Genomic DNA, 55,910 nt, shown 5'->3' with positions numbered 1-55,910 from the left:
CTCACGTAGATAGCGCGGCGAGGCGCAGATCACCGAGCGGCAAACCGTGAGGCGCCGGGCGATCAGGTTCGGGTCGAGGTCGTTGCTCATGCGGATCGCCAGGTCGATGCGTTCGTCCACCAGGTTGACGGTGCGGTCGAGCATTTGCAGGTCAACGCTTACGCCGGGGTAGCGCTGGACGTATTCGGCCATGGCGCTCGCCAGTTGGGCCTGGCCGAATGAGGTGCTGGCACTGATGCGCAACATGCCTCGTGGCGCGTCGTCCGGGGTGCCGACGGCCGCTTGCATGTCGCCGGACAGTTCCAGCATCTGTCGGCAACGCGGCAGGACCTCCGTGCCGGCGGCCGTCAGGCTCAGTTTGCGCGTGGTGCGGTGCATCAATCGGGCACCCACCCAATCTTCCAGCTCCGCCAGGTAGCGCGACACCACCGGCCGCGACAGGTCCAAGTGCTCGGCCGCCGCCGATTGGCTGCCCAAGTCCACCACCGTGACGAACACCCGCATTGCTTGTAGACGATCCATGATCTGCCCGATTTCAGAAACAAACTATGTTCCAGCATCGCATTTTTTGTAATGAGTTTGGCAACTAAGCTCCGTTCATTCCCTTGCGGGCCTTTGCACAACGGAGCACCTCATGACCGGTTTCACCCCCATCAAACGTTTGTTGCTGGCGACCGTGGCGCTGGCCTTCACGGCCCAGGCCTGGGCCGCCGACTTGACGCTGGATGTCTATAACCCCGGCGCGGCGGCAGTCTTCCCGGTGACTTCGGTATTGGTCAGCGGTGAAAAAGAGGCGATCCTTGTCGACGCGCAGTTCGGCCAATCCCAAGCCGAACAAGTCGTCGAAAAAATCCGCGCCAGTGGCAAGCGGTTGACCACTATCTACATCAGCCACGGCGACCCCGATTACTATTTCGGCCTGGAAACCCTGGTGGCCGCGTTCCCTGAAGCCAACGTCCTTGCTTCCGCGCCGACCGTGGAGCACATCAAGGCAACCGCCGACGGCAAGTTGAAATATTGGGGGCCGATCCTGAAGAGCGATGCGCCGTCCAAGACCTTCGTGCCCCAAGTGCTCAAGGGCGACAGCCTGACGTTGGAAGGCAAGCGCTTGCAGATCATCGGCCTTGATGGTCCGCAGCCAGACCGCAGTTTCGTGTGGATTCCATCGATCAAGACCGTGGTCGGCGGCGTGGTGGTGGCCGAGAACATTCATGTGTGGATGGCTGACACCCAGACAGCGCAGTCCCACAAGGATTGGTTGGCGACGCTGGCGGGCATCGAAAAATTGCAACCGGCCACGGTAATTCCCGGCCATTACTTGGGCCAAAGCGCTCGTTCCCTGGCACCTGTGCGCTTTACCGCCGGTTACATCAAGGCCTTCGACGAAGAAACCGCCAAGGCCAAGGATTCCGCCGCGCTGATCGCCGCCATGAAACTACGCTATCCGGACCTGGGTGAAGAGAGCTCCTTGGAGCTGAGTGCCAAGGTGGCGAAGGGCGAGATGAAGTGGTGAAACCCGAACTTTGATCTGAACGCTTTTGTGGCGAGGGAGCTTGCTCCCGCTGGGCTCTGTAGGAGCTGGCGAAGGCTCGGGCCGCGTTCGGACGATCCTTTGATCTTGGCTTGTGATTCAAGCGCCTGGGGAAAGATCGCAGCCTCGTTGCACTCGGCAGCTCCTACCCGCAGGCGAGCGGGAGCAAGCTCCCTCGCCACAAAAGCATGTATTTCAACTTCGCTAATCACTGGAGAACACCATGAGCAAAATTGCAATCATCGGCGCCACCGGCCGGGCTGGCAGCCAACTGTTGGAAGAAGCCCTGCGCCGTGGTCACAGCGTGACGGCCATTGCCCGCAATACCGCGAAAATCGGCGAACGGGCCGGGGTGGTCAGCAAGCAATTGGACGTGCTGGACAGCGAGGCATTGACCGCCGCTGTCGCCGACCATGACCTGGTCATCAGCGCCGCGCATTTTGCCACCGTGCCGGCTGACAAGATCCTCGCCCCGCTGAAGGCCGCCGGGGTCAAGCGTTTGCTGGTGGTCGGCGGGGCCGGCTCGTTGCTGTTGCCGGATAACAGCCGTGTCATCGACAGCGATGGCTTCCCTGAGGAATACCTGGCCGAAGCCACGGCCGGTGCCTTGTTCCTGGATGTGCTGCGCAACGAACAGGACCTTGATTGGACCTTTCTCTCGCCGTCGGCGGAGTTCGTCGAAACCGAGCGCACCGGCCAGTTCCGTGTCGGCAAGGACCACCTGTTGTTCGATCAGGCCGGGCGCAGTTGGATCAGCTTTGCGGACTACGCCATTGCGATGATCGATGAAGTCGAAACGCCGCAGTTTTCGCGGACGCGGTTTACTGTCGGCTACTGATCCTGCACGACCTGCACGACCTGACGGTCTGCACTACCCGTAGGAGCTGTCGAGCGAAGCGAGGCTGCGATCTTTCCCTTGGCAATTGATTCACGACCGAAAGATCAAGATCAAAAGATCGTCCGAACGCGGCCCGAGCCTTCGGCAGCTCCTACGGGGATGTGCGTCGCCGCAGACTCAGCCGTGGACTCTCACCCAGACGCTGACCAGCACCGTCGCGGCCATCAACCAGGCCACGGCAGCGACGGCCAATGAGGCTTCGAGGCGCATCCGGTCGACCATCACGTACAGCGTCGCGAGATAGACGAAGTACGGAATGATCGACCACATGCCGAACACGATCGTGGTTTTCAGGTCGTCCACCGAACGGCCCTTGCCGACGATGTAATGGGCAATCAGCGCGAAGGTGGGAAACAGCGGTACCAGCCCGGCGATGTAATAATTCCTGGTCTTGGCGAGCATCGCCAAGATCAGCACCACGGCTGCACCCAGCGCCGCTTTGAAAATCAAATCCACAGGTTCACATTCCAGGTCAGTGGCTCAGGCCATATTTTTTGACTTTGTCGAACAGCGTGGTCTTGGCCATGCCCAGTTCCTGGCTGGCCTGGGTCAGGTTGCCACCGCTGCGTTGCAACGCGTCCACCAGCAGGTTGCGTTCGAAGGCTTCCACCGCTTCGGCGAAGGCCAGGCCCTGGCTGCCGGCGCTGGCACCGGAGCGCTTGAACGCCGGCAGGCCGAGGGCGTAGCGTTCGGCGACGTTGCGCAGTTCGCGCACGTTGCCCGGCCAATCGTGGCTCATCAGGTTCGACAGGGTCTGGTTGTCCAGCTCCGGCACGGTACGGTCGAAGCGCAGGGATGATTGGCGCAGGAAGTGTTCGAACAACTGCAGGATGTCCTCGCGCCGCTCGCGCAGGGGCGGCAGTTCCAGGGTCACGACGTTGAGACGGTAATACAGGTCGCTGCGAAACTGTCCGGTCCGGCCCATTTCGTCGAGGTCGGACTTGGTAGCGGCGATAACGCGGCAATCCACGGCCACGCTCTGGTTCGAACCCAGGCGTTCGAGGGTGCGTTCCTGCAGTACGCGCAATAGCTTGATCTGCAGGGGCAGGGGCATGCTTTCCACTTCGTCGAGGAACAGCGTGCCGCCGTCGGCGTGTTCGATCTTGCCGATCCGGCGTTTGCCGGCGCCTGTGAAGGCATTGGCCTCGTGGCCGAAGATCTCGCTTTCGAACAGGTTTTCCGGCAGGCCGCCGCAGTTCAGCGCGACGAACTGCTTGTCGTGGCGCCGGCTGAAGTCATGCAGGCAGCGAGCGACCAGTTCCTTGCCGGTGCCGGTCTCGCCTTCGATCAGCACATTGGCCGAGGTGTCCGCGACATTGGCAATCAACGCTCGCAGATGTTGCATGGCCGGCGAGCGACCGATGATCCGGCCTTCGAGGGAATCGCGTTCGGCCAACTGCCTGCGCAACGATGAAACTTCCCGCGCCAGGCCGCGCTGTTCGAGGGCTCGGCGGGCGACGTCCACCAGGCGTTCGGGAGAGAACGGTTTCTCCATGAAGTCATAGGCGCCTTTCTGCATGGCGTCGACGGCCATGGAAATGTCGCCGTGGCCGGTGATCAGCACCACCGGCAGGCGGCTGTCCCGCGCCTTGAGGCGGGTCAGCAATTCCAGGCCATCGATGCCCGGCAGGCGGATATCGCTGATGACGATACCGGCGAAATCATCGCCGACTTGTTCCAGCGCCTCTTCGGCGCTGCCCACGCCGATGCATGGAATGTCTTCCAGGCTCAAGGCCTGCTGGCAGCCCAGCAGGACATGGGGATCGTCCTCGACGATCAATACGCTCAGGTCATTGTTCATAGCGGCTCGGCAGGTGAAAGGCTTACCAACGGCAAACTGAGGATGAACGTGGTTCCCCCGCCATCCGGATGCTCGACGCCCAGGTGTCCGCCAGCGGCGGCGCACAGGCTCGCCGAAAGCGTCAGGCCCAGACCCAGGCCTTGCTCGCCGGGTTTGGTGGTGAAGAAGGGTTCGAAAAGATGCTTGCGGGCTTCCGGATCGATGCCATGGCCATTGTCCCGCACCCGCAAACGATATTTGCCATCGCTGGCCTTGCCTTCGAGCCATAGTGTCGGCTCGGGCTGGGCTTGCATGGCGTCCAGGGCGTTGCCGATCAGGTTCACCAGGATCTGTTCCAGGCGCGTCTGGTCGATCTGCACCTGGACGTCATCGAAACCGGAATTTAGCTGGATGGCCCGGTTTTCCAGGCGTCCGCCCAGCAGTTGCAGCGCGGCTTCGACGGCCTTGCCCAGGCTCGCGCGGCCCTTGTCATCGCCGCGCCGGGCAAAGGCGCGCAGGCTGGCGGTGATGCGGCCCATGCGGTCGATCAATTCGTTGATGGTCTTGAGGTTGGCGCTGGCAACGTCCAACTGGCCGCGTTCCAGGAAGCGCACGGTATTGCCTGACAGAGTACGCAGGGCGGCCAACGGCTGGTTGAGTTCATGGGCGATGCTGGTGGACATCTGGCCGATGGCTGCCAATTTACCGGCCTGTACCAGTTCGTCCTGCGCGTGGCGTAAGGTTTCCTCAGCCTGCCGCCGTTCACGGATCTGGCCCTTGAGCCGTTCGTTGCTGGCCCGCAGGTCGGTGGTGCGTTCGGTAATCCGACGTTCGAGCTGGTTGTTGGCCTCTTGCAGCGCTTCGCGGGCGGCGAGGCGGGTGGCGATGACTTTGCGCCGCTCGTTCCAGGCAATCAAAAGGAAGGCCACCAGGGCAAAGGCCACGGCCACCAGAATGCCTTGGTTGATCGCTTGGCGGCGCAGGTCGTCAAGTGGGGTCAGCAGGGTGAAATTCCACGGTGTGTCGCTCAACGGCCGGGTCTGCGAGAGATAGCTGGTGGCCTGCTGGTCGGCTTTGATCTCGGTGTTGGCCGGGAAGGTCAGTTTCTCCATGCCTTCGGTGAGGTGTTCCCGTGCCAGGGGAATCAGCTCGTTCAGCGGGAACCAGTAATATTGCAGGCTGCGAGCCAGGCGTTCCTTGGTTTCGTCGCTCAGTGGGCGTACCGACTTGAGCCGTCGCGCCGGGTCGCTGGACAAGATAATGATGCCGTTTTCGTCGCTGACGAAGGCTTCCAGGCGGGCCCGCTGCCAGCGTTCTTCCATGGCTTCGAGGCGGACCTTGACCACGGCCACGCCGATGATCTTGCCTTGTTCTTCCAGGCCGTGGGCGAGGTAATAACCGGGTTCGCCGTTGGTACTGCCGATGCCATAGAAGCGTCCCGGCTGGCCGCGCACGGCGTTCTGAAAGTACGCACGAAATGATAGGTCTTCACCCAGGTAACTGTCGACATCGCGCCAGTTACTGGTGGCCATGACCCGGCCGGTGGTGTCCATGACGTAGATGGCCCGGCTGCGGCTGCGCCGGTTCAGGCCTTCGAGGTATTCGTTGACGGTCTTGCGGTGCTCGGGCGTCGGGTCGTCGAGCAATTGCGCGACGCTGGATTCAAGTTCCAGCAGGCTGGGCAGGTAGGTGTACTTGCTGATCTCGCTCTCGACCGCACGGGCGTGCAGCTCCAACTGGCGCTCGCCATTCTCGGCCAAGCCGCGAATGCCGTAGTGCTCGCTGATCCAGAAGCCGAGGTAGCCCAGGCCGATCATCAGGGCGATGATCAACGGCGGCAGGAACAGATGGCGGATCAGACGGGGTTTCACGGCGAGTGATGGCGGCGCGGCGCGATAAAGGGTGGGGTCGCATTTCATCACAGAAGCCTTGGGTCAACCACAACACAAATCGACAAGCCAACACTGGACCCTGTGGGAGCGAGCTTGCTCGCGATGACTGCTGACCCGTCGACAATGATGTTGACTGACAGTCCGCTATCGCGAGCAAGCTCGCTCCCACAGGGAATTGCGTGTTGTTTAGTGCTGCAGGATTTTCTCGAGGAAATGCTGCGCGCGTTCGGAGCGGGCGCTGATGTCGCCGAAGAACTCTTCTTTCGGGCAGTCTTCGATGATCTGACCCTGGTCCATGAAGATCACCCGGTTCGCCACTTTGCGGGCGAAGCCCATTTCATGGGTCACGCACATCATGGTCATGCCTTCGTGGGCCAGTTGCACCATCACGTCGAGCACTTCGTTGACCATTTCCGGGTCAAGGGCCGAGGTCGGTTCGTCGAACAGCATCACCACCGGGTCCATTGCCAACGCACGGGCAATCGCCACGCGCTGTTGCTGGCCGCCGGAGAGCTGGCCCGGGTGCTTGTGGGCATGGGCCGAGAGGCCGACGCGCTCAAGCAGTTGCAGGCCTTTCTTGGTGGCTTCTTCCTTGCTGCGGCCCAGTACCTTGATCTGCGCGATGGTCAGGTTCTCGGTGATGGTCAGGTGCGGGAACAGTTCGAAATGCTGGAACACCATGCCCACGCGTGAACGCAGTTTCGGCAGGTTGGTCTTCGGGTCGGCGATGGACGTGCCATCGACCACGATGTCGCCTTTCTGGAACGGCTCCAGGGCATTCACGCATTTGATCAGCGTGGACTTGCCCGAACCTGAAGGACCGCACACCACCACAACCTCGCCCTTGCTGACCTCGGTGCTGCAATTGGTCAGTACCTGGAAGTCCCCATACCACTTGTTGATGTTCTTGATAGAGATCATACGGCGAACCTTTTTTGCAGACGCTTGACCAGCAGCGAGGCGGCAAAGCTGATTGTGAAGTACACGAGACCTGCGATGATCAGGAACTCATTGGAGCGGCCGATGATGTCGCCATTGGCCCGCGAAGCATTGAGGAAGTCCACCAGGCCGACCGTGTAGACCAGCGAGGTGTCCTGAAACAGGATGATGCTTTGTTGCAGCAACAGCGGGGTCATCTTGCGAAACGCCTGGGGCAGGATGATCAGGCGCATGACCTGGCCATAATTCATGCCCAGTGCCTGTGCCGCGCCCATCTGGCCCTTGGGGATCGACTGCACGCCGGCCCGGACGATTTCGCAGAAGTACGCAGCCTCGAACATCATGAACGCCACGACGCAGGAGCCGAACGCGCCGATAGGCGTGTCCTCGCCGGTGATCCAGCGCAGCACGAACGGCACCGCCAGGTAGAACCAGGTGATGACCAGCAGCAATGGGATCGAGCGGAAGTAGTTGACGTAGGCGCCGGCGATATTGGAGACCAGCTTGTTGTGGGACAGGCGCATCAGCGCCAGGATCGTCCCGAGGATGATCCCGCCGACGACGCCCATGGCCATCAGCTTGAGGGTCATCACCATGCCGTTCCACAAGCCGGGAATGGCCGGGATGACGCCTGTGAAATCGAATTCCATTATTTACCCCCCACGGAGATCAGGCCGGGCACCGCGACTTTCTTCTCGACCAGGCGCATGAGCAACATCAGGCTCATGTTCAGGGTGAAATAGATCAGCGTCGCCAGGGTAAAGGCTTCGAACAGGTTGGCCGAGAATTCAGCGGTTTGCTTGGTCTGCGCGAGCAGCTCCATCAGGCCGATCAACGACGCCACGGAAGAGTTCTTGAAGACGTTGAGAAACTCCGAGGTAAGCGGCGGGATGATGATCCGGTAGGCCTGGGGCAACAGCACGTTCCAGTAGATCTGCGGCAGCTTGAAACCCATGGCGCGGGCGGCGGATTCCTGGCCGCGCGGCAGCGCCTGGATACCGGTGCGCACCTGTTCGCAGACCCGTGCGGCGGTGAACAGGCCCAGGCACACGACAACGCTCAGGTAGGCCGAGGTGGTCGGGTTGAGGTCCTGCTTGTACCACTCCTGCATGTCGGCGGGCAGCAGGTCCGGCACCAGGAAGTACCAGATGAACAGCTGAACCAGCAGCGGCACGTTACGAAAAAGCTCCACGTAGCAAGTCGCGATGCCCGACACCAGCCGGTTCGGCACGGTGCGCATCACACCCAGGATCGAACCCAGCAGCAGGGCAATGATCCAGGCGACGACGGCGATGGCGATGGTCCAGCCCAGGCCGGCCACGTACCAGTCGAGATAAATCTCGCTGCCGACGCCGGTGGACTTGAAGAACACGCCCCAGTCCCAGTTGTAATTCATTAGGGTCTCCCCTCAGATCGTTCGATGTACAAATGCCTGCCTGGGGAAGCTCCGTTCCCGCCCGGCTTGGAGGCCAGGCACACGCAATCGGCTCGACAGCCACCGGTTCGAGTGTTTCCAGATTTGCTAGCAGGGAGTGACCATCCCCTGAAAGGGCGGGGCCCCTCCAGGAGATAAGGTTAGTCAGAAATCAGGATTTCTTTTCGTCAGCCGCTTTGTCGGTCGGGTTGGCGATCAGGTTCTTCAGTTCTTCGCTCATCGGGAAGTTGAGGTTCAGGCCTTTTGGCGGGATAGGTTGCATGAACCATTTTTCGTAGATCTTGTTGATCTCGCCCGAAGCGTAGGTGGCCTTGATAGCGTCATCCACAGCTTTTTTGAACGGCTCGTCGCCCTTGCGCATCATGCAACCGTAGATTTCGTAGGACTGTGGCGTACCGGTGACGGCCCAGTCATCGGCCTTCTTGGCCTTGGCGGCTTCGCCGGCCAGCAGGGCGTCGTCCATCATGAACGCGACGGCACGACCCGATTCCAGCATCTGGAAGGATTCGCCGTGGTCCTTGGCGGAGATGACGTTCATGCCCATCTGCTTGTCTGCGTTCATGGCCTTGAGCAGGCGCTCGGACGTGGTACCGGCGGTGGTCACGACGTTCTTGCCTTTGAGGTCGTCGAAATCCTTGTATTTCGAATCCTTCTTGGACAGCAGCTTGGTGCCGATCTCAAAGATGCCAACGGAGAACGCGACTTGCTGCTGGCGCTCGACGTTGTTGGTGGTGGAGCCGCATTCCAGGTCCACGGTGCCGTTCTGCACCAGCGGGATACGAGTCTGCGAGGTGACCAGGTTGTACTTGACCTGCAGGTCCGGTGCGTCGAGCTCTTTCTTCAGGGCTTCGACAACTTTCAGCTGGATGTCATGGGAGTAGCCGACCGGCTTGCCGGAAGCGTCTGCGATGTAGGAGAACGGAATGGAAGCGTCGCGATGCCCAAGCGTAACGACGCCGGACTCTTTGATCTTTTTCAGCGTGCCGGTCAGTTCGGCTGCGAAAACCGGAGTGCTGATCAGAGCGGCAGCAACGGCTGCGCCCAGGAGATGGGGAACGATGCGCATCGATGTTTCCTCGACATTGTTTTTTTTGTATTTGGCCGGTTTACCGGCCCTGAGTGCTTCGAATGCCTGGCAGCTCCTGTTGTGTTGGCGTAACAGGCATTCGTCTCGAGGAGTGTAGAGCATGACTCGTGCCAGGCCAGTGGCTTGGCCCTATCTAGCTGTTTTTAAAAGAAATTAATGTTTTGTTTCAGCTTTTTGAGCCGTTGTTTATCCGGTTTGCCGAACTGACTGGTGGGTCTTGTTCGGAAAACCGAATGCGCGGAGATCACTTTTGATCCTTGTGGGAGCGAGCTTGCTCGCGATAGCGATAGGGCAGTCACCTAGGTGTCGAATGTGCTGGCCTCATCGCGAGCAAGCTCGCTCCCACAGAGGTTGGCGGTGTGTTCCAGAATGCAAAAAAGCCCCTGGATCGCCGGATTTCAGGGGCTTTGGTTTAGCGGGTTGCGGTCAGGCCGCTTCTATCTTGCGGCGGTTGTGCTCGACTTTGTCCAGGTACTGCTGGAGCTTCTCCTGCTCCGCCGCAGTGGTGAACAAGCCCAGCTTGCTGCGGCGCCACAGTATGTCCTGGGCATCGACGGCCCATTCATCGCTGCACAAGTAATCGACTTCCCGGGTATAGAGGCCGGCGCCGATGTGTTCGCCCAGGTCCGCGAGGCTGTGTACGCCTTCGAGCATCCGCCAGGTCCGGCTGCCATAGGTCGTGGCCCAACGGCGGGCGATGTCGGTCGGCAGCCAGTCGAACTTGTCGCGGATCGTCGAGCACAGCGCCTGTGGCGTGGTCATGTTTTCCCCGCCGGGGAGGGCCTCTACGGCGGTCCAGCTTGGACGCATCTGCGTGAAATAAGGGGCCAGTTGCGCCATGGCCGATTCGGCCAGTTTGCGGTAGGTCGTCAGCTTGCCGCCGAATACCGACAGCAACGGCGCCTCTTCGCCGCTTCCGGAAAGTGCGAGGGTGTAGTCCCGGGTCACGGCGGAAGGGTTGTCGGACTCGTCGTTGCACAGCGGGCGGACGCCGGAATAGCTGTGCAGGATATCGTCGCGACTGAGCTGCTTCTTGAAGTGCGCATTGACCACTTTCAACAAGTAGTCGGTTTCGCCTTCGGTAATCGCCACCTTGGCCGGGTCGCCCGTGTACTCGCGGTCAGTCGTGCCGATCAGGGTGAACTGGTTCAAGTAGGGAATGGTGAAGACGATGCGCTGGTCTTCGTTCTGGAGAATGTGCGCGTGCTCGCCTTCGTAGAGTTTCGGCACGATCAGGTGGCTGCCCTGGATCAGGCGAATACCGTAGGGCGATTCCATTTTCAGATCATCACGAATGAATTTGGCCACCCAAGGTCCGGCAGCGTTGACCAGTGCCTTGGCGCGGATCGAAAACAGGCTGCCGTCGGCACGTTCCAGGTGCAAATGCCACAAGCCCTTGCTGCGGCGAGCGTTGATGCAACGGGTCCGGGTGTGGACGTGCGCACCTTTTTCCCGGGCGGCCATGGCGTTGAGCACTACCAGCCGTGCGTCATCGACCCAGCAGTCGGAATATTCGAAGCCTTTGGTGATCTCGCTTTTCAACGCGCTGTCGGCGCCGAACTTCAAGCTCTTGGAGCCGGCGAGTTGTTCACGCTTGCCCAGGTGATCGTAGAGAAACAAGCCGGCGCGAATCATCCAGGCCGGACGCAGGTGCGGGCGATGGGGCAGGACGAAGCGCATCTGCTTGACGATGTGCGGGGCCTTGGCCAGCAGCACTTCGCGTTCGGCCAATGCCTCGCGCACCAAGCGGAATTCATAATGTTCGAGATAGCGCAGCCCGCCATGAATCAGCTTGCTGCTGGCTGATGAAGTATGACTGGCAAGGTCGTCCTTTTCGCAAAGGAACACCGAAAGACCGCGACCGGCAGCGTCCGCGGCAATCCCCACGCCATTGATCCCGCCGCCGATGACGGCGATGTCGTAGATCTCGGCGATAGGGGGCGTAGGCAAGGTGGAAGTGGGCATCGGCTGGCCTCGGGTTCTTTTCGAAATATTTGAATTCGAACATTTATGTTCATTTGCGAAAATACTAGCCCATAAGCACAGTCACAGCCAGTCGAATTCGATTGAAAATACTGATCGAAGGGGGCTGAAAGGAAAATTTTCGAACAAAAAAGCTCGGGGGGAATAAAAATAGCTGTGGCGAGGGAGCTTGCTCCCGCTGGATGGCGAAGCCATCCCAAGCAGGCTGGCGCTTTTCTTCAGGCTGACCGCATCAGGCTGGTTTTGCGACGGCTGCGCCGCCGAGCGGGAGCAAGCTCCCTCGCCACAGTGATTAAGTCAGACCACTTCCAACCGAATCTTGTGTTGGCTCAGCAACTGCGCCAGGGCTGGCACCGGTTGCTGGTCGGTCACCAGGCAATCGATCAGGCTGATCGGGCCCAGGCGAACCATGGCGTTGCGCCCGAATTTGCTCGAGTCCGCCGCCAGCAAAACTTGCCGGGCGTTGGCGATGATGGCTTGGGATACGCGCACTTCCTGGTAGTCGAAGTCCAGCAGGCTGCCGTCTTCATCGATTCCGCTGATGCCCACCAGGGCGAAATCGACCTTGAATTGGTTGATGAAATCGACGGAGGCCTGGCCCACCACGCCACCGTCACGTCGTACGTTGCCGCCGGCGATCAGGACTTCGAAGTCGTCCTTGGCGCTGAGGATCGACGCCACGTGCAGGTTATTGGTGATGACCTTGAGATGGTTGTGATTGAGCAGCGCCCGGGCGATAGATTCGGTGGTGGTGCCGATGTTGATGAACAACGAGGCGTGGTCGGGAATCTGTGCAGCGATCGCCTCGGCGATGCGTTGTTTCTCATCGCGCATCTGATCGGCGCGCATGGCGTAGGCGGTGTTTTCCACGCTTGAATCATAGGCGGCGCCACCGTGGTAGCGGCGCAGCAGGTTCACTTCCGCCAGTTGATTGATGTCGCGGCGGATGGTCTGTGGGGTAACGACAAATAACTGCGCCATTTCCTCGATGCTGACATAGCCGCGTTCGCGGACAAGCTCGAGGATTTGTTGCTGGCGGGGAGGCAGATTCATGGGGCTTCCTTTGGGCTGCCATACAAAATTTGCCCATGATGCCGCAGGAATGCCCTCCCGACCAGTTTCAGGATTTTATCGGGCCTTATTCAGCGTCTTCGTGGGGCTCCCAATCGCGGGTGCGGCTGACGGCTTTTTTCCAGCCCGCGTAGAGTTTTTCCTTCGCGTGTTCATCCAGCTGCGGTTCGAATTCGCGCTCGATGACCGCTTTGCCACGCAACTCTTCCAGGCTGCCCCAGAAACCGCATGCCAGGCCGGCCAGGTACGCCGCGCCAAGGGCCGTGGTTTCGCGCATCTTCGGGCGTTCGACGTGGGTGCCGAGGATATCGGCCTGGAACTGCATCAAGAAATTGTTGGCCACCGCGCCGCCGTCCACGCGCAGGGATTTGAGGCGCTCGCCGGCGTCTTGCTGCATGGCGTCAAGCAAGTCGCGGGTCTGGTAGGCGATGGATTCCAGGGTGGCGCGAATGATGTGATCGACTCGCACGCCTCGGGTCAGGCCGAACAGTGCGCCGCGGGCGTAGGGGTCCCAATACGGTGCGCCCAGGCCGGTAAAGGCCGGCACCAGGTAGACGCCGTTGCTGTCCTTGACCTTGTTGGCAAAGTATTCGGTGTCGAGGGCATCGTTGATGATTTTCAGCTCATCGCGCAGCCATTGCACGGTGGAGCCACCGTTGAACACCGCGCCCTCCAAGGCGTACGCCACTTCGCCGCGAGGGCCGCAGGCGATGGTGGTGAGCATGCCGTGGTTGGATTTGACGGCTTTGCTGCCGGTGTTCATCAGCAGGAAACAACCGGTGCCGTAGGTGTTTTTCGCCTGGCCCGGCTCCACGCACATCTGGCCGAAGAGGGCGGCCTGCTGGTCGCCGGCAATGCCGCCGATGGCGATGCCACTTTTGGTACGACCGTAGATCTCGGAGGAGGATTTGACTTGCGGCAGCATCTCCCGAGGGATGTTGAGGATGTCGAGCATCTTCGCATCCCACTCCAGCGTGTGGATGTTGAAGAGCATGGTGCGCGAGGCGTTGGTGTAGTCGGTGACATGGACCTTGCCGCCAGTGAATTTCCAGATCAGCCAGCTATCCACTGTGCCAAACAGCAGTTCGCCGTTGCGCGCGCGCTCACGGCTGCCCTCGACGTGGTCGAGGATCCATTTGAGCTTGGTGCCGGAGAAATACGGATCGGTGACCAGGCCGGTGGCTTCGCTGATGTATTGCTCGTGGCCGTCACGCTTGAGTTGCTGGCAGATCTCGGTGCTGCGTCGGCATTGCCAGACGATGGCGTTGTAGATCGGGCGCCCGGTGTTCTTATCCCAGACCACAGTGGTTTCGCGCTGGTTGGTGATGCCGATGGCGGCGACCTGGTCGTGATGCAGGCCGGCCTGGGCCAACGCCTCCACCATGACGGCGCTCTGGGTGGCAAAGATCTCCATCGGATCATGTTCGACCCAGCCTGGCTGCGGATAGTGCTGGACGAATTCCCGTTGGGCGGTGCCGACCACGTTGGCGTCACGGTCGAAAATAATCGCCCGTGAGCTGGTCGTGCCCTGATCGAGGGCAATGATGTAGTTCTTATTCTCAATGTCGGTCATGTCGATTGCCTTGGGACGTAAATAAGGGATGGAGCCATGGCGCGCGTTGTGAGGGGCAGCGGCGCGCGCCCTTTGTTTCAAGACGTTCTGGGTTTGCCGTCAATGGCGGATCCTGCATCCTTTTCCGTAGTCATGGGGCTTGGCAAGTGGCGTGCGATCAAGCCGCGGTACGCGGCGGCGCCCAGGCATGCCCCGACAATCGGCGCAAAGATCGGCACCAGGAAATACGGAATGTCGCGTCCGCCAGTGAGGGAAATTTCACCCCACCCTGCAAGGAAAGTCATCAGCTTAGGACCAAAGTCTCGCGCCGGGTTCATCGCGAAGCCTGTCAAGGGCCCCATCGAGCTGCCTATCACGGCGATCAACAGGCCGATCAGCAGGGGCGCCAGCGGCCCGCGAGGCAAGCCATTGTTGTCATCGGTGAGGGACATGATCACGCCCATCAGGATAGCGGTGATGATCATTTCGACCAGAAAGGCCTGGCCGATGGACAGTGCCGAATGAGGATAGGTGGAGAACACTGAAGCCAGCTCGAGGCTTGCTTCTGTGCCACGGACCATATGACGAGACTGTTCGAAATCGAAGAACAGATTGCTGTACAGCGTATAGACCAGCAGCGCGCCGCAAAAAGCGCCGGCCACTTGGCAAATGATATAGAAGGGCAGTTTACGTTTTTCGAAGTCAGTGAAGAGGCTCAGGGCGATGCTGACGGCGGGGTTCAGGTGCGCGCCGGAGATGCCTGCGCTGAGGTAGATCGCCATGCTGACACCAACGCCCCAGATGATACTGATCTCCCATAGGCCGAAGCTGGCACCCGCGACCTTGAGCGCCGCAACGCATCCGGTGCCGAAAAAAATCAGCAAGGCCGTCCCCAGGAATTCGGCCAGGCATTGGCTGGAAAGGGACGGTTGTTCTAAAGCAGTAGCCATTCAAACCTCAATTCTTTTTCTTGTCTTGCGCTACCGATAAAGCCTGGTTGCGCGTTCTTCGCCAAAGGCCCGGATGTTCACCCTGCCCCCGGAGTGTTTCTTGAGACACGTGTTTCTGCTTTCAGTTTCGAAAAAATATAGACAAGAAACGCTGCTGTCAAAGGTCGAAAGTGAACCATTGGTCACATTTGGATTATTCGTGATGTGAATGATTCTTGGCATGCTGGGCGTCTTGATAATGAACGCAATGTGCTCAAAGCCTTTTACCCGCTGATCGCATAGAATTTTGCCATTCGTTTCCCTGTAAGGAATGGTCATGACCCCTGCGTTGGATCTGCTTAAGAAAGTGCGCGCCGAACATCGCATTCATAGCTACGAACACGACCCCAAGGCTGCGTCTTATGGCTTGGAGGCGGCGGAAAAGCTCGGACTGGACCCGGCGCAGGTGTTCAAGACCTTGCTGGCGGCCAGTGAAAAAGGTGAGCTGCTGGTGGCCGTGGTGCCGGTGGCGGGAAGCCTGGATCTGAAAGCACTGGCCCATGCTGCCGGGGTGAAAAAAGTCGAGATGGCCGATCCGTCCGCCGCCCAGCGTTCCACCGGTTATTTGCTGGGGGGCATCAGTCCGTTGGGACAGAAAAAGCGTCTACGCACGTTTATCGACAGTTCCGCGCAGCCGCTCACCCACATGTTTGTCAGCGCGGGGAGGCGTGGTCTGGAAGTTGAATTGGCGCCTGTGGTACTGGCGGAGCATACCGGGGCGAAGTTTGCTGATATTGGGCGTGCCTGAACGACGGTTCGTAGCAGCCGCGCCATCGAGCGGGAGTGGCCGTCACACAATGGAGTGAGTCTTCAAGGCTGAAAGGATGTCGGATTTTTTATGCGCTGTAGGGCGAAAATTCTACGGATCTGTCACTGGATAAACGCTGCCGTGGCCGGTCATGCTCGCGCATCAATAAAAAAGGAGAAGTGCCATGCAGCTTGCGTTTCATCAGGTCGATGCGTTCAGTGACCGGCCTTTCGGCGGCAACCCGGCGATGGTCTATCGGCTCGATGCCTGGCTCGCCGATGACTTGATGCAGAAAATAGCCGCTGAACACAACCTGGCTGAGACCGCGTTCCTGGTGCGAGAGAATCAGCAATGGCACATCCGTTGGTTTACCCCCACCACCGAGGTCCCTTTGTGTGGCCATGCCACGCTGGCCAGCGCTTATGTATTGTTCGAAATTTATCATGAAGCTTCGCAGCGATTGGATTTCATCTGTAAATCCGGTGCCCTGAGCGTGACCCGCGAAGGTGATCGCCTGTGGCTGGATTTCCCAGCCATCGTACCCGTTGAATTGGGCGCGTCACTGGCAGTCCAGAATGCCTTGGGCGTCGAGGCGGTGGATGTGCTGAGTTCGAATGAATTGTTCGTGGTGTTGGAATCGGAACAAGCGGTACTTGAATGCAAGCCGGACATGGCAGCCCTGGCGAAACTGCCTTGGCCGGGCGCGATCGTTACCGCACCGGGAAGCAAGCACGATTTTGTCTCGCGCTATTTTGCTCCGGCGATTGGCATCAACGAGGACCCAGTGACCGGGTCGACCCATTGCAGCCTCATTCCGTACTGGTCCAAACGCCTGAGCAAGCTGGGGCTGACGGCGTATCAATGCTCGGCCAGGGGCGGGGCGTTGTTTTGCCGGTTGGAAGGCGAGCGAGTGAAAATTGGCGGCAATGCGACGTTGGTGGCCAGCGGGACGTTGTCGCTCGGTTGAATCGTGGCGAGGGAGCTTGCTCCCGCTCGGCTGCGAAGAAGACGTTTGGGTTTTGGGGGGCTGAATTGCCAGAATGGGGCCGCTTCGCGGCCCAGCGGGAGCAAGCTCCCTCGCCACAACGGCGCTCCTTTAAGTATCAGCTGGCAGTGCCAAACCGCCGCACACCACTTTCCGTCGCTGGCAAGTGCGCCGCCGTGCTACCCGACGCCTGGAACAGCACCAAATGCTCGGCCGCCACGCGAATACCCACAGTGGCGCCGATCAGATGGTCGGCATGGCTCGGGAAAATCGATTCCAGTTGCGCACCCGTCGGCAATTGCAGGCGATACAAGGTTGAAGCGCCCTGGAACGTCTTGCCAACAATGGTCGCCGTCAGCGGGCTGTCCGGCGCGTAGACGATGTCGTCAGGGCGCAGCAAGACATCCACGGCGCAGCCAACCGGCCAGGTGTAGGCCCGGTTGCCGCGCAGTGCGCCCAATTCGGTTTGCACCGATTCCGGGCTATCCAACTGTCCGCGGATGAAATAGCCCTGGCCAATGAAGCTGGCGACGTAGGCCGTAAGCGGTTCGTGATAGAGGTTGTAAGGCGTGTCCCACTGCTCCAGGCGACCTTCCCGGAATACGCCGACATGATCACTCACGGCAAACGCTTCTTCCTGGTCATGGGTGACCAGGATCGCGCTGGTGCCCCGGGCCTTGAGAATGTCCCGGACCTCATGGCTGAGCTTGCGTCGCAGCTCGCCGTCCAGATTGGAGAAAGGCTCGTCGAGCAGCAACAATTGCGGTTCGGGCGCCAATGCCCGGGCAAGTGCGACGCGTTGTTGCTGGCCTCCGGAGAGCTCATGGGGAAAGCGTTTACCCAGGTTCTTCAGGTTGACCAGTTCCAGCAGTTCGTCGACCACGCGGTCCTTTTCAGGGTGCTTGCGGATACCAAACGCCAGGTTCTCGGCGACGCTCAAATGCGGGAACAGCGCGTAATCCTGGAACACCATGCCGATGCGGCGCTTTTCCGGTGCCAGGGTAAAACCCGCGCGGGAGATGGTTTCCCCGGCCAACTGGATCTCACCTTCGTGTACCGGCTCGAACCCGGCGATGGCCCGCAAGGTCGTGGTCTTGCCGCATCCGGACGAGCCGAGCAAGCAACCGATGTCGCCCGCATTGAGGTGCAGGTTGAGGTTTTGTACGACCCGCTGGTCTTGGTAGCCGCAGGCCAGGTTTTGCAGGTTCAGCAGCAATGAATGGCTCATGCGTGGTGGTACGCCGGCTCGACCAGGAACTCCAGCAAAGCTTTCTGCGCGTGGAGACGGTTTTCCGCTTGGTCCCAGGCCACGGAGCGCGGATCGTCCAGCAAGTCGAGGCTGATCTCTTCGCCACGGTGGGCCGGCAGGCAATGCATGAACAGCACCTCGCCGTCCGCCAGGTCGAGCAGGGCGCGATTGACCTGGAATGGCGCGAACAACTTCAAGCGTTTAGCGGTTTCTTCTTCCTGGCCCATGGAGGTCCACACATCGGTGCTCACCAAGTGTGCACCGGCGACGGCCTGTTTCGGGTCGCGCAGGATGGTCACCCGGTCACCGGCCTTGGCTACGAATTCCGGATTGGGCTCGTAGCCTTCAGGGCAGGCGATGCGCAACTGGAAGTCGAATTGAATCGCCGCTTCTATATAGCTGTTGCACATGTTGTTGCCGTCGCCGATCCACGCCACGGTCTTGCCTTGGATCGAGCCGCGATGCTCAAGGAACGTCTGCATGTCGGCCAGCAATTGGCAAGGATGCAAATCATCGGACAGGCCATTGATCACCGGCACGCGGGAATGGGCGGCGAACTGGGTCAGCGTACTGTGGGCAAAGGTACGGATCATCACGGCGTCGAGCATGCTCGACATGACGATGGCGCAATCGCCAATGGGTTCGCCGCGCCCGAGCTGGGTGTCGCGGGGCGAGAGGAAGATCGCCTGGCCACCGAGCTGGATCATGCCGGCTTCAAATGAAATGCGCGTGCGAGTCGATGACTTCTCGAAAATCATCCCCAGCACACGGTTTTTCAAGGGCTCGAACAGTACGCCGCGCTTACGCAGGTCCTTGAGCTCCACGCCTCGACGGATGACGCCGAGCAACTCTTCGGGCGTGAAATCCATCAGGGAGAGAAAGTGCCTTGCGCTCATGATTGACTACCTTTTTGTAACTGACCGCAGATGCTCAAAGCCTTGTTTACGAAAAAACGGGCGAGACCTGCGGCAAAAGCCGCACGGGGCGACGAAATAGGGAAAGGCGCGATCTTATAAGGAAATGTCGCGTCTTACCAATAGGGCCACGGTTTTAAGGGATTTCAGCGAAGCCATCACAGAGTTGCGATGGCATGGTCGAGGCCGGTTTCCTGACAGCAGCAGCCCATTTGTACACTGGCGTCGAGTCGCTTGGCAAACAAGCTGGGCGGGTCGCGGTCGATCGGGCGGCCGATTATGGCGGCCTGTGTCTGGCGCGCCTGTCTGTTGTCTGACGTGAAATATTTCCTAATGCGGGGGGCTGGGTTATAAATGAATCCCGAGATGCAGGAGCCCCGAAATGGATTCGAAAGAGCAACAACTGATGGAATTGCTGGGGCTGACGGCACGCTCCCTGACGCACCTCACCGCTTCGGTGACGTCCATGTCATTCGAATTGTTGCGCAGTGATGACGAAGTGACCAAGGCCGCCGGCCGGCGCATGATCGATCGCATGGCCACTATCAGCAGTGGGCTCGATGAGCACTGGCGGTTGATTGGCGAGTTGACCGGGGTGCCCATTGCCCAGGAGCAAGTGGAAACCATCGAGGAAATCCAGCTGCTGGCGCCTCCTCCCGAGCATCCCTGATCCCACTTTATCGGCGGGCCTGATGCCCGGCGATTCACGGGACGAACGTAGCTGGCGCTGCGCAAGTTCAGGCGCCATAGTTTTATTCCCGCGGCCGAAAGTGCCCGCCACGAATAAAACAGAGACTGGCCATGACCAAGACTCTTCACCACCGTGCGTGCCACCTGTGCGAGGCCATCTGCGGCCTGACCATCGAAACCACTGAAACCGAAGGCCAGGGCCTGGCGATCACTTCGATCAAGGGCGATCTGCTGGACAGTTTCAGCCGTGGCCACATTTGCCCCAAGGCAGTGGCCCTGCAGGACATTCAGAACGATCCGGACCGGTTGCGCCAGCCGATGCGGCGGGTCGGCGGCGAGTGGCAGCCGATTGCCTGGGACGAAGCCTTCGCACTGGTGGCTGAGCGTCTCGCGAGCATTCAAGAGCGCCACGGCCAGAACGCGGTGGCGGTCTACCAGGGCAACCCCAGCGTGCACAATTATGGGCTGATGACCCACAGCAACTATTTCCTGGGCTTGCTGAAGACCCGCAGTCGCTTTTCGGCAACGTCCGTGGATCAGCTGCCTCATCACCTGACCAGCCATCTGATGTACGGGCATGGTTTGCTCCTGCCCATCCCGGATATTGACCACACCGACTTCATGTTGATTCTGGGCGGCAATCCGCTGGCCTCCAATGGCAGCATCATGACCGTGCCGGACGTGGAGAAGCGTCTGAAGGCGATCCAGGCCCGTGGCGGCCAGGTCGTGGTGGTGGATCCTCGGCGCAGCGAGACGGCAGCCATCGCCAACCAGCACATCTTCGTACGTCCTGGTGGCGACGCCGCGCTGCTGTTTGGCTTGCTCAACACGTTATTCAGCGAAGGCCTGACTCGCGACAGCCATTTACCGGTGGATGGCCTCGATGAAGTGCGCCAGGCAGTTGCAACTTTTACCGCCGAAGCGATGAGCCCTCTCTGTGCCATTCCGGCCGCGCAGATTCGTCAATTGGCCCGCGATTTCGCCGCCGCGCCGTCGGCCGTGTGTTACGGGCGGATGGGGGTTTCAACCCAGGCTTTCGGCACGCTGTGCCATTGGCTGATCCAACTGATCAACCTGATCACCGGCAACCTCGATCGGGTGGGGGGCGCGCTGTGCACCGAGCCGGCGGTCGACCTGGTGGCTACCACCTCGGGCGGCCATTTCAATCGTTGGCAAAGCCGGGTGTCCGGGCGTCCCGAATATGCCGGCGAGTTGCCCGTATCGACCCTTGCCGAAGAAATGCTCACCGAAGGCGAAGGACAGATCCGCGCGCTGGTGACCGTGGCCGGCAATCCGGTTTTGTCCACGCCCAACGGGCGACAGCTCGAACAGGCGTTGGATGGGCTTGAGTTCATGGTCAGTGTCGACCTGTACATCAACGAGACCACGCGCTACGCCGACTTGATCCTGCCATCGACTTCAGCGTTGGAAAACGATCATTACGACACCACCTTCAATCTGTTCGCGGTGCGCAACGTCAGTCGTTTCAACCGAGCGATCCTGCCCAAGCCCGAAGGTGCATTGCACGACTGGGAGATCTTCGTTGGCCTGGCAAAAGCCTTTGCTGCCCGGACTGGCAAGGAACTCAAGCCGACCATGCCGCCAGCACAGATGATCGATTTTGGTCTGCGGACGGGGGCTTATGGGGATGCGTCGCCGCACAAGTTGTCCCTGGCGACGCTGTTTGATCATCCCCATGGCATCGATCTTGGTGCGCTCAAGCCCAACCTGGCGCCCCGGTTGAAAACCGAAAATGGCCGGGTACAGGCGGCGCCTGCGGTAATCCTCGCCGACCTGGCGCGTTTTGCTGCGTTGCCAGCGCCGACATCCGACGAGCTATTGATGATTGGCCGTCGTCATGTACGCAGCAACAATTCCTGGATGCATAATTTTCATCGGCTGGTTAAAGGCAAGCCGCGCCACCAGTTGCTGATGCATCCGGATGATCTCGCCAGCCGAGGCCTTGTCGATGGGCAGCGGGTGAAGGTCAGTTCTCGCGTAGGCACGATTGAAGTGGAAGTGCAGGGCAGCCAGGACATGATGAAAGGCGTGGTCAGCCTGCCACACGGCTGGGGCCACGCCCGCCCGGGTGTACAGATGAGCATCGCCAGCGGGCAACCCGGTTCCAGTGCCAACGACCTGACGGATGACTGTCAGCTTGATGAGCTGTCCGGGAATGCGGCGCTCAACGGGGTTCCGGTGAAAGTCGCAGCTGCGTAAAATTGTCCCTGGGGCGGACCGAGCAGGGTGCTCGGCTTTCCGTTACAATGCGCCACCGTGTCGACATCTGTAGTCGCAAAGTTCAAGCCGAGGTGCTCCGTGGATATCATCGAAACGATCAAAGACCAGATTGCCAACAACACCATCCTGCTTTACATGAAAGGCTCGCCGAACGCCCCGCAATGCGGTTTCTCGGCCAAGGCTGCTCAGGCGGTGATGGCGTGTGGCGAGAAGTTCGCCTACGTGGACATCCTGCAGAACCCGGAAATCCGCGCCAACCTGCCAAAGTACGCCAACTGGCCAACCTTTCCACAGCTGTGGGTAGGTGGTGAGCTGATCGGTGGTAGCGACATCATGACCGAGATGGCGGCGGATGGTTCTCTGCAGACCACGATCAAGGCAGCTGTAGAAGCAGCAGCGGCGAACAAGTCCGAAGCTTGATCTGCCCCCAGCCCCTTTGAGGGCGAGCTTGCTCGCGATAGCGGTGTTCCAGTCGCATCAAGTCGACTGACACTCCTTCATCGCGAGCAAGCTCGCTCCCACAATGGATCTGGGTAGGCCTGGAATCCAGGCAACAAAAAGCCCCGCACCTCGAAAGAGGGCGGGGCTTTTTAGTGGCTTGCTTGCAGGGCGCTTATTCTTCGCCCATCTGCGATTGCAGGTAGTTCTCAAGTCCCACTTTGTCGATCAGGCCCAGTTGGGTTTCCAGCCAGTCGATATGTTCTTCTTCGGATTCGAGAATATCTTCGAGCAGTTCGCGGCTGCCGAAGTCACCGACGCTTTCGCAGTGGGCGATGGCGGCTTTGAGGTCGGCGTGGCCAGTGCGTTCGATACGCAGGTCGCACTCAAGCATCTCGCGGGTATGTTCACCGATGTGCAGCTTGCCCAGGTCCTGGACGTTTGGCAGGCCCTCGAGGAACAGGATGCGCTTGATCAGCTTGTCCGCATGTTTCATCTCGTCGATGGATTCGTGGTACTCGTGCTTGCCCAGCTTGTTCAGGCCCCAATCTTCGTACATGCGCGCATGCAGGAAGTATTGATTGATCGCGACCAGCTCATTGGCGAGGATCTTGTTGAGATGCTGGATGACTGTAATGTCGCCTTTCATGGTAACGGCCTGCCCTGTAATAGCTGTGTATAAGGCAGAGTTTGAGCCGCGCAATTACCACTGTCAAACCTAAGTATTTGAATAATAAATGAAAATTAATCGGAATAAGAATGTTTGTGTTCTGCGTCTGGCAGCTAAGCATTTGATTTACAGGCATAAAAAAACCGGACATTGAGTCCGGTTCTTCAAAAAGCTAGATTTATGCGGCAGTAAATTCTACCGGATAAGGGATCGAGGCCTGGGCGGTCTGCACTTTGGCGAGGGTTTCACGCACCACTTCCTTGGCGAGGCAGGCGCATTTACCGCATTGGCTGGCTACGCCGGTGGCCTGGCGGACTTCGCGATAGCTGCAGCAACCTTCATAGATCGCTTCGCGGATTTGTCCGTCGGTGACGCCAGTGCAGAGGCATACATACATAAGTGAGGACCGTCGCTGGTTGTGACTCAATTGAGACGGATCTTAATGTTAACGAGAATGATTGTCAAAGTGGTTTCCAGAACTCTTTCATCACATACGCTTCGGGCTGACGAACGGTTTTGGGTTGGAGAGTCGATCATGCGCAACAGATTTTCGATGCCATGGAAAAACCGTTGAGGACAGTCCAAACGTGCGGTGTATGATGGTCGGTCCTTGCGAAGCGGGTTCGTGTCACAGGGCTGTCGCCTGGAGGTGGCAGGCTGGCGCGGACCCTGTTTTCACGTTACTACACCAGGAGATATCCAATGAGCGTACTCGTAGGCAAACAAGCCCCTGACTTCACCGTTCCAGCCGTCCTCGGCAACGGCGAAATCGTCGACAGCTTCACCCTGTCCTCGGCCATCAAAGGCAAATACGGCCTGGTGTTCTTCTACCCGCTGGACTTCACCTTCGTCTGCCCGTCCGAGTTGATCGCCCTGGATCACCGCATGGACGACTTCAAGGCGCGCAACGTGGAAGTGATCGCTGTTTCGATCGACTCGCATTTCACCCACAACGCCTGGCGCAACACCGCCATCAACGCAGGCGGCATCGGCCCGGTGAAATACACCATGGCTGCCGACATGAAGCACGAAATCGCCAAGGCCTACGACGTTGAGTCCGAAGGCGGCGTGGCTTTCCGTGGCGCGTTCCTGATCGACGACAAAGGCGTGGTCCGTTCGCAAATCATCAACGACCTGCCGCTGGGCCGTAACATGGAAGAACTGATCCGTCTGGTCGACGCCCTGCAATTCCACGAAGAGCACGGCGAAGTCTGCCCGGCCAACTGGAAAAAAGGCGACAAGGGTATGACTGCATCGCCTGAAGGCGTAGCCGCTTACCTGGGCGAGCACGGCGACAAGCTGTAAGCGCAACCGCGGTATAAAAAAAACCGGCCCTCGAAGGGCCGGTTTTTTTATGGGAGCGATAAGCCATGACATCTGCTGGCGCTGTTCCGTGGCGAGGGGATTTATCCCCGTTGGGCTGCGCAGCAGCCCCTCTATTGTCCTGATACACCGTGCGGGTAGATTTAGGGGCGCTTCGCACCCCAACGGGGATAAATCCCCTCGCCACAAAAAGCCAGGCGATCTCAGTCGTCGAAATCCTGCCAGCCACCCATCTCCTTCCATCGGTTGACGATGCCGCAAAACAGCTCGGCGGTCTTTTCGGTGTCGTAGCGGGCCGAGTGGGCTTCACGGCCATCAAAGTCGATGTCGGCCGCCTGGCACGCCTTGGCCAAGACCGTCTGGCCGTATGCCAAGCCGGCCAGGGTCGCGGTGTCGAAGCTGGAGAACGGGTGAAACGGATTTCGCTTCATGTCCAGCCGTGCAACGGCGGCGTTGAGGAAGCCCAGGTCGAAGCTGCTGTTATGGCCGACCAGGATCGCTCGCTTGCAACCGTTGGCTTTCAGCGCCTTGCGCACGCCACGGAAGATATCGGTCAGGGCGGTTTCTTCGCTGACCGCCATGCGCAACGGATGATCCAGCTTGATCCCGGTGAACTCAAGGGCGGCTGCTTCAACGTTGGCGCCTTCGAACGGTTCGACCCGGAAGAAATAGGTGTGGTCGGGAAAGACAAAGCCTTTCTCGTCCATGCCAATGGTCGTCGCGGCGATTTCCAGCAGCGCATCGGTGGCTGAGTTGAAACCACCGGTTTCTACGTCGACCACGACCGGCAGATAACCCCGGAAGCGGGCAGCCATAGGGTGACGCGGGCCGCCCGAGCCGCCATTGCCGTCCAGTTCGTCGTCGAAATGATCTTCACTCACGCGTTTTCCTCCAGCAGGCGCCAGCGCAGTTTTTCACCGGCGCGCAGCGGGATGACAGTCTGCTCACCAAACGGCAGGCTGGCAGGGGCGGTCCACTCGTCGCGGACCAGGGTAATACGATCGGTGTTCACCGGCAGGCCATAGAAGCGCGGGCCGTGCAGGCTGGCGAAGCCTTCGAGCTTGTCCAGCGCATTGCGCTGCTCGAACGCCTCGGCGTACATCTCGATCGCGGCGTAGGCGGTGTAGCAACCGGCGCAACCGCACGCGGCCTCCTTGGCATGGCGGGCGTGGGGCGCCGAGTCAGTGCCGAGGAAAAACTTGGCGCTGCCGCTGGTGGCCGCGTCCAGCAAGGCTTCCTGGTGGGTGTTGCGCTTGAGGATCGGCAAGCAATAGAAATGTGGCCGGATCCCGCCCACCAGCATGTGGTTGCGGTTGTACAGCAGGTGATGGGCGGTAATGGTCGCGCCAACGTTGGCCGGGGCCTCGTTGACGAACTGCACGGCATCGCCCGTGGTGATGTGCTCGAACACCACCTTGAGGGTCGGGAAGCGCTCGACGACGCGGCGCATGTGCTCGTCGATGAAGATCTTCTCGCGATCGAATACATCGACATCGCCCCGGGTCACTTCACCGTGGATCAACAACGGCATACCGACTTCGGCCATCGCCTCCAGCGCCGGGAAGATCTTGTCGATGCTGGTGACGCCGGAATCCGAATTGGTAGTAGCACCGGCCGGATACAACTTGGCCGCGTGGACGAAACCGCTGGCCTTGGCCTCGCGTATTTCCTCGGGCTGGGTGCGGTCGGTGAGATAAAGCACCATCAGCGGTTCGAAGCGGCTGCCAGCCGGGCGCGCGGCCAGGATGCGCTGGCGATAGCCATCGGCCTCGGCGGCATTGCGCACGGGCGGAACCAGGTTGGGCATGATGATAGCGCGGCCAAAAGTGCGCGCCACATCGGCGACGGTATGGGTCAACACAGCACCATCGCGAAGATGAATATGCCAGTCGTCGGGACGCAGCAGGGTCAGGCGGTCGGACATGGGGGGCTTCCAGGCGGGTAAATCTCCGGGGAATGCTACCGGAAAAGACCGATCCGGGCACCCGCTATCAAGTTTTGCCGCAAGTTACCGATAGCCCCTTCAGGTGTGCCACGATTTTGTGCCCTGTCTCGGCCAAACGGCATGCCCAGCGTTTTCGATTTCCGTATAAAAGCCAGTGGAGCCTCCCGTGCGCCAGCGTTATCTAGCCTTGCTCAGTGTGTTTGCCAGCCTTCCTGCGATGGCGCTCACTTTCCAGACCCGTCTGGAGAGCATTGAGTGGACGGTCGAAGGTGACAAGTTCGAGTGCCGGCTGAGTCAGCCGATCACCGATTTTGGCAGCGGCGAATTCGTGCGCAAGGCGGGCGAGCAGGCGACGTTCCGGCTCAAGGCGTATAACCCGATGCTCGGTGGTGGTTCCGCGACGTTGTTGGCGGCTGCGGCGCCGTGGCAGCCGGGACGGGGCGATATCAATCTGGGCTCGGTCAGGATCGGCAGTGGCGATGTGTTGTTCAACAGCTCACAGATACAGGCGGGCCGTCTGATCAGCGGGCTGATGGAGGGACGCAGTCCGGTTATACGACGCAATACCGACGATGGGCGCGTATCGGAAGTGCGGCTGCTGCCTGTGCGCTTCAACAAGGCGTTCAACGATTACCAGGGCTGTGTAGCGAAACTGTTGCCGAAGAACTTCGAGCAGATCAAGCAAACCCAGATCGGCTTTCCCGGCGAAGGGATTGAGCTCGACGCCCAGGCCAAGGCCCAGCTGCAGGTCATGCTCGATTTCATCAAGGCTGACCCGAGCGTCAATCATGTCGAGCTCGATGGCCATTCCGACAACAGCGGCAATCGTTTGACCAACCGTGAGTTGTCACGCCGTCGTGCGCTGGCGGTCATGGATTTCTTCAAGGCCAACGGTTTCCAGGAATCCCAGTTCACCGTGCGTTTCCACGGCGAGCGCTATCCGCTGGTTCCCAATACCAACTCAGCCAATCGGGCCAAGAATCGCCGAGTGGTCGTACAGCTGGAGCGTGTAGCGGCCAGCCAGGCCCCGGCTCCTCAGCCGCCAGCACCCGCGACAGCGCCAGCTACCCCTGCCGTGGCGCCCGCTGCTGCGCCGGGCAAGGCACCGGCGCCGGTTGCTCCGGCCAAGGCGGCTGTGCCTGCCGCGGCAACTGCACGCACTTCCTGATGCCGTCCTAATCGTCGCTCAATCGACATAATCTGTCGCTTCGTCGTCATAAGCTGTCGCGCCTCTGTAAATTATCCGCGCTGGACGTTAGACTTCCCGGCTTTCCGTACAACCCGTGGAGTGATGGCATGGCGGACGTAAACAAGGTCGTTCTGGCGTATTCCGGCGGCCTGGACACTTCGGTGATCCTCAAGTGGCTGCAGGACACTTATAACTGCGAAGTGGTGACCTTCACCGCAGACCTGGGGCAGGGCGAAGAAGTCGAGCCTGCACGCGCCAAGGCCCAGGCCATGGGCGTCAAAGAAATCTACATCGATGACCTGCGCGAAGAGTTCGTCCGTGACTTCGTGTTCCCGATGTTCCGCGCCAACACCGTTTACGAAGGCGAGTACCTGCTGGGTACCTCCATCGCCCGTCCGCTGATTGCCAAGCGCCTGATCGAAATCGCCAACGAAACCGGCGCCGACGCCATTTCCCATGGCGCCACCGGTAAAGGTAACGACCAGGTGCGTTTCGAACTGGGTGCCTATGCCCTCAAGCCCGGCGTGAAAGTCATCGCCCCGTGGCGTGAGTGGGACCTGCTGTCCCGTGAAAAACTGATGGACTACGCCGAGAAGCATGCGATTCCGATCGAGCGCCACGGCAAGAAGAAATCCCCGTACTCGATGGATGCCAACCTGCTGCACATCTCCTACGAAGGCGGCGTGCTGGAAGACACCTGGACCGAGCACGAAGAAGACATGTGGCGTTGGACCGTCTCTCCTGAGAAGGCTCCCGATACTCCGCAATACCTGGAACTGACCTACCGCAACGGTGACATCGTCGCGCTGGACGGCGTGGAAATGAGCCCGGCGACTGTGCTCGCGACCCTGAACCGCATCGGCGGCGAGCACGGCATCGGTCGCCTGGACATCGTCGAGAACCGTTATGTCGGCATGAAGTCCCGTGGCTGCTACGAAACCCCAGGCGGCACCATCATGCTGCGCGCTCACCGGGCGATCGAGTCGATCACCCTGGATCGCGAAGTGGCTCACTTGAAGGACGAGTTGATGCCCAAGTACGCCAGCCTGATCTACACCGGCTACTGGTGGAGCCCGGAGCGTCTGATGCTGCAACAGATGATCGACGCTTCCCAGACCAACGTGAACGGCGTAGTACGCCTGAAGCTGTACAAGGGCAACGTGATCGTGACCGGGCGCAAGTCCGACGACTCGCTGTTCGATGCCAACATCGCGACCTTCGAAGAGGACGGTGGCGCCTACAACCAGGCCGACGCAGCCGGCTTCATCAAGCTCAACGCACTGCGCATGCGCATCGCGGCGAACAAGGGTCGCAAGCTGTTCTGATCTGGTTCAACGAAAAACGGCCTGCCATGAGCAGGCCGTTTTTTTTTGTCCGTCGGACAGGGATCACGGCTTTCTTCTCCGACGAAGACGCATCAAACGACGCTGATTTTTCCTTCCTCGATGTAATGTATGTCCGCGCCGGCCGGTTGAGCCGTTCGTGGTCTTCTTGACGTGTTTGCTTTTATCGAGGTCCGAAGGTGTATACAGAGAACGGTAATTAAAGTTGAGTGTGAGAAAAAACAGCAGCGACAAGTAAAAGGGAAAGCCGATCAGGAACCAGATATAGCATTCACGATCTTCATCATCCAGAAAGGGCAGGGATATCGCTGCGGATGTCTCTGATAGCGTTGCGAGTATGGCAATCAGCGTCATGGGGTTGGTAATGGTTCTTTGAGTATTGTTCATGATAAAGGCTCATGGATAATTTATGCTCGGTGATTGAGGTTTTAATTAAATGGATTTGGTGTGTTGGCTCGAAACAAAACGGCTTGGCCAAAAACGCAATTACATTTTTTTGAGTTGTGGATGTCGAGCAATTCTTTTATACAGAACCTGATTCGATCGAGTGAAATTTTTACCGTGCGTCTATAAATAAATCAGTTACTTTTTGTGAAGATATTGTCGATGTGAACTGAGGTGTGTTTTTTCTCCAAGAGAAGTCGCTTCATTCATCGGGTCTTCGGGACGTCAGATTCGGCGCTTCGATTTTTCGGAGAATTCCTGCCACATTATTTCGCGTATTATTTGTAGGAATTTTCTGTAATGTTTGTAGGTTTTGTCTTTCGCTGCGAGCGCTCAGGGGAAGCGGCATGCGAAGGGAAAATGACTACGCTATTGTGCACGCTCTAAAAATTCGAACAGCGAAATTGGATTTGCCCATGAATAAAGTGCTGATCGTGGATGATCACCCCGTCATTCGTCTTGCTGTACGTTTACTAATGGAGCGTCATGGATATGAAGTTATCGCCGAAACGGATAATGGCGTTGATGCATTACAGATTGCCCGGGAACAAATGCCCGATATTGTTATCCTGGATATTGGAATTCCGAAGTTGGACGGATTGGAAGTCATCGCACGCCTGGCCGTCAATCCAACACCTTTGAAAGTATTGGTATTGACGTCCCAGGCTCCCGGACATTTTTCGATGCGTTGCATGCAGACGGGGGCAGCGGGCTATGTTTGCAAACAACAGGACCTGACCGAGCTGTTAAGTGCAATTAAGGCCGTGCTGTCGGGGTACAGTTACTTTCCCAACCAGGCATTGCACACGGTACGTTCAAGTCTTGGTAATGCCAGTGAGTCCGAGATGGTGAACCGTCTGTCCGGACGAGAAATGATGGTCTTGCAGCAATTGGCTCGCGGAAAAACCAATAAGGAAATAGCGGACGCGATGTTCCTGAGCAACAAGACCGTCAGTACCTACAAGACCCGCCTGTTGTTGAAACTCAACGCCCGTTCACTGGTCGACCTGATCGAATTGGCACAGCGAAATGGATTGGTCTGAGTCCAGGGCCACAGGCACACAGCAAAAAGCCTCCACCAGGGAGGCTTTTACGTGTCAGAGGTCAAAATCGTAATCGGCCAGTTGTTTTTGCAAGCGACGCTCTTCCAATAGGTTGTCGATGGTGCGGCGTTTGCTCAGGTTGGTTTTCGCCACTTCCACCACCACCGGTTCCGCGTCGTCAGCCTCAACGGCGATGAAATCGTCTTCTACATCCAATTGTTCTTTGCCAGTACTCATGGGTTCGGCTCCAGGCTAAGACTGCCATTCGCGCTCCTTATATCGATAAACCACCGGCGGGTAAAAAAGATTTTTTCAATCGACGGATAAACAAAAGCAATAGCGCGTCAATCGTCGGATGTCTTGTGCTTGTACTCGCACAGGTCCTCGATCCGGCAGCTCCCGCAACGGGGCTTGCGCGCCAGGCAGACGTAACGTCCATGCAGAATCAGCCAGTGATGGGAATCCAGAAGATATTCCTTGGGAACGAATTTCATCAGCTTCTTTTCCACTTCCACTACGTTCTTGCCCGGGGCCAGTCCAGTCCGGTTACTGACGCGGAAAATGTGGGTGTCGACTGCCATCGTCAATTGTCGGAATGCGGTATTGAGCACAACGTTCGCTGTCTTGCGGCCGACGCCGGGAAGGGCTTCCAGCTCTTCGCGGGTCTGGGGGATCTCGCCGCCGTGGCGCTCGATCAGCAGGCGACAGGTTTCGATCACGTTTTTTGCCTTGCTGTTGAATAGCCCGATGGTCTTGATGTATTCAGACAGCCCTTCGACGCCCAGGGCAAGGATCGTCTGAGGTGTGTTGGCAACAGGAAAGAGTTTGGCCGTGGCCTTGTTGACGCCGACGTCGGTGGATTGAGCCGATAGAATCACCGCGATCAGCAACTCGAAGGGGGAGGAGTAGGCCAGTTCGGTCTTTGGCTCCGGGTTGTCTTCATGAAATCGACGAAAGATTTCCAGACGTTTTGCGGCGTTCATGGGCGCGACGTTTCCTGTAGGGTGGAACGGGTTTTATTGCCTATCCAGGCTTGATACGCGGCGAGCAGCAGGCCCAGCAGAATGAAACCGCCAGGAGCGAGCTGGGCCAATGGCATGCCGCTGCCGATCAGCTCGCGCAACGTGCCCAGGCTGATGGCCAGGAGGCCGAATTGTCCCGCCAACCTGAGATGAACCGTCAGGCGGCGCTCGCCGACCGCGACATGTTCCAGCGCCACGCAGCTCAATGCGATCCATCCGATATACACGCTCAACGCGTCCTGTCGCTCTAGTATCCAGGCCTGTGCGAGGAGATCCGCGCAGGCAGTCATCGCTGCGGCCACGAGGCTGGATGCGATGAGCCCTTGGTAATCCGTGAGGCGTGGCCTCAGCAGCGCCATTGTCGAACCGTGGGCGAAGCTGATCAAAGCCCAGGCGAGCCAGAGGATCAGTACATTGACCAGCGAGCCGCTGGCGCCCACCAGGGGTACGAGTACGAGGCCACGGGGCCAGTAGGCGGAATTACTCATGACTGATCGCCCCGGTCAGCCGAGCCTTGTGCTCGTCGAAATAACGCAGCGCATCGTGGACAGCCTGGAGCACCGCCTTGGATGTCACCGTCGCACCAGCCACCTGATCGAACTGGCCGTGATCCTTTTTCAACGCCCAACCCTCATCGACAGGCGCCTGGCGCGACTTGCCATGGAAGGTTTGCAGCCACGCATTCGGCCAACCGGCAATCGCCGCGCCCAGGCCGGGGGTTTCCGACTGACGCAGGGTCTTTACGCCCAACACTCGTCCTTCCGGATCCACCGCGACCAATAATTCGATGCTGCCCTCGTAGCCCTGTACCTGGCTGCGTAGCAACACGGCGCTGGCCGTCCCGTCGCGAGTTGCCAGGTAAGCGCCCAGCAACGTGCTGCGGGGCAGCGTCACCGGGGTCGCAATGACAGGTTGCGCCAATGGCTGATTGTTATATAGGTCGACTGGCAATACCTCGAGCAAGGTCCGGTTGGCGACGGCTTGGCGTTGCGCCTCGATGCGTTCGGCGGTGCTGATTTGCAGCAGATACGTGGCGCCGATGGCGAGACCACCCAGCAATACCAGAGTCGCAGCGCTAGTGGTTTTCTTCATGTCAGCGGGCGCCTCTGTCTTGCCTCGACGAAACGTTCCAGAGCCGGTACGCCGAGATTCATCAACAACACCGCAAACGCCACGCCGTCGGGGTATCCCCCCCAGGTGCGGATCAGGTAGACCAGCAACCCCGTGCCTGCGCCGAACAACAGCCGGGCCAGCGGAGCCTTGGCGCCCGATACGGGTTCGGTCACGATAAAAAACGCGCCGAGCATGGTTGCGCCGGTCAGCAGATGAAACAGTGGCGAGCCGTTGGAATCCGAACCCGAACCGTTCCAGAACAGTAGGCTGATCGTGAACAGGCTGGCCAACATGCCCACCGGGGCGTGCCAGGTAAATACACGTTGGTGCAGCAGGAACAGACCACCGACCAGGAATGCCAGGTTGATCCATTCGACACCGCGTCCACCCCAACGGCCGAACGCCGGGTTGCTGGAAAACAGCTCGTCCAGGGTCAGGCTTGTGTTGATCCGCAGGCTGTCCAGCGCGGTGGCGCCGGCCCACCCATCGGGGGCCTGGCCCATGTCGGCCACCAGGCGCAAACCGTCGATCAGGCCCAGGCCATGGGTCGTTGGCCATTGGCTCAGATGTTGGGGGAACGCCAACAGCACCAAGGCATATCCGAGCATTGCCGGATTGAACGGATTGCTGCCGACCCCACCCCAAAGGTGCTTGCCAAACAACAAGGCGCAGGCGACCGCCGTCACGGTCAGCCACCAAGGGCAGTACGCGGGCAAGGCCAGGGCCAGCAATGTGGCGCTGACCAATGCGCTGCCGTCGCGCAGGTCAGGCTCGAGCGGCCGTCGCCGCAAACGCAATACCAGTGCCTCGATCGCCAGCGCGGTGAGTCCGGACAACAACAAGTTCAGCAATACACCCCAACCAAAGACCCACACCGAGGCCAGCACCCCGGGCAGCGTCGCCAACAGCACCCGCCGCATCGCCTGCCGCAGCCGTTCGTCCAGCGGATCAGCGAGCGGCACGGACATCTACCTGCTCTTCGGCATCTTTGACGGCCTGTTCCAGTGCCTGCAATTGCTCAGGGAAGGCGGCGGCAGCCCGGGCTTTGCTGAGTTCGGCGCGACGCATTGCCAATTGGATCTTCGCCCGCTTCAGTTCAGCATCATTTACGGGCGCCGGTACCGGTGTGGCGGGCGATGCAGCGCTTTCCAACCGGGCCAATGCCTGTTCAGCCGCTTCGAACTGGCGTTGCAGCGCGATCAGCTGTGACTGTTGCTCGAAGGTTGGCGGGTGGCCGAACGCTTTCAAGGATTTGTGCAACTGTGCCCGGCTCATGGCCAGGTCGACCTTGGCTTTCTTCAGCGCGGCGTCAGCCGTGGCGGCTTTTTGTGCGCGCACTCGCTCCAGCGCGGCTTGCACGGGATCGAGTGGCTGCGCCTGGGCTTGCTGGGCGTTTCGCTGGGTTCGGGCCAAACGCTCGGCTTGGCGCTGTTCTTCTTCGCGACGCAGGCGAGCGTTGCGTAGTTCGAAGCGTCGGCGAGCTTTATTGCGCTTGGCGGTTCTTGCTTGCCGTTCTTCGTCGCTGGCGGCCAATCCGCCAACGACCGGCGTTACAGTTGCGATCGGCAGCGGCCGCATCTCGATGCAATCCACTGGGCACGGTGCCACGCAGAGATCGCAACCGGTGCATTCGTCGATGAGAACGGTGTGCATCAGCTTTGCTGCGCCGACAATCGCGTCCACCGGGCAGGCCTGGATGCACTTGGTGCAGCCGATGCATTCGGCTTCCCGGATAAACGCGATCTGCGCCGGCGCCGTGCCGCGACTGGTGTCCAGTTCCAGCATCGGTACCCGCATCAGCTCGGCCAGGGCCGCGATGGTCTCTTGTCCGCCGGGCGGGCATCTGTTGATCGGCTCACCCTGGGCGATGCCTTCGGCGTATGGCTTGCATCCCGGGTGACCGCACTTGCCGCACTGAGTCTGCGGGAGCAAGGCATCGATGTGTTGAATCAGGTTCATGTCTTGACCAGCCCGCGCAATCCGAGAAAAGCCACCGCCATCAGGCCGGCGCTGATCAGTTGGATCGGCAGCCCTCGGAAAGGTAGGGGAATATCGTTGTCGAGGATTCGCTGCCGCAAGTCGTCAAACAGGCTCAATACCAGCCAGAAACCCAGTCCGGCACCCAGGCTCGACGTCATAACATCGCCCAGGCCCGTGGCCTCCCGGTTGAGCAGCGCGAGGCCCAGTATGCCGGCATTGCCGAGAAGCAGCGGCCACAGGCCGGCAAACGGCAGCATGGGCAGCCAGCGCCCCAGCAGCCGCAGCACCGGCCCGATCAGCAAGACGCTCATGGGCAGCCACACCAATAACTGTAGCGATGTCAGCTCAGCCGGGGCCAGCAACCATCGGTCGACCAGATAGCCCAGGCTACCGACACAGAGCATCAGGCACGCCGTCGCGAGGCCCAAGGCGTGTACCTGGCTTCTCCCCCTGGCTGCCAGCAGCGGATCGACGCCCAGCGGCCAATGCAACGCCAGATTGTTGATCAGGGCCGCGCTCAACAGGGATAAGAAGATTTCGGTCATGGGTATGGGGCGACAGGGCCTGTGACAAGATTAGGCATTATCCGGCACTCCGTGAGGACGGGCCAGATATGAAAAATCCCACAGTCGCTCGATAACGACTGTGGGATCGGTGCCGTGTGCAGTCGCGTTACTTGATCCGTTGACCCGGCTTGGCGCCGCTGTCCGGACTCAGCAGGTAGATCTCTTCGCCGCCGGGGCCCGCCGCCATCACCATGCCCTCGGAAATACCGAAACGCATTTTGCGTGGCTTGAGGTTGGCGATCATCATCGTCAACCGACCTTCAAGCTTGGCCGGGTCCGGGTAGGCGCTCTTGATGCCGGAGAACACGTTGCGTTGCTCATCGCCGATGTCCAGAGTCAAGCGCAGCAGCTTGTCAGCGCCTTCGACGGCTTCGGCCTTGACGATCAGTGCCACGCGCAGGTCGACCGCAGCGAAAGCGTCGAAATCGATTTCCGGCGACAGCGGGTCCTTGGCCAACTCACCGTTGCCGCTCGGGCCGCCGGTATCGGTCTGGCTGGCGGCCAGGTCTTCCTTGGACGCGTCGATCATGGCCTGGACCTTGGTGGCGTCGATGCGGGTCATCAACGGCTTGAACTCGTTCAGCTGATGGTTGCTCAGCAGGATCTGGTGATCATTCCAGGTCAGCGGCGCCACATTGAGGAACGCCTCGGCATCGGCGGCCAGCAACGGCAGCACCGGCTTGAGGAAAATCACCAGTTGGCGGAACAGGTTGATGCCCAAGGCGCAGATGGCCTGGACTTCGTCCTGCTTGCCTTCCTGCTTGGCCAGCGACCACGGGGCCTTGTCGGCGATCCAGGCGTTGGCACGGTCGGCCAGGGCCATGATCTCGCGCATGGCGCGGGCGAAGTCGCGACTCTCATAGGCGTCGGCGATGCTTGGCGCGGCGGCCAGGAAGGCGTCGGTCAGTTCCGGCGCGGCATTACCGGCCACCAGCACGCCAGCGTTGCCCTTGTGGATGAAACCGGCGCAACGGCTGGCAATGTTGACGACCTTGCCCACCAGGTCGGAGTTGACCTTCTGCACGAAGTCTTCGAGGTTCAGGTCCAGGTCGTCGACGCCACGGCCGAGCTTGGCCGCGTAGTAGTAGCGCAGGTATTCCGGCGACAGGTGATCCAGGTAGGTACGCGCCTTGATGAAGGTGCCGCGGGACTTGGACATCTTCTGGCCGTTGACGGTCAGGTAGCCATGGACGTTGATGCCGGTCGGCTTGCGGAAGCCGGCGCCTTCGAGCATCGCGGGCCAGAACAGCGCGTGGAAGTTGACGATGTCCTTGCCGATGAAGTGATACACCTCAGCGGTGGAGTCCTTGCCCCAGAACGCATCGAAGTCCAGCGCCGGGGTGCGGTCGCACAGGTTCTTGAAGCTCGCCATGTAGCCGATCGGCGCGTCCAGCCACACGTAGAAATATTTGCCGGGTTCGCCGGGAATCTCGAAGCCGAAGTACGGCGCATCGCGGGAAATGTCCCACTCTTGCAGGCCGGAATCGAGCCACTCGGCGAGTTTGTTGGCGACCGCGTCCTGCAGCGTGCCGCTGCGGGTCCAGGTTTGCAGCATCTGCTGGAAATCAGGCAGCTTGAAGAAGAAATGCTGGGAGTCCCTGAGCACCGGTGTGGCGCCGGAAATCGCCGACTTCGGGTCTTTCAGGTCAGTCGGTGCGTAGGTGGCGCCGCATTTCTCGCAGTTGTCGCCGTACTGGTCTTCGGTGCCGCATTTCGGGCAGGTGCCCTTGATGAAGCGGTCGGCCAGGAACATTTTCTTTTCCGGGTCGAAATATTGCGTGACCGAACGGGTGGAGATATGCCCGGCGTCACGCAGCTTCAGGTAGATCTGGCTCGACAGCTCACGGTTTTCTTCGGCGTGAGTGGAGTGGAAATTGTCAAAGTCCACCAGGAACTCGGCAAAGTCGGCGCTGTGTTCAGCCTGGACGTTGGCGATCAGTTGTTCCGGGGTGATGCCTTCCTTTTCCGCGCGCAGCATGATGGCCGAGCCGTGGGCGTCGTCGGCGCAGACGTAGATGCATTGGTTGCCGCGATGTTTCTGGAAGCGCGTCCACATATCGGTCTGGATGTATTCCAGCATATGGCCAAGGTGAATCGAACCATTGGCATAGGGCAGGGCGCTGGTGACGAGGATCTTGCGTGGCTCGGACATGGGGCTCGGCTACTTGATGAAACGGAGGTCGGCCACTATAAAGCGCCGGGAAATATATTTCACCCCACGGACCTGTTTCCAGATGCATTGCTGGAGCAGTAAACGGATGCGTTGCCGGGGCAGCACAGGCACAACCTGTGGCGAGGGGATTTATCCCCGCTGGACTGCGCAGCAGTCCCCCAAAACATTCGTACCAGGCCCGTCTGATTCACCGAGGCGCCAGGTTTTGGGGTCGCTTCGCAACCCAGCGGGGATAAATCCCCTCGCCACAAAAGATTTTCGCCCTGCTGTTATCGGGTCGCCACGCGGGAGCGCGCGGCGTAGGATAGCGGCCTGTTTTCAAGTCTTGCTATCGGAGTTGCCCATGAGCGCCGTCAATCGCGCAGCGGTGGAAGCCGTCCTTCGCCAGTACACCGACCCCTACCTGAACCAGGATCCGGTCAGCGCCGGGTGCGTGCGCGCCATCGATATCCAGGGCGATCGCGTCAGCGTCCGGCTGGAAATCGGCTACGCCGCCGATCTGTTCAAGAACGGTTGGGCGCAAATGCTGCAGATGGCGATCGAAGGCCTGGACGGCGTGGCCGCCGCCAAAGTCGAGATCAACAGCGTGATCGCCGCGCACAAGGCCCAGGCCCAGGTGCCGGGGCTGGCAAACGTCAAGAATGTGATTGCCGTAGCATCGGGCAAGGGCGGCGTGGGCAAGTCCACCACTGCCGCCAACCTGGCGCTGGCGCTTGCCCGCGAAGGGGCAAAGGTGGGGATTCTGGACGCGGACATCTACGGTCCGAGCCAGGGCATCATGTTCGGCGTTGCCGAAGGTACCCGCCCGCAGATCAAGGACCAGAAGTGGTTCGTGCCGCTGCAATCACACGGCGTCGAGGTCATGTCCATGGCCTTCCTGACCGACGACAACACGCCGATGGTCTGGCGCGGACCGATGGTGTCCGGGGCTTTGCTGCAACTGGTCACGCAAACCGCCTGGGGCGACCTGGATTACCTAGTGATCGACATGCCGCCGGGCACCGGCGATATCCAGCTGACCCTGGCGCAGAAAGTCCCGGTGGCCGGCGCGGTGATTGTCACCACGCCCCAGGACCTGGCCCTGCTGGACGCGCGCAAGGGCGTGGAGATGTTCCGTAAAGTGAACATCCCAGTGCTGGGCGTGGTGGAAAACATGGCGGTGCACATCTGCTCGAACTGCGGGCACGCCGAGCACCTGTTCGGCGAAGGTGGCGGGGAAAAACTGGCGACCCAGTACGGCGTCGAGCTATTGGCCTCGCTGCCGCTGTCGATGGTGATCCGCGAACAGGCCGACGGCGGCAAGCCGACCGTCATCGCCGAGCCGGACAGCCAGATCGCCATGGTCTACCAGGAATTGGCCCGCCACGTCGGCGCGCGGATCGTGTTGCAGGAAGCTGCGTCACCGGCGATGCCAAATATCACCGTCAGCGACGATTGATGCTTTGAAACACAATCCCCTGTGGGAGCGAGCTTGCTCGCGATAGCGGCCTGACATTCAACATTGATGCAAGTTGACCCGGCGCCATCGCGAGCAAGCTCGCTCCCACATTGATTATGTGCAGTCCCTTAGATCCGCATCCCGCCATCCATCTCCAGGATCCGACCGGTGTAGTAGTCGTTCTCGAAGATATAGGCGGCCGAATGGGCAATTTCCTCGGGTTTGCCCATACGCTTGAGCGGGATCGCGGAGGTCATTCTTTCCAAGGCGTCGGGTTTCATGCCCAAGGTCATCTCGGTTTCGATGAAACCTGGTGCGATGCCTGCCACGCGGATGCCATAGCGCGCCAATTCCCTGGCCCAGGTCACGGTAGCTGCGACGACGCCAGCCTTGGCGGCGGAATAGTTGGTCTGGCCGATGTTGCCCGCACGGGATATCGAGGAAATATTGATGATCGCGCCACTGTTCTTCAACTCGACCATTTTTGCCGCCACTTCACGGGTGCACAGGAATACACCGGTGAGGTTGACGTCGATCACGGCTTGCCATTGAGCCAGGCTCATCTTGGTCATTTCGCCGTCCTTGACCTTGAGCAGCAGCCCATCACGCAAAATACCTGCGTTGTTGATCAGGCCATGAATCGCGCCGAAATCCTCGGCTACCCGGGCAACCATGTCGCTGACCTGCTCCTCGTTCGCCACGTTGCACACGTAGGAACGGGCCTCGACACCCTTGGCGGCACAAGCGGCGACCGCCTGGTCGAGTTTTTCCTGATTGAGATCGACCAGGGCGAGCTTTGCGCCCCTGCCAGCCAGATACTCCGCCATGGAGCGGCCCAGGCCCTGGCAACCGCCAGTGATAATGATTACTTTGTCGGTGAGTTGCATTCGCATGCCCCGGTGGCAGAACGTTGGAGGAATACCTTCATGGAGGCCTCTCGATCTGCGACGGTGTAGCCCGGCTGCACATGAGAACTGCCCCGACGGCGCACTGAAACATCCTTCAGTCGCCCGACCGTTTTCTAAACGGATCTCTTCAAAGGAGTCATAAATTGAGCGTTGACGTTGCCAAGCATGCCCGAGAATTGCTGCTCAAGGAATACCGGGGGATGCTCTCCACCCATTCCAAGTCGATGCCGGGTTTTCCGTTCGGCTCCGTCGTGCCGTATTGCCTGGACGAGCAGGGCCGGCCGTTGATCCTGATCAGCCGCATCGCCCAGCACACCCACAATCTGCAGAAAGATCCCAAGTGCTCGATGCTGGTGGGCGAGCGGGGCGCTGAGGATGTGCAAGCGGTGGGGCGCCTGACCTATCTGGCCGAGGCCCGCAGACTCGAAGACAGCATTGCGATCGAGGCCGCTGCCGAGCGTTACTACCGTTATTTCCCTGAATCGCAGAACTACCACAAAGCCCACGATTTCGACTTCTGGGTCCTCGACCCGGTGCGCCATCGCTACATTGGTGGTTTCGGCGCCATTCACTGGATCGACCAGCTCACCCTGGCAAATCCTTTCGCCGGCAAGGCCGAAGCCAGCATGATCGAACACATGAATGCCGATCACGCCAAGGCGATCGCCCATTACGTCGCGCTGACGGGGCTGCCGAAAACAGAACCGGCGCAATTGGTCGGCATCGACAGCGAAGGCATGCACCTGCGAATCGGGCAGGGGTTGCATTGGCTGGCGTTTCCGAACTCTTGCAACACGCCGACACAAGTTCGCGAGGCCTTGGTTTATCTGGCCCACGCCGAGCAATGGCCAAAAAATGCCGAGGTTGGTGCTTGAATTCACGAAAGGGCGACGTCATCTAGGTTTTCATAGCAAGGCATTCTTGCGTAGAGGAACCCTTTGATGCGCCCTTTTTTGTTGCTCTTTCTGCTGTTCCCGGTGTTGGAGCTGTTCGTATTCGTCAAGGTCAGCGGTGCGATCGGGTTCTTCCCGGCGCTGCTGCTGGTCATTCTCGGTTCGATGCTCGGCGTGTTCGTGCTGCGCATCGCCGGTCTCGCCACGGCGCTGCGGGCCCGTGAAAGCCTGAGCCGTGGCGAGCTGCCTGCCCAGACCATGCTCGAAGGCCTGATGCTGGCCTTGGGCGGCGGCCTGTTGATCCTGCCAGGTTTCATCAGCGACGTGCTGGGCCTGGTTCTGCTGTTGCCGTTTACCCGCAGGCTGCTGGCGAACAAGATGCGCCAGCGCGCCGAAGATCAGGCGATGCGTCAGCGAGCGTTTGCCGATGATCTTCAACCCCGTGGCGGACCGGCTCCGCGTCAGCCTGTGGGCCGCGAGCCTAACGTGATCGAAGGCGAATTCGAACACCGGGATTCCAAGTAAACCCCCAACACGGCGCCTTCGGGCGCCGTGTTCGTTTTGGCGGCGACACACAAAAAATTTCTACCCCGGCCCTTGTAATCCACTTGCACGCCCTTATGTATGGGTCACCGCAAGGTTTCCGGTGGCGACACCGGACAGACTTCCGCGGTTCGCTTGACGAACCGCACCCCGGCTCCGCCGGCTTTTGTTAAACCCGCCGGGACTACACCGGCCGATGAAAACCAAAATTAGGAGAGATCGACAATGAAGCTTCGTCCTCTGCATGACCGCGTCGTCATCCGTCGCAGCGAAGAAGAGAAGAAAACCGCTGGCGGTATCGTCCTGCCAGGTTCGGCTGCCGAGAAAGCCAACCACGGTGAAGTTCTCGCTGTAGGTCCAGGCAAAGCACTGGAAAACGGTGAAGTACGTGCGCTGGCCGTGAAAGTGGGTGACAAGGTTGTGTTCGGCCCTTACTCCGGCAGCAACACTGTGAAAGTCGACGGCGAAGACCTGTTGGTAATGGGCGAGAGCGAAATCCTCGCCGTTCTCGAAGGCTGATTCCCCCGCTCATTTTCCCGCTACTAAAAAGTATTTAAGGAATATCGATCATGGCTGCTAAAGAAGTTAAATTCGGCGATTCCGCCCGCAAGAAAATGCTCGCCGGTGTCAACGTCCTGGCTGACGCAGTAAAAGCGACCCTGGGCCCGAAAGGCCGTAACGTGATCATCGAGAAGAGCTTCGGCGCTCCGACCATCACCAAGGACGGCGTTTCCGTAGCCAAGGAAATCGAGCTGAAAGATCGCTTCGAAAACATGGGCGCGCAACTGGTCAAAGACGTTGCCTCCCGTGCCAACGATGACGCCGGTGACGGTACCACCACCGCGACCGTACTGGCTCAGTCGATCGTCAACGAAGGCCTGAAAGCCGTCGCTGCCGGCATGAACCCGATGGACCTCAAGCGCGGCATCGACAAGGCGACCATCGCCATCGTCAAGGAACTGAAAGGCCTGGCCAAGCCTTGCGCTGACTCCAAGGCGATCGCCCAGGTGGGTACCATCTCGGCCAACTCCGACAACTCCATCGGTGACATCATTGCCGAAGCCATGGAAAAAGTTGGCAAGGAAGGCGTGATCACCGTTGAAGAAGGCTCGGGCCTGGAAAACGAACTGTCGGTTGTAGAAGGCATGCAGTTCGACCGTGGCTACCTGTCGCCATACTTCGTCAACAAGCCAGACACCATGGTTGCCGAGCTGGACAGCCCGCTGATCCTGCTGGTCGACAAGAAGATCTCGAACATCCGCGAAATGCTGCCAGTGCTGGAAGCCGTTGCCAAAGCCGGCCGCCCACTGCTGATCGTGGCTGAAGACGTCGAAGGCGAAGCCTTGGCGACCCTGGTCGTGAACAACATGCGTGGCATCGTCAAAGTCGCAGCCGTCAAGGCGCCAGGCTTCGGCGACCGTCGCAAGGCCATGCTGCAGGACATCGCCGTACTGACCGGCGGTACCGTTATCTCCGAAGAGATCGGCCTGAGCCTGGAAAGCACCACCCTGGAGCACCTGGGTAACGCCAAGCGCGTGATCCTGTCCAAGGAAAACACCACCGTGATCGACGGCGCTGGCAACGATGCCGATATCCAGGCTCGTGTGACCCAGATCCGCGCCCAGGTGGCCGAGACTTCGTCCGACTACGACCGTGAAAAACTGCAAGAGCGCCTGGCCAAGCTGTCCGGCGGTGTTGCGGTGATCAAGGTTGGCGCCGGTTCCGAAGTTGAAATGAAAGAGAAGAAAGCCCGCGTTGAAGACGCCCTGCACGCAACCCGCGCAGCCGTCGAAGAAGGCGTGGTACCTGGCGGTGGCGTGGCACTGGTTCGTGCCCTGCAGGCCATCAGCGAGCTGAAAGGCGACAACGACGACCAGAACGTCGGCATCCAGTTGCTGCGTCGCGCTGTTGAAGCACCTCTGCGCCAGATCGTTGCCAACTCCGGCGACGAGCCAAGCGTTGTGGTCGACAAGGTCAAGCAGGGTTCGGGTAACTACGGTTACAACGCTGCCACCGGCGAATACGGCGACATGATCGAAATGGGTATCCTGGACCCAGCCAAAGTGACTCGTTCGGCTCTGCAAGCGGCTTCGTCGATTGCCAGCCTGATGATCACCACCGAGGCGATGATCGCTGAAATCAAGGACGACGCTCCAGCTGGCGGCGGCATGCCAGACATGGGCGGCATGGGTGGCATGGGCGGCATGATGTAAGCCAGCCTTACCCCTGTAATAAAAACCCCGCGTGCGAAAGCAAGCGGGGTTTTTTATTGCCTTGGATTCATGAGCGACGCCATTCCCCTGTGGGAGCGAGCTTGCTCGCGATAGCGATGGGGCAGTGCCATATACATGAGCTGACGCACCGCCATCGCGAGCAAGCTCGCTCCCACAGGGTTGTTGTATGTTCAGGCATTGGCGGGGTGGGTGACGGCTACACGCTCAGTTCTGGAAACCGGTCGATAAAGAATCCAGTAATAACACCCCAGGCAAATCAGCCAGCAGAACACCGCCGTCCACACGTTATGGGAAAAGAAATGCGCCCCCTGCATCATCCGGCCCACGGAGAAAACGGTGCCCAGTGAAAAGGCAAATATCAGCGATTGACGGGCCAGGCGCGGACGGCGGTCGCGGAATACAAAAAACAGCGCAAACAACGTGAAACCCGTGGCGGCGTGCCCGCCGGGCCAGCATCGGCCAGGCTTGTCGGTGGCTGGACGCGGGCTCAACAATTCACTGTAGGTTTCCTTGCCACCGAATTCTTTCAGGCTCCAGGGACATTGCACTGCGGTTGCCGCCTTCAAGGGCGTGACAAAGGCCGTCGCCAGTGCGAGTGACAAGACCAGGCAGCCCAGCTCGCGTTTGAAAGGTTTGAGCCGAGCGATAAAAAACGAAGCGATGAACCCCAGGACGGCCAGAAGAGAGAATCCGATAACAGCCTGTTTGGCCCGGTCGTGAAGGATATCTTCAAGAAAAAAACTGTGCCGGCCAATGAATCCCCCCTCAGCGGAGTTGTAGAACAGACGGGCCAGGTCCATGTCCAGCGTGGTCAGTTCCAGTAGTACCAGAATGACCGCGACCACGGCGGGAATACCCAGGGCGACCGGCAAGTTCAGCGGTCTGGAAGCGGGGCGCAGGAGGGTGGAAACCATGGCAGTACCTTTAAAGGAGTGTTCGTGAACAGCGCGTCGCGCGAAGTGTGGGCCGCGCTGCGTTGGCGAGGTGTGAATGTTGGGTGAAAAACTCGTCAATCCGGTCCGGTCCGTGCAATGCGTGCTTCTGGTTCCCCCTGACACAGGCAGATACAACCCTAGCCGCGAGACACGCTTGGCCTTAAGCTGCGCGGGCCACGACGATTGCCTACGTGTGCAGAGGAGATTTCCATGCGAATTCTATTGGTCGAAGACAACCGTGACATCCTGGCCAACCTGGCCGATTACCTGGGGCTCAAGGGTTACACCGTCGATTGTGCCCAGGACGGTTTGTCGGGGTTGCACCTGGCTGCGACCGAACACTACGACTTGATCGTGCTCGACATCATGCTGCCGGGCATCGACGGCTACACCCTGTGCAAGCGTCTGCGCGAAGATGCCCGGCGCGATACGCCAGTGATCATGCTCACCGCGCGGGACCAACTGGATGATCGTCTGCAGGGCTTCAAATCCGGGGCCGACGATTACCTGGTCAAACCCTTCGCCCTGTCGGAACTGGCGGCGCGGATCGAGGCGGTCATGCGTCGCGCCCAGGGCGGTGGCCGGCGTGCCTTGCAAGTCGGTGACCTGAGCTACGACCTCGACACCCTGGAGGTTACCCGTGAGGGCAAGCTGCTCAAGCTCAACCCGGTAGGGCTCAAGTTGCTGGCGGTACTGATGCAGAAAAGTCCTCATGTGCTGCGTCGCGAAATTCTCGAGGAGGCTTTGTGGGGCGATGATTGCCCGGACAGCGACAGCCTGCGCAGCCATGTTCATCAACTGCGACAAGTGATCGACAAACCGTTCGAAAAACCGCTGCTGCAAACGGTGCACGGCGTCGGTTACCGCTTGGCCGAGGGCCGCGATGGAGTTTAAGCAAAGCCTTGCCCAGCGGATCATCATCGCGTTCGCGTTGATGAGCGCGTTGGTGGCGGGGGCTTTTGCCCTGGGCATCATAGCGACGGTCCATCTGGTTGAAGAAAAACTGATTTCCGCCGGGCTGGGCGGCGATCTGCAACGCCTGCTGTTGATGGACAGTGTTTCGGACTGGAGCCATCGCCCAGAGCCCGACCAGTTGTTTTACTTCAGCGGCGGTCCGGGAGACTTCGAGTTGCCCAAGGATCTACGTCACCTGGACCGCGGCTTTCACGAGGTGTTTCGCGAACAACTGTCCTATCACGCGATGGTGGAGATCGTAGACGGTCGGCATTACGTGTTGCTGCAGGACCAGAGCGATTTCGAGGAGCGTGAACGGGTCTTGTTCGCCGTGGTGTTGGTGGGCTTCGTGCTCAGCCTCGCGCTGGCGGTTTTCCTGGGGTGGGTGTTGGCCCGTCGGGTGATGGCGCCGGTCGTGCGCCTGGCCCGCCAGGTTCGGCATCGTGACCAGCTCCTCGGACTTGCGCCACCGCTGGCCCCGGACTATGCCGCTGATGAAGTGGGCGAGCTGGCCGTGGCGTTCGACGCTACGTTGGGGCGGCTGCGCCAAGCCCTGACTCGTGAACGGTTGTTCACCAGTGACGTCAGCCATGAGCTGCGCACGCCATTGATGGTCCTGGCCACATCCTGCGAACTGTTGTTGGAAAATCCGGCACTCGACCAGCGGGGGCGGACTCAGGTGGAGCGAATCAACCGGGCCAGTGAAGAGATGCGCGAATTGGTGCAGACCTTCCTCATGCTCGCCCGGGCCCAGCGCGAAGACAATGGCATGGCGCCCCGGCTTACGCTTGGGCAGGTCGCGGAAAACCTGCTCGGTGTATGGCGTGCACCTATCGAATCCAAAGGGCTGGCGTTGATCTTCGAACCGGGACAGACCCTTGATACACCCTATAACGCCACCTTCCTCACGGCTGTCATGGGCAACCTGTTGCGCAATGCCTTGCATTACACCGATCAGGGATTTATCCGTATGTCGCTGACCGCGACAGGTTTCGTGGTCGAAGACAGCGGTGTGGGCATTCCCGAGGAGAAACGCGAGGCGATGTTCGAACCCTTTGTGCGAGGGAACGAAAAGCGCGGCGAAGGGCTGGGGCTGGGGCTGTCGCTGGTGCAACGGATCTGCGAGAACCAGGGTTGGACGGTCAGCCTCAGCACGATGGAGCCCAACGGTTGCCGCTTCGAGGTGGAACTGAATCCAAAGGGCTGACACTGGCGCTTGAAAAATCCTGAAACGATTCGTCAATTTTCGTGACGGTTTTTTCACAAAGCGATGACATGCCGGTTCATAAGGTGGGGGCATTCGTAACGGAGTACTCCCCCTATGTCAAAGAGCGTCAAGCTGGATTTTTCCGAAAAGTACGACGAGCAGCACGCCAAGCAATATTTTCTCAAGCATCGCAGTAGCTTGAGCCGCCGTCTTTCCAATCAGCGCGACCAGCAACTGGCACGCCGCGCCCTGACCTTGGCAGGTGATCCGGGCCTGGTGCTGGATCTGCCATGCGGAGCGGGGCGTTTCTGGCCCCTGCTGGGCGAAAACCCGAACCGGGTCATTATCGGCGCGGACAATTCCGAAGCCATGCTTAAAACCGCAATGAGTGCTCAGCCCGCCGATATCGTGAAACGGGTACGACCTTTGCAGACTTCTGCGTTCGACATTGCCTTGCCTGATAACGCCGTCGACAGCATTTTTTGCATGCGCCTGCTCCACCACATCGGTGAACCCGCGCATCGACTGGCGATTCTGCGGGAATTCGAGCGTGTCAGCCGCGACAGCGTGATCGTTTCATTGTGGGTCGATGGCAATTTCAAAGCCTGGAAACGCAAACGCGCGGAGCGAAAGCGTGGGCAGAAAGACTACCAAAACCGATTTGTGTTACCTGCTGCTACAGTAGAGGACGAATTTCGACAGGCCGGGTTTCGGATTCAGGAACAATTGGATTTCCTGCCGTTCTATGCCATGTGGCGAGTTTACGTATTACGCAAGGGGTAACAGGCATGGCAGTACAAGCAGCAGAAGCCCCAACGGCTTCTCGTAGTTGCTTCGATCATTTCTGGAATCAGCGCGGTGAATGGGTGGAAGAGCCCAATACGCGCCGTGGCGGCGAAAGTGGTGTACAGCGGATCAGCGATAATGGCGAAACGCTGTATGCCAAGCGCCAGACGGGTCATATCTACCGCAGCCTGCTGCATCCGTTCGGTCGTCCGACCGTGCTGCGTGAGCAGCGCGCATTGTCGGCACTGAGCGAACTCAACGTCACGGTTCCGCAGATTTTTTTCTGTGGCGCCCAAAGAGACCCCGTGCACAAATGGCGTGCACTATTGGTGACTCACGCGTTGGAGGGGTTCCAGGAAATCGAACACTGGTATGCCGGAGGCGGACGTGAACGTCACGGTGAAGCGGTGCATGAGCAGCTTCTCCAGTCGTTGGCTGAAAACCTGGCCCGTATGCACAAGGGTCGCTGGCAACATGGCTGCCTCTACATCAAGCATGTGTTTGTCCGCGTGACCGGAGAAGGCGAGTCGGCGAAGGCCGAAGTCGCGCTGCTGGATTTTGAGAAATGCCGACAACGCCTGACCGCCCGAAGCGCTGCTTCCCACGACATGAAGCAACTGCGGCGCCATTCGTCGTTTCATGATTCCGACTGGAAAAAACTGGTCTATTTTTATGAGGCGGCGTTTGGCAGCGCTATCAAAGGTTTATAGCGATGAAACTAGAAATTGCTAGAGGTTTGTTTCTAGTCGGAGCCCTGGCAGTTGCATCAATGGCGGTCGCGGTATGGGAGCAGCCGCGATCACAGATCCTCGGTGCCTCCAACAGTACTTCCACCGTTGGTGCGCATTGCCCTTTGCCTCGAGTCGCCAAGGCGACCGATGTAATCCGACCGGATAATGATCTGTTGCTGTTCATGTTTGGCCTGTCCCAAGGCATGAAGCCTCAGAGTTGAACGTCTTGCAAAAAAACAAAGGCTTCGCATTTGCGAAGCCTTTGTTTTTCCACCGTTAACAGGTCTCAGCGTTTATCGGCTTTGGCCAGCAGGGTGTAGACACAAGGCAGTACGAACAAGGTGAACAGGGTGCCGATCGACATGCCCGTGGCGATGACCGTGCCGATATCGAAGCGGCTGACCGCACCGGCGCCAGTGGCCAGGATCAAGGGCACCATGCCGAACACCATGGCCGCAGTGGTCATCAACACTGGCCGCAGTCGTATCGACGCGGCCTGTTCAACGGCATCGCGCGGGCTCAAGCCTTGTTCCCTGCGCAATTGATTGGCGAACTCGACGATCAGGATGCCGTGCTTGCTGATCAATCCGATCAGCGTCACCAGCCCGACCTGGGTGTAGATGTTCATGCTCGACCAGCCGAGGAACAGCGTAATCAGCGCGCCGCAAATGGATAAGGGCACCGTGACCAGGATAACCAGCGGATCCCGGAAACTCTCGAACTGCGCGGCCAGCACCAGGAAAATAATCGCCAGCGCCAGGCCAAAGGTCACCCACAGCGCGCTGCCTTCCTGTACGAATTGACGTGAAGCGCCGGCGTAATCGAAGGCGAACCCCACCGGGGCCTCCTCGCGGGCAATCTGGCGGACGGTTTCAATGGCCTCGCCCATGCTCACGGTTGGAAAGCCTGAAATAGTCACGGCGTTGAGTTGCTGGAACTGATTCAATTGGCGCGGTCGTGCCCGGTCGCTGACCTTGATCAACGTCGAGAGCGGAAGCGATTCGCCCTGGGCATTCTTTACGTAGTAATTGTTCAGCCAGTCCGGATTGTCCCGGAACGGGCGTTCAACCTGGGCAATGACTTTGTAGCTGCGCCCTTCAAGGGTAAAGCGGTTTATTTCGGACTCACCCAGCAGTGTTGCCAGGGTTCCGCCCAGGTCCTGCATTGAAACGCCCATTTGGGCAGCCTTGGCGCGATCGATATCCACCACGACTTCGGGTTTGTCAAAGGCCAGGTCGATGTCCATGAAAGCGAATTTGCCGGACTCCAGCGCACGTTTCTTGACCCGTTCGGCAATCTGCAGCAGCGTCGTGTAGTCCTTCGGTGAATTGATGACGAACTCGAAGGGCAAGCCTTCGCCGGTGCCCGGCAACGATGGCAGGTTGAATCCGAAGATCTGCAGGCCCGGGATGCTTTCCAGCTTGGCCTGGACCTCGGGAAGGATTTCCATCTGGGTGCGGTTGCGTTCGTTCCAGGGTTTGAGCAGGAAGCCGCCGATGCCCGACTGCACGCCGTTGTAGCCGTTGATCTGGAACGAGGAGTAGTACTCGGGGAACTCCTTGAAGATCGTGATGAAGTGATCGGTGTAGGCGTTCAGGTAATCGAGGTTGGTCGTCTTCGGCGCGTTGGCCATCATGAAAATGATGCCTTGGTCCTCGTCGGGCGCCAGCTCGGACTTGGTGAACATGATCAGCACTGGAATAAGCAACAGCACGATCACCGCGAATACCAGCACCACGGGTCGACTGTTGAGCGTGCCATGGAGCAGGCGTTGATATCGGTGTTTCAGGCGTTCGAAAATCACGTCCAATCGATGGGCCAGTCCCGAGGGATTCTCGTCATGGCGCAGGAGCATTGCGCACATCATCGGTGACAAGGTCAGCGCGACGATGCCTGAAATGACCACGGCTCCAGCCAGGGTCAAGGCGAACTCCTTGAACAATGCCCCCGTCAGGCCTTCAAGCAGGCCGATTGGCGCGTATACCGCCGCGAGGGTGATGGTCATCGAGACCACCGGCATGGCTATTTCCCGCGCGCCTTCAATGGCGGCATCGAATGGGGTCTTGCCTTCCTCCATGTGTCGGTGGATGTTTTCCACGACCACGATGGCATCGTCCACCACCAGACCGATGGCGAGCACCATGGCCAGCAGCGTCAGCAGGTTCATGGAGTAGCCCATCAACTGCATGAAGAACATGACGCCGATCATCGACAGTGGAATGGTCACCACCGGGATGAGCACCGAGCGAAAGGCTCCGAGGAACAGGAAGACCACGACGATGACGATCAGTACCGCCTCGAACAGGGTCTTCACCACCTCGTCGATGGAGGCCTGGATGAACAGAGTGGCGTCGTAGGCGATCTCGGCCTTGAGGTTGGTCGGAAGCTGGGCTTCCATCTCCGGCATGATCTTGCGCACTTCCTTGATCACGTCCAGGGGGTTCGCGCCGGGTGTGGCCTTGATTCCGATGTATACCGAAGGCGTGCCGCCAAAGGAGCTGATGGTGTCGTAGTTTTCGGCGCCCATTTCCACGCGGGCGACGTCCCGCAGCAGCACGCGGCTGTCTCCGGCGGTCTTGAGGGGGATCGCGGCGAACGCTTCGGCGGACTTGAGTTCGGTGTTGGCGTTGATACTGGTAACGACGTACTCGCCTTTCACTTCGCCGGCGGCGGAAAGGAAGTTCTGCTGGCGCACCGCATCGGTCACGTCGGCAGCCGTCAGCCCGAAACCTGCGAGCTTGACCGGGTCCAGCCAAAGGCGCATGGCAAAGACCTGGTTGCCGAGAATCTCCGCTTCGGCCATGCCGGGCAGGGTTGCCAGTTTCGGCTGGATCACTCGAGACAAGTAATCGGTGATCTGCGGGTTGTTCAATTCCTTGCTGAAGAAACTGATGTACATCAGCGCCGAGGCGTCGGCTGCCTCGCGGCTGAGGACGGGGTCCTCGGCGTCCTGGGGCAACTGGTTCTTGACCTCGTTGGCCTTGGCCAGCAGTTCGGTGAAGAGCCGGTCACTGTTGGAGCCGATGCGAGCATAGACCGAGATCACCGAGAAATTCTGTCGGCTGACCGAGGTCATGTAGTCGATGCCTTCGGCACTGGCCAGGCTTTGTTGCATTGGCTGGGTGATATAGCCCTGGATGGTCTCGGCGTTGGCCCCCGGGTAGGCGGTAGTAACTGTGATCAGCGCGTTTTCCATCTGCGGATACTGACGCAGGGGCAATTTGCTCCAGGCCTGGAAGCCCAGCAGCACGATCAACAGGCTGACCACGGTGGCGAGCACCGGGCGGCGGATGAACGGATCGGTAAAAGCCATGGGGATTCCTTGATCAGTCCGCGCGCGGCAGGCTGTTCTGTTCGGTCAGGGTCTTGTCGTCGCTGATGGCGATGGGCGTTCCGTTGTCGAGCTTGAGCTGGCCGGCAATCACCACTTGTTCACCGTTGTGCACGCCCTTGGTCACCAGGACCTGCCCGTCGCGACGCTCACCGGTTTCAACGAAGCGCCGCTCGGCGATCAGGATCGGCTGGCCCTTGTCATCTTTCTCGACGTTGCCATCGGCGGCTTTCTTCTGCGTTACCACGTACATCGAGTTGCCGTAGAGCGTGTAGGTCACGGCGCTCTCCGGTACGACGATGCCGGCGGCTACGTCCGGCAAGACGACCTGCAGGTTGGCAAACATGCCGGGCAACAGCTTGCCATCGGGGTTGGCGAGGGTAGCGCGCACCAACACGTTGCGAGTGCTGTCCTCGACCTTGGGATTGATGGCGCTGATGGTGCCGACGAATGTCTGGCCTGGGTAGGCCGAGACACTGACGTTGACCGTTTGGGCAACGGCGAGCCGAGGCACGGCCTGTTCAGGGACATAGAAATCCACGTACAGGCTGCTGAGGTCTTGCAAGGTGGCGATCACCGTGCCGCTGGCCAGGTAGTCCCCAACATCCACCTGGCGAATGCCGATGGTGCCGCTGAACGGCGCGACGATGTGTTTCTTCGCCAACGATGCCTTGAGCTGGTTGACCGTGGCCTGATTCTTCTTCAATTGGGCCGCAAGCCGGTCGAACTCGCCTTTGGAAATCGCCTGGCTTCCGACCAGTTGTCGACCTCGGCCGAAATCCAGCTGCGACAGGCCAAGGTCGGCCTGGGCGGTTTCCAGCAGGGCGCTTTCGACTTCGCTGTCCAGTTGCAGAAGCGGTTGGCCGGCCTTGACCTTTTGCCCCGATTCGAACTGCAGCTTTTGCACCGTGCCGGCAATCTCCAGGCTCAAGTCAACGCCTTGCAAGGCCTTGAGGCTGCCGACCGTGGGCAGGCGAGACTGCCAGGGTTGCTCGGTGGCCTTGGCCACGGCAACGCTGACGGGCGGTTTCGGGACAGAAAACATCTGGATCTGCTGGTAGATGGAGAAGGCCTTGTAGCCTGCCAGCAACAGCACCACCAGCAGGACAACACCCAACATGATCAGCATGCGGCGTCGCAGCATGTTCCACTTCCTTGGAAAAGAGCTGAGAGAAAATACAGATAGGCGGGCACATTACTCTGTGCGCGCGGGGTATTCCAGATGCTGGCGGGGCGGTGGGGCGTAGGATTCTTCCGAAAAGCCAGAGCGCCCAGCACCGACCGCCTTCGCTTGCCCACTCAGACCAGATGCAGATGGTTGTCCCAGAGCCCCGCCGGCAGGTCCAGCGGCTTTGCAACCAGTTGTGATTGCCGGCAATCGTAATAGCGACAACGCCCCTGGCCCGACGTCACGACGAAACCGTCAGCCACCGCGCCCACGCCGGCGCAATCGGGCAAAGGTGCGTCCAGACGAACTTCGCCGCTGTCCAGGTCCCAGATGAAAAAGCGATTGCCCCGTGGCGCCGTCAGGGCCACCAGGCGCAGTTCGCTGTGCACGGCCACGCTGGCGGTGTAGTGCCCCATGGCCTGCAACTGGTGTTCGGGCACCGGGAACGCCTTGAACGGTTGGCCCGGGCGCTTGATCGCCAGCAGTTCCGACGGCTCGTGCGCCGCGCCCATGAATTGCTGGCCGGAAACGATAGTCCCGTCGCTGGCGATGCCCAAATGGCGCACGCTGTTCATCTGCTGGGCGAGGGTTTCCTTGCTCAACAGCGTGCCATCGCGCCGCATCAGCACCAGGCTCGGTTCCATGGCGTCGAGATTCATCTCGACCCGGCTCTCGGCCTCGGTGCGGATACCGCCGTTAGCCACCACGAGCGTTTCCCCGTCGGGCATCCACGACACTTGGTGAGGGCCAATACCGTGGGTGGATATTTCGCCGCTGTGCACCAGCCGCTCGCCTTCGAAACGGTACACGCCCAGCAGGCCACGGCCCGGATCGCTGGTATCGTTCTCAGTGGCGTACAACCATTCTCCGCTCTTGTGGATCACCGCGTGACCATAGAAATGCCGGTTCGGCAACGAGGCGATGGTCTGCAGCAGCGTCCCGTCGCGCAGGTCGATCAGATAGCTTTCGGTGCCTGGGCGGCGGGCAACGAACAGCGCGATCGGCAGCGTCGGGTGGTTGATGATGTCATGGCAACGCTGGCCGACCTGGGTGGCGAACACCCGGGTACCGTCCAGTCGATAGCCGACGGCGAAATGGTTGCCGTCGCCATCGTCCCGTGCCGAAAGCAGTAGCGGACTCTTGTCCTTTTGCTTGAACAGCGTCCAGCCGCCCAGGGTAACGGCGCCCAACAGCATGCTGCCGAGCGCCAGAGCCTGACGTCGAAACATGATCAGTCACCGTCGTTGGCGTTGAAGCCCAGTTGAATGCCCAGCGCCTTGGCCAGTTCGCCTTCGTGCAGGCGGTGGACAACGTTGAGGCTGTCGTACAAATCGTTGAGCTGTTGGCGCCCGGCGTCGTCGTTGAGCATGTCGGTCAGTGAGCGCTGGCTGCTGGCGAACAGTTTCAACGAGGCATCGTAAGCAGCATCGATCTTGTCCGCCAATGGCTTCTGGTCGCTTGGCAGCAAACCGCGCAGGCCTTTGTTGTCCACGCCGACCCACACGGTCCGGGCGGCGCTCAGGCTCGCTTCCAGACCTTGAAGTGATGATTGGCTACGCCAGGCATCGGCCTGGAACGGTTGCGGTACGCCTTTGCTCTGGCGGCCCATCGGCGTGCCGAGTTTTTTCTTCAGGGTGTCCAGGGCCGTGACCTGTACCCGCAGCAGATCGGCGATTGCCTCGTGGGAATCGGCGTAGCGCTGGTTAGGAAACTTGCTCATCTGGGCGAGCATGCCGTCGTTGGTGTTCCAACGGGACAGGATCTCTTCGGCCAGTTGCTTCTGGCGCTCACCGATGGCGGTGAGCAATGGGCAGTACTTGGCTTTCTGGGCGCTGTCGGCCATATCGATCTTGGCGTCGAACAACAGGTATTCGTAGGCGGAAAGCCCTTGCACCACAACGCTGGACTTGGCCAGGCCGGCGGCGTCGATCTGCGGTTCGCTATTGACCAGTTGCTCGACCTGACGGCCCACCAGGTTTTTCTTGTCCGGCCAGAACTGCACTTGCCAGGCACGGTTGCCTTCGGCCAGTGGACCGATCAGCAGTGGTTGCAGTTCGGCCCAGGCTTTTTGTGCCTTGAGGAAGTCGGCGCGGGCGGTCTCCAGGGTTTCCTTGTCCTGGCAGAACGCCAAGGCGCTGGTCGCCAATTGCCGGTCGGCTTCGACCCAGCGGCTGTAGGTCGGCAGGATCACTTGCTTGGCAATGGCCGCCGACGTGACCGCTTGAGGGTCTTGGGGCGAGCACGCGCCGAGGGCGATGGCGGCGAGGCTGGTGAACAACAGCTTGGGACGGAACATGTCGGACTCCCGTTTCAGGAAATAACGTTTAAAGGGAATTCAGGAAAGCCAACAGCGCAGCGCGCTGCTCGGCGTTGAATGCTAGAACCTGTCGCTGCGCCGCCTGGGCTTCGCCGCCATGCCAGAGCACGGCTTCGAGCAGGTTGCGGGCGCGACCGTCGTGCAGGAACTCGGTATGACCACTGACGGTTTCGGTGAGGCCGATGCCCCACAGCGGCGGGGTTCGCCAGTCACGGCCGCTGGCCTTGAATTCGCTGCGGTTGTCGGCCAGGCCTTCACCCATGTCGTGCAGCAGCAAATCGGTGTAGGGGCGGATGACCTGGTTCGTCAGTTCCGGCTCGGCAGCGTTGGCGGACGTGGTGTATTGGGGGGTGTGACAGGACTGGCAACCCGCCTGGAAAAACAGATTCTTGCCCGCCAGCACCTGGAGTGAGTTCACGTCGCGGCGGGCCGGCACGGCGAGGTTGCGGCTGTAGAACAACACCAGGCGCAGAATATTGTCGCTGACTTCCGGCTCGCCCTTCGGACCGTTGCCGTTGGGCGCGCGCTTGCAATCGACCTGGGCCTCGGTGCAATCGTCGAACGGACGCAGGCTGGTCGTCAGGCCCATGTCGCCGGAAAACGCATGGACGTTCTGTTGATTGAGGTTCGGCTGCCCGGCCTTCCAGCCGAAACGCCCCGGCACGGTCTTTTGCTGGACATCGTCCCAGACCATGTTCGGACGGCCAGCAATACCGTTTTTGTCCCGCGCCTGCGCTTGCGCATTCGCCAGGATGGCGTCGTCGGGTATGGCCTCGAGCAAACCCAGGCCGATCATCGGCGGTGCGACGCGGGCCGAAAACCGTGTTTCGGGGTGCATCGGGCCATAGCCCAACTGGGTAATCTGCAGGCTCGGCTTGCGCAGTTCCACGACGGTACCGTCCTTGAAACGCACCGGGACTGGCGAGTAATCGACCCGCACCTTGCCTTCCGGAGCGACGCCAGGCACGGACATGTCCTGCAATTGTCCGCCGTAGACAGGCTCCGGCACGACGCCGAGCTGTTCGATGACCTTGGCGTACAGGGGCGCGTCAGGAATCGACAGGCGCACCAGCATCGATACCGCGCTGGTTGCGTCTGGCGCCGGCGGGTGGCCGCGGCCGTCCTTGATGTGACAGTTCTGGCAAGCGTTGGTGTTGAACAAGGGGCCGAGGCCATCGCGGGCAGTCGTCGTCGATGGGGCGATCACCCAAGGACTGCGGAAGAAACTGTTG

General features: G+C 59.8%; 54 protein-coding genes and 1 pseudogene (2 of these 55 only partly in view). 21 read left to right on the top strand and 34 right to left on the bottom strand.

The window, feature by feature from the left end:
• Nucleotides 1–522: the 5' portion of a LysR family transcriptional regulator gene (locus FHK92_RS14475; protein WP_181288658.1), read on the bottom strand. Its footprint begins 384 nt before the window's first position; 522 of the gene's 906 nt are visible here — the first part of the coding sequence; its start codon is at nucleotides 520–522; its stop codon lies off the left edge, out of view.
• A 112-nt stretch (nucleotides 523–634) separates the two neighbouring features.
• Between FHK92_RS14475 and FHK92_RS14470 the strand changes: the two genes are divergently transcribed.
• Entirely contained in the window at nucleotides 635–1,513 is an 879-nt protein-coding gene (locus tag FHK92_RS14470) for an MBL fold metallo-hydrolase (protein WP_181288657.1), read from the top strand.
• A 241-nt stretch (nucleotides 1,514–1,754) separates the two neighbouring features.
• Nucleotides 1,755–2,369, top strand: coding sequence for an NAD(P)-dependent oxidoreductase (locus FHK92_RS14465; protein ID WP_181288656.1), 615 nt, complete (start codon nucleotides 1,755–1,757; stop codon nucleotides 2,367–2,369).
• A 177-nt stretch (nucleotides 2,370–2,546) separates the two neighbouring features.
• Here the strand turns inward: FHK92_RS14465 and FHK92_RS14460 are convergent, their stop codons facing one another.
• From FHK92_RS14460 to FHK92_RS14410, 11 genes are all read right to left on the bottom strand, one after another.
• The gene (locus tag FHK92_RS14460) at nucleotides 2,547–2,876 is read right to left on the bottom strand and encodes a GlpM family protein (protein ID WP_181288736.1); all 330 of its coding nucleotides are present in this window, start codon (nucleotides 2,874–2,876) and stop codon (nucleotides 2,547–2,549) included.
• Nucleotides 2,877–2,901: 25 nt separating this feature from the next.
• On the bottom strand, nucleotides 2,902–4,230 hold the full coding sequence (locus FHK92_RS14455) for a sigma-54-dependent transcriptional regulator (RefSeq protein ID WP_181288655.1): 1,329 nt from the start codon (nucleotides 4,228–4,230) through the stop codon (nucleotides 2,902–2,904).
• Nucleotides 4,227–6,128 carry a sensor histidine kinase gene (locus tag FHK92_RS14450; RefSeq protein WP_181288654.1) on the bottom strand — a complete coding sequence of 634 codons (1,902 nt, stop codon included), beginning with the start codon at nucleotides 6,126–6,128 and terminating at the stop codon, nucleotides 4,227–4,229. Before FHK92_RS14450 ends, FHK92_RS14455 begins: the two co-directional genes overlap by 4 nt.
• Nucleotides 6,129–6,287: 159 nt before the next feature.
• A complete protein-coding gene (locus FHK92_RS14445) occupies nucleotides 6,288–7,022 on the bottom strand; it encodes an amino acid ABC transporter ATP-binding protein (RefSeq protein WP_018614195.1) in 735 nt (244 codons plus the stop codon).
• A complete protein-coding gene (locus FHK92_RS14440) occupies nucleotides 7,019–7,690 on the bottom strand; it encodes an amino acid ABC transporter permease (RefSeq protein WP_181288653.1) in 672 nt (223 codons plus the stop codon). Before FHK92_RS14440 ends, FHK92_RS14445 begins: the two co-directional genes overlap by 4 nt.
• Nucleotides 7,690–8,436, bottom strand: a complete 747-nt coding sequence (locus tag FHK92_RS14435) for an amino acid ABC transporter permease (RefSeq protein ID WP_181288652.1) — start codon at nucleotides 8,434–8,436, stop codon at nucleotides 7,690–7,692. The genes FHK92_RS14440 and FHK92_RS14435 overlap by 1 nt, the downstream gene beginning before the upstream one ends.
• Nucleotides 8,437–8,626: 190 nt before the next feature.
• Nucleotides 8,627–9,541, bottom strand: a complete 915-nt coding sequence (locus FHK92_RS14430) for a glutamate/aspartate ABC transporter substrate-binding protein (RefSeq protein WP_181288650.1) — start codon at nucleotides 9,539–9,541, stop codon at nucleotides 8,627–8,629.
• 447 nt (nucleotides 9,542–9,988) lie between these two features.
• Nucleotides 9,989–11,527, bottom strand: coding sequence for a glycerol-3-phosphate dehydrogenase (gene glpD / locus FHK92_RS14425; protein WP_181288649.1), 1,539 nt, complete (start codon nucleotides 11,525–11,527; stop codon nucleotides 9,989–9,991).
• A 315-nt stretch (nucleotides 11,528–11,842) separates the two neighbouring features.
• Nucleotides 11,843–12,598 carry a DeoR/GlpR family transcriptional regulator gene (locus FHK92_RS14420; RefSeq protein WP_003204973.1) on the bottom strand — a complete coding sequence of 252 codons (756 nt, stop codon included), beginning with the start codon at nucleotides 12,596–12,598 and terminating at the stop codon, nucleotides 11,843–11,845.
• An 85-nt stretch (nucleotides 12,599–12,683) separates the two neighbouring features.
• Nucleotides 12,684–14,189, bottom strand: a complete 1,506-nt coding sequence (gene glpK / locus FHK92_RS14415) for a glycerol kinase GlpK (protein ID WP_181288647.1) — start codon at nucleotides 14,187–14,189, stop codon at nucleotides 12,684–12,686.
• Between the two features lie 77 nt (nucleotides 14,190–14,266).
• Entirely contained in the window at nucleotides 14,267–15,118 is an 852-nt protein-coding gene (locus FHK92_RS14410) for an MIP/aquaporin family protein (protein WP_181288645.1), read from the bottom strand.
• A 316-nt stretch (nucleotides 15,119–15,434) separates the two neighbouring features.
• On the opposite strand from FHK92_RS14410, the gene ybaK reads away from it, so the two are divergent.
• The gene (gene ybaK, locus FHK92_RS14405; protein ID WP_181288640.1) at nucleotides 15,435–15,905 is read left to right on the top strand and encodes a Cys-tRNA(Pro) deacylase; all 471 of its coding nucleotides are present in this window, start codon (nucleotides 15,435–15,437) and stop codon (nucleotides 15,903–15,905) included.
• Nucleotides 15,906–16,089: 184 nt separating this feature from the next.
• Entirely contained in the window at nucleotides 16,090–16,872 is a 783-nt protein-coding gene (locus FHK92_RS14400; protein WP_181288633.1) for a PhzF family phenazine biosynthesis protein, read from the top strand.
• A 136-nt stretch (nucleotides 16,873–17,008) separates the two neighbouring features.
• Here the strand turns inward: FHK92_RS14400 and FHK92_RS14395 are convergent, their stop codons facing one another.
• Nucleotides 17,009–18,118, bottom strand: a complete 1,110-nt coding sequence (locus tag FHK92_RS14395) for an ABC transporter ATP-binding protein (protein WP_181288632.1) — start codon at nucleotides 18,116–18,118, stop codon at nucleotides 17,009–17,011.
• Nucleotides 18,115–19,035, bottom strand: a complete 921-nt coding sequence (argF, locus tag FHK92_RS14390) for an ornithine carbamoyltransferase (RefSeq protein ID WP_181288631.1) — start codon at nucleotides 19,033–19,035, stop codon at nucleotides 18,115–18,117. Before argF ends, FHK92_RS14395 begins: the two co-directional genes overlap by 4 nt.
• Before the next feature lie 400 nt (nucleotides 19,036–19,435).
• On the opposite strand from argF, the gene FHK92_RS14385 reads away from it, so the two are divergent.
• The 3 genes from FHK92_RS14385 to grxD all read left to right on the top strand — a co-directional run bounded on the left by FHK92_RS14385 (nucleotide 19,436) and on the right by grxD (nucleotide 22,404).
• The gene (locus tag FHK92_RS14385; RefSeq protein WP_181288629.1) at nucleotides 19,436–19,723 is read left to right on the top strand and encodes a hypothetical protein; all 288 of its coding nucleotides are present in this window, start codon (nucleotides 19,436–19,438) and stop codon (nucleotides 19,721–19,723) included.
• A 131-nt stretch (nucleotides 19,724–19,854) separates the two neighbouring features.
• On the top strand, nucleotides 19,855–21,963 hold the full coding sequence (locus FHK92_RS14380) for a molybdopterin oxidoreductase family protein (protein ID WP_181288628.1): 2,109 nt from the start codon (nucleotides 19,855–19,857) through the stop codon (nucleotides 21,961–21,963).
• 99 nt (nucleotides 21,964–22,062) lie between these two features.
• Nucleotides 22,063–22,404, top strand: a complete 342-nt coding sequence (gene grxD / locus FHK92_RS14375; RefSeq protein WP_030140761.1) for a Grx4 family monothiol glutaredoxin — start codon at nucleotides 22,063–22,065, stop codon at nucleotides 22,402–22,404.
• Nucleotides 22,405–22,597: 193 nt separating this feature from the next.
• Here the strand turns inward: grxD and bfr are convergent, their stop codons facing one another.
• Nucleotides 22,598–23,071 carry a bacterioferritin gene (gene bfr / locus FHK92_RS14370; RefSeq protein WP_003178701.1) on the bottom strand — a complete coding sequence of 158 codons (474 nt, stop codon included), beginning with the start codon at nucleotides 23,069–23,071 and terminating at the stop codon, nucleotides 22,598–22,600.
• 199 nt (nucleotides 23,072–23,270) lie between these two features.
• Nucleotides 23,271–23,489 carry a bacterioferritin-associated ferredoxin gene (locus FHK92_RS14365; RefSeq protein ID WP_003178704.1) on the bottom strand — a complete coding sequence of 73 codons (219 nt, stop codon included), beginning with the start codon at nucleotides 23,487–23,489 and terminating at the stop codon, nucleotides 23,271–23,273.
• Nucleotides 23,490–23,794: 305 nt separating this feature from the next.
• On the opposite strand from FHK92_RS14365, the gene FHK92_RS14360 reads away from it, so the two are divergent.
• A complete protein-coding gene (locus FHK92_RS14360) occupies nucleotides 23,795–24,397 on the top strand; it encodes a peroxiredoxin (RefSeq protein ID WP_030140760.1) in 603 nt (200 codons plus the stop codon).
• Nucleotides 24,398–24,618: 221 nt separating this feature from the next.
• On the opposite strand, the gene rnt is transcribed toward FHK92_RS14360, so the two are convergent.
• Both rnt and pyrC read right to left on the bottom strand, forming a co-directional pair.
• Nucleotides 24,619–25,296: a ribonuclease T gene (gene rnt / locus FHK92_RS14355; protein WP_030142532.1), complete on the bottom strand. Its 678-nt coding sequence runs from the start codon at nucleotides 25,294–25,296 to the stop codon at nucleotides 24,619–24,621.
• On the bottom strand, nucleotides 25,293–26,339 hold the full coding sequence (gene pyrC / locus FHK92_RS14350; protein WP_181288626.1) for a dihydroorotase: 1,047 nt from the start codon (nucleotides 26,337–26,339) through the stop codon (nucleotides 25,293–25,295). Before pyrC ends, rnt begins: the two co-directional genes overlap by 4 nt.
• A gap of 187 nt (nucleotides 26,340–26,526) precedes the next feature.
• On the opposite strand from pyrC, the gene FHK92_RS14345 reads away from it, so the two are divergent.
• A complete protein-coding gene (locus FHK92_RS14345; protein WP_181288624.1) occupies nucleotides 26,527–27,528 on the top strand; it encodes a flagellar protein MotY in 1,002 nt (333 codons plus the stop codon).
• A 128-nt stretch (nucleotides 27,529–27,656) separates the two neighbouring features.
• Nucleotides 27,657–28,874, top strand: coding sequence for an argininosuccinate synthase (locus FHK92_RS14340; RefSeq protein ID WP_053124536.1), 1,218 nt, complete (start codon nucleotides 27,657–27,659; stop codon nucleotides 28,872–28,874).
• 147 nt (nucleotides 28,875–29,021) lie between these two features.
• Here the strand turns inward: FHK92_RS14340 and FHK92_RS14335 are convergent.
• Nucleotides 29,022–29,279, bottom strand: a pseudogene (locus FHK92_RS14335) (hypothetical protein); the annotation flags it as partial.
• A 473-nt stretch (nucleotides 29,280–29,752) separates the two neighbouring features.
• On the opposite strand from FHK92_RS14335, the gene FHK92_RS14330 reads away from it, so the two are divergent.
• Nucleotides 29,753–30,379 (top strand): response regulator transcription factor, encoded by a 627-nt coding sequence (locus tag FHK92_RS14330; RefSeq protein ID WP_181288618.1) that lies wholly within the window; start codon nucleotides 29,753–29,755, stop codon nucleotides 30,377–30,379.
• A gap of 54 nt (nucleotides 30,380–30,433) precedes the next feature.
• Here the strand turns inward: FHK92_RS14330 and FHK92_RS14325 are convergent, their stop codons facing one another.
• From FHK92_RS14325 to metG, 8 genes are all read right to left on the bottom strand, one after another.
• Nucleotides 30,434–30,616 (bottom strand): PA3496 family putative envelope integrity protein, encoded by a 183-nt coding sequence (locus FHK92_RS14325; protein ID WP_030142527.1) that lies wholly within the window; start codon nucleotides 30,614–30,616, stop codon nucleotides 30,434–30,436.
• Between the two features lie 107 nt (nucleotides 30,617–30,723).
• The gene (gene nth, locus FHK92_RS14320; protein WP_181288616.1) at nucleotides 30,724–31,362 is read right to left on the bottom strand and encodes an endonuclease III; all 639 of its coding nucleotides are present in this window, start codon (nucleotides 31,360–31,362) and stop codon (nucleotides 30,724–30,726) included.
• Nucleotides 31,359–31,889 (bottom strand): Rnf-Nqr domain containing protein, encoded by a 531-nt coding sequence (locus FHK92_RS14315; protein WP_181288614.1) that lies wholly within the window; start codon nucleotides 31,887–31,889, stop codon nucleotides 31,359–31,361. The genes nth and FHK92_RS14315 overlap by 4 nt, the downstream gene beginning before the upstream one ends.
• Entirely contained in the window at nucleotides 31,882–32,493 is a 612-nt protein-coding gene (locus FHK92_RS14310) for an RnfABCDGE type electron transport complex subunit G (RefSeq protein WP_181288613.1), read from the bottom strand. The genes FHK92_RS14315 and FHK92_RS14310 overlap by 8 nt, the downstream gene beginning before the upstream one ends.
• Nucleotides 32,490–33,482, bottom strand: a complete 993-nt coding sequence (locus FHK92_RS14305) for an RnfABCDGE type electron transport complex subunit D (RefSeq protein ID WP_219916052.1) — start codon at nucleotides 33,480–33,482, stop codon at nucleotides 32,490–32,492. Before FHK92_RS14305 ends, FHK92_RS14310 begins: the two co-directional genes overlap by 4 nt.
• Entirely contained in the window at nucleotides 33,463–34,473 is a 1,011-nt protein-coding gene (gene rsxB, locus FHK92_RS14300; protein WP_181288611.1) for an electron transport complex subunit RsxB, read from the bottom strand. The genes FHK92_RS14305 and rsxB overlap by 20 nt, the downstream gene beginning before the upstream one ends.
• Entirely contained in the window at nucleotides 34,470–35,039 is a 570-nt protein-coding gene (locus tag FHK92_RS14295; RefSeq protein ID WP_181288609.1) for an Rnf-Nqr domain containing protein, read from the bottom strand. Before FHK92_RS14295 ends, rsxB begins: the two co-directional genes overlap by 4 nt.
• A 127-nt stretch (nucleotides 35,040–35,166) precedes the next feature.
• Nucleotides 35,167–37,212 (bottom strand): methionine--tRNA ligase, encoded by a 2,046-nt coding sequence (gene metG, locus FHK92_RS14290; protein ID WP_181288607.1) that lies wholly within the window; start codon nucleotides 37,210–37,212, stop codon nucleotides 35,167–35,169.
• A 364-nt stretch (nucleotides 37,213–37,576) separates the two neighbouring features.
• Between metG and apbC the strand changes: the two genes are divergently transcribed.
• Nucleotides 37,577–38,671 carry an iron-sulfur cluster carrier protein ApbC gene (gene apbC, locus FHK92_RS14285; RefSeq protein WP_181288602.1) on the top strand — a complete coding sequence of 365 codons (1,095 nt, stop codon included), beginning with the start codon at nucleotides 37,577–37,579 and terminating at the stop codon, nucleotides 38,669–38,671.
• 128 nt (nucleotides 38,672–38,799) lie between these two features.
• On the opposite strand, the gene FHK92_RS14280 is transcribed toward apbC, so the two are convergent.
• Nucleotides 38,800–39,558: an SDR family oxidoreductase gene (locus FHK92_RS14280; protein ID WP_030142518.1), complete on the bottom strand. Its 759-nt coding sequence runs from the start codon at nucleotides 39,556–39,558 to the stop codon at nucleotides 38,800–38,802.
• Between the two features lie 164 nt (nucleotides 39,559–39,722).
• On the opposite strand from FHK92_RS14280, the gene FHK92_RS14275 reads away from it, so the two are divergent.
• From FHK92_RS14275 to groL, 4 genes are all read left to right on the top strand, one after another.
• Nucleotides 39,723–40,454: a HugZ family pyridoxamine 5'-phosphate oxidase gene (locus tag FHK92_RS14275; RefSeq protein ID WP_181288601.1), complete on the top strand. Its 732-nt coding sequence runs from the start codon at nucleotides 39,723–39,725 to the stop codon at nucleotides 40,452–40,454.
• Between the two features lie 66 nt (nucleotides 40,455–40,520).
• Nucleotides 40,521–40,997: an FxsA family protein gene (locus tag FHK92_RS14270; RefSeq protein WP_181288599.1), complete on the top strand. Its 477-nt coding sequence runs from the start codon at nucleotides 40,521–40,523 to the stop codon at nucleotides 40,995–40,997.
• A 243-nt stretch (nucleotides 40,998–41,240) separates the two neighbouring features.
• A complete protein-coding gene (locus FHK92_RS14265; protein WP_030142515.1) occupies nucleotides 41,241–41,534 on the top strand; it encodes a co-chaperone GroES in 294 nt (97 codons plus the stop codon).
• A 50-nt stretch (nucleotides 41,535–41,584) separates the two neighbouring features.
• Complete coding sequence (groL, locus tag FHK92_RS14260; protein WP_181288598.1) at nucleotides 41,585–43,228, top strand: chaperonin GroEL; 1,644 nt, start codon at nucleotides 41,585–41,587, stop codon at nucleotides 43,226–43,228.
• 191 nt (nucleotides 43,229–43,419) lie between these two features.
• On the opposite strand, the gene FHK92_RS14255 is transcribed toward groL, so the two are convergent.
• On the bottom strand, nucleotides 43,420–44,163 hold the full coding sequence (locus tag FHK92_RS14255) for a phosphatase PAP2 family protein (RefSeq protein ID WP_181288597.1): 744 nt from the start codon (nucleotides 44,161–44,163) through the stop codon (nucleotides 43,420–43,422).
• A 231-nt stretch (nucleotides 44,164–44,394) separates the two neighbouring features.
• Here FHK92_RS14255 and colR point away from each other — a divergent pair, with 231 nt between their 5' ends.
• The 5 genes from colR to FHK92_RS27770 all read left to right on the top strand — a co-directional run bounded on the left by colR (nucleotide 44,395) and on the right by FHK92_RS27770 (nucleotide 48,083).
• The gene (gene colR / locus FHK92_RS14250) at nucleotides 44,395–45,078 is read left to right on the top strand and encodes a two-component system response regulator ColR (RefSeq protein WP_181288594.1); all 684 of its coding nucleotides are present in this window, start codon (nucleotides 44,395–44,397) and stop codon (nucleotides 45,076–45,078) included.
• Nucleotides 45,068–46,345, top strand: coding sequence for a sensor histidine kinase (locus tag FHK92_RS14245; protein ID WP_181288592.1), 1,278 nt, complete (start codon nucleotides 45,068–45,070; stop codon nucleotides 46,343–46,345). Before colR ends, FHK92_RS14245 begins: the two co-directional genes overlap by 11 nt.
• A gap of 114 nt (nucleotides 46,346–46,459) precedes the next feature.
• The gene (locus tag FHK92_RS14240) at nucleotides 46,460–47,128 is read left to right on the top strand and encodes a class I SAM-dependent methyltransferase (RefSeq protein ID WP_181288591.1); all 669 of its coding nucleotides are present in this window, start codon (nucleotides 46,460–46,462) and stop codon (nucleotides 47,126–47,128) included.
• Between the two features lie 5 nt (nucleotides 47,129–47,133).
• Entirely contained in the window at nucleotides 47,134–47,841 is a 708-nt protein-coding gene (locus FHK92_RS14235; RefSeq protein ID WP_181288590.1) for a lipopolysaccharide kinase InaA family protein, read from the top strand.
• A gap of 2 nt (nucleotides 47,842–47,843) precedes the next feature.
• Entirely contained in the window at nucleotides 47,844–48,083 is a 240-nt protein-coding gene (locus FHK92_RS27770; protein WP_258232665.1) for a hypothetical protein, read from the top strand.
• Between the two features lie 65 nt (nucleotides 48,084–48,148).
• Here FHK92_RS27770 and FHK92_RS14230 read toward each other — a convergent pair whose 3' ends face one another.
• The 5 genes from FHK92_RS14230 to FHK92_RS14210 form a co-directional block, all read right to left on the bottom strand.
• Complete coding sequence (locus tag FHK92_RS14230) at nucleotides 48,149–51,175, bottom strand: multidrug efflux RND transporter permease subunit (RefSeq protein WP_181288589.1); 3,027 nt, start codon at nucleotides 51,173–51,175, stop codon at nucleotides 48,149–48,151.
• Nucleotides 51,176–51,188: 13 nt separating this feature from the next.
• Nucleotides 51,189–52,337, bottom strand: coding sequence for an efflux RND transporter periplasmic adaptor subunit (locus FHK92_RS14225; protein WP_181288588.1), 1,149 nt, complete (start codon nucleotides 52,335–52,337; stop codon nucleotides 51,189–51,191).
• A gap of 155 nt (nucleotides 52,338–52,492) precedes the next feature.
• On the bottom strand, nucleotides 52,493–53,590 hold the full coding sequence (locus FHK92_RS14220; RefSeq protein WP_181288587.1) for a DUF1513 domain-containing protein: 1,098 nt from the start codon (nucleotides 53,588–53,590) through the stop codon (nucleotides 52,493–52,495).
• A gap of 2 nt (nucleotides 53,591–53,592) precedes the next feature.
• Entirely contained in the window at nucleotides 53,593–54,657 is a 1,065-nt protein-coding gene (locus FHK92_RS14215) for an imelysin family protein (RefSeq protein ID WP_181288586.1), read from the bottom strand.
• A gap of 28 nt (nucleotides 54,658–54,685) precedes the next feature.
• Nucleotides 54,686–55,910 carry the 3' portion of a di-heme oxidoreductase family protein gene (locus tag FHK92_RS14210; RefSeq protein WP_181288585.1) on the bottom strand. Its footprint extends 203 nt past the window's final position, so the window shows 1,225 of its 1,428 coding nt (coding positions 204–1,428); its start codon lies off the right edge, out of view; the stop codon is at nucleotides 54,686–54,688.

The organism is Pseudomonas brassicacearum subsp. neoaurantiaca (assembly GCF_013608025.1).
Classification (GTDB): domain Bacteria; phylum Pseudomonadota; class Gammaproteobacteria; order Pseudomonadales; family Pseudomonadaceae; genus Aquipseudomonas.
The sequence above is the reverse complement of the archived record's forward strand: the minus strand, read 5'-3'. Positions and strand labels throughout refer to the sequence as shown.

Excerpts from the sequence above, each read along its gene's own strand:
- FHK92_RS14470 (WP_181288657.1), top strand. The coding sequence starts at position 635 with ATGACCGGTTTCACCCCCATCAAACGTTTGTTGCTGGCGACCGTGGCG.
- FHK92_RS14465 (WP_181288656.1), top strand. The coding sequence starts at position 1,755 with ATGAGCAAAATTGCAATCATCGGCGCCACCGGCCGGGCTGGCAGCCAA.
- FHK92_RS14455 (WP_181288655.1), bottom strand. The coding sequence starts at position 4,230 with ATGAACAATGACCTGAGCGTATTGATCGTCGAGGACGATCCCCATGTC.
- FHK92_RS14450 (WP_181288654.1), bottom strand. The coding sequence starts at position 6,128 with ATGAAATGCGACCCCACCCTTTATCGCGCCGCGCCGCCATCACTCGCC.
- FHK92_RS14445 (WP_018614195.1), bottom strand. The coding sequence starts at position 7,022 with ATGATCTCTATCAAGAACATCAACAAGTGGTATGGGGACTTCCAGGTA.
- FHK92_RS14440 (WP_181288653.1), bottom strand. The coding sequence starts at position 7,690 with ATGGAATTCGATTTCACAGGCGTCATCCCGGCCATTCCCGGCTTGTGG.
- FHK92_RS14435 (WP_181288652.1), bottom strand. The coding sequence starts at position 8,436 with ATGAATTACAACTGGGACTGGGGCGTGTTCTTCAAGTCCACCGGCGTC.
- FHK92_RS14430 (WP_181288650.1), bottom strand. The coding sequence starts at position 9,541 with ATGCGCATCGTTCCCCATCTCCTGGGCGCAGCCGTTGCTGCCGCTCTG.
- glpD (WP_181288649.1), bottom strand. The coding sequence starts at position 11,527 with ATGCCCACTTCCACCTTGCCTACGCCCCCTATCGCCGAGATCTACGAC.
- FHK92_RS14420 (WP_003204973.1), bottom strand. The coding sequence starts at position 12,598 with ATGAATCTGCCTCCCCGCCAGCAACAAATCCTCGAGCTTGTCCGCGAA.
- glpK (WP_181288647.1), bottom strand. The coding sequence starts at position 14,189 with ATGACCGACATTGAGAATAAGAACTACATCATTGCCCTCGATCAGGGC.
- FHK92_RS14410 (WP_181288645.1), bottom strand. The coding sequence starts at position 15,118 with ATGGCTACTGCTTTAGAACAACCGTCCCTTTCCAGCCAATGCCTGGCC.
- ybaK (WP_181288640.1), top strand. The coding sequence starts at position 15,435 with ATGACCCCTGCGTTGGATCTGCTTAAGAAAGTGCGCGCCGAACATCGC.
- FHK92_RS14400 (WP_181288633.1), top strand. The coding sequence starts at position 16,090 with ATGCAGCTTGCGTTTCATCAGGTCGATGCGTTCAGTGACCGGCCTTTC.
- FHK92_RS14395 (WP_181288632.1), bottom strand. The coding sequence starts at position 18,118 with ATGAGCCATTCATTGCTGCTGAACCTGCAAAACCTGGCCTGCGGCTAC.
- argF (WP_181288631.1), bottom strand. The coding sequence starts at position 19,035 with ATGAGCGCAAGGCACTTTCTCTCCCTGATGGATTTCACGCCCGAAGAG.
- FHK92_RS14385 (WP_181288629.1), top strand. The coding sequence starts at position 19,436 with ATGGATTCGAAAGAGCAACAACTGATGGAATTGCTGGGGCTGACGGCA.
- FHK92_RS14380 (WP_181288628.1), top strand. The coding sequence starts at position 19,855 with ATGACCAAGACTCTTCACCACCGTGCGTGCCACCTGTGCGAGGCCATC.
- bfr (WP_003178701.1), bottom strand. The coding sequence starts at position 23,071 with ATGAAAGGCGACATTACAGTCATCCAGCATCTCAACAAGATCCTCGCC.
- FHK92_RS14365 (WP_003178704.1), bottom strand. The coding sequence starts at position 23,489 with ATGTATGTATGCCTCTGCACTGGCGTCACCGACGGACAAATCCGCGAA.
- FHK92_RS14360 (WP_030140760.1), top strand. The coding sequence starts at position 23,795 with ATGAGCGTACTCGTAGGCAAACAAGCCCCTGACTTCACCGTTCCAGCC.
- pyrC (WP_181288626.1), bottom strand. The coding sequence starts at position 26,339 with ATGTCCGACCGCCTGACCCTGCTGCGTCCCGACGACTGGCATATTCAT.
- FHK92_RS14340 (WP_053124536.1), top strand. The coding sequence starts at position 27,657 with ATGGCGGACGTAAACAAGGTCGTTCTGGCGTATTCCGGCGGCCTGGAC.
- FHK92_RS14330 (WP_181288618.1), top strand. The coding sequence starts at position 29,753 with ATGAATAAAGTGCTGATCGTGGATGATCACCCCGTCATTCGTCTTGCT.
- FHK92_RS14325 (WP_030142527.1), bottom strand. The coding sequence starts at position 30,616 with ATGAGTACTGGCAAAGAACAATTGGATGTAGAAGACGATTTCATCGCC.
- nth (WP_181288616.1), bottom strand. The coding sequence starts at position 31,362 with ATGAACGCCGCAAAACGTCTGGAAATCTTTCGTCGATTTCATGAAGAC.
- FHK92_RS14315 (WP_181288614.1), bottom strand. The coding sequence starts at position 31,889 with ATGAGTAATTCCGCCTACTGGCCCCGTGGCCTCGTACTCGTACCCCTG.
- FHK92_RS14310 (WP_181288613.1), bottom strand. The coding sequence starts at position 32,493 with ATGAAGAAAACCACTAGCGCTGCGACTCTGGTATTGCTGGGTGGTCTC.
- FHK92_RS14305 (WP_219916052.1), bottom strand. The coding sequence starts at position 33,482 with ATGTCCGTGCCGCTCGCTGATCCGCTGGACGAACGGCTGCGGCAGGCG.
- rsxB (WP_181288611.1), bottom strand. The coding sequence starts at position 34,473 with ATGAACCTGATTCAACACATCGATGCCTTGCTCCCGCAGACTCAGTGC.
- FHK92_RS14295 (WP_181288609.1), bottom strand. The coding sequence starts at position 35,039 with ATGACCGAAATCTTCTTATCCCTGTTGAGCGCGGCCCTGATCAACAAT.
- metG (WP_181288607.1), bottom strand. The coding sequence starts at position 37,212 with ATGTCCGAGCCACGCAAGATCCTCGTCACCAGCGCCCTGCCCTATGCC.
- apbC (WP_181288602.1), top strand. The coding sequence starts at position 37,577 with ATGAGCGCCGTCAATCGCGCAGCGGTGGAAGCCGTCCTTCGCCAGTAC.
- FHK92_RS14280 (WP_030142518.1), bottom strand. The coding sequence starts at position 39,558 with ATGCAACTCACCGACAAAGTAATCATTATCACTGGCGGTTGCCAGGGC.
- FHK92_RS14270 (WP_181288599.1), top strand. The coding sequence starts at position 40,521 with ATGCGCCCTTTTTTGTTGCTCTTTCTGCTGTTCCCGGTGTTGGAGCTG.
- FHK92_RS14265 (WP_030142515.1), top strand. The coding sequence starts at position 41,241 with ATGAAGCTTCGTCCTCTGCATGACCGCGTCGTCATCCGTCGCAGCGAA.
- groL (WP_181288598.1), top strand. The coding sequence starts at position 41,585 with ATGGCTGCTAAAGAAGTTAAATTCGGCGATTCCGCCCGCAAGAAAATG.
- FHK92_RS14255 (WP_181288597.1), bottom strand. The coding sequence starts at position 44,163 with ATGGTTTCCACCCTCCTGCGCCCCGCTTCCAGACCGCTGAACTTGCCG.
- colR (WP_181288594.1), top strand. The coding sequence starts at position 44,395 with ATGCGAATTCTATTGGTCGAAGACAACCGTGACATCCTGGCCAACCTG.
- FHK92_RS14245 (WP_181288592.1), top strand. The coding sequence starts at position 45,068 with ATGGAGTTTAAGCAAAGCCTTGCCCAGCGGATCATCATCGCGTTCGCG.
- FHK92_RS14240 (WP_181288591.1), top strand. The coding sequence starts at position 46,460 with ATGTCAAAGAGCGTCAAGCTGGATTTTTCCGAAAAGTACGACGAGCAG.
- FHK92_RS14235 (WP_181288590.1), top strand. The coding sequence starts at position 47,134 with ATGGCAGTACAAGCAGCAGAAGCCCCAACGGCTTCTCGTAGTTGCTTC.
- FHK92_RS27770 (WP_258232665.1), top strand. The coding sequence starts at position 47,844 with ATGAAACTAGAAATTGCTAGAGGTTTGTTTCTAGTCGGAGCCCTGGCA.
- FHK92_RS14230 (WP_181288589.1), bottom strand. The coding sequence starts at position 51,175 with ATGGCTTTTACCGATCCGTTCATCCGCCGCCCGGTGCTCGCCACCGTG.
- FHK92_RS14225 (WP_181288588.1), bottom strand. The coding sequence starts at position 52,337 with ATGCTGCGACGCCGCATGCTGATCATGTTGGGTGTTGTCCTGCTGGTG.
- FHK92_RS14220 (WP_181288587.1), bottom strand. The coding sequence starts at position 53,590 with ATGTTTCGACGTCAGGCTCTGGCGCTCGGCAGCATGCTGTTGGGCGCC.
- FHK92_RS14215 (WP_181288586.1), bottom strand. The coding sequence starts at position 54,657 with ATGTTCCGTCCCAAGCTGTTGTTCACCAGCCTCGCCGCCATCGCCCTC.